This is a genomic window from Lysobacter sp. MMG2, from assembly GCF_016735495.2.
Taxonomy (GTDB): domain Bacteria; phylum Pseudomonadota; class Gammaproteobacteria; order Xanthomonadales; family Xanthomonadaceae; genus Lysobacter_J.
This window is the reverse complement of the sequence record NZ_JAERQY020000002.1, coordinates 509716-564534: the sequence shown is the minus strand read 5'-3', so window position 1 is coordinate 564534 and position 54819 is coordinate 509716. Positions and strand designations below refer to the sequence as shown.

Sequence of the window (54819 nt, the reverse complement as noted above, 5' to 3'; positions counted from 1 at the left end):
GCCTTGGTGATATCGGCCGGATAGAACGGGCCGCCCGGCGGACGCGGGCCTACGCCGTCGATGAAGGGCGTGTCCTCGTTGAGGCGATCCCACGGGCCGAAGTTGATTTCCGCCAGCTCGCGCGTGGCCGCATCGGGTGCGCGCGCCAGCAGCGCGGCGCGGTCGCCTTCCCAGGATTGCTTCCAGTACAGATCGTTGGTGAGCTCGCTGGCTTCCACCAGCTTGGCGATCATGCGCCGGGTGTTCTCGTCGAAGCGCGAGAGATCGGCCTTGAGCGGTACGACGGCGTAATCGCCGGCGTGCGCGGCGGCATACGAGGCCGCAGCGGGGGCGGGCGTGGCAGGCTGCGAGGCCGCTTCGGGCGGCGTGGCGCGCTGGCAGGCGGCGAGGGCGAGGACGGCGAGGCAGGCCAGCCCGAGCGGGCGCGATGGGAACGAAGGCATGGCGGCACGAGGGCAGGGGAAAGTCGCCATCCTACGCCCGCCCGGATGCGGCACGCATCACGCGGCCCGCGATAGAATGCGACCCATGTCCGTAACGCCCACACCTCTGGCCAACCAGCTGCTGATCGCGCTGCCGGCGCTCGCCGATTCCAACTTCGCGCGCAGCGTGGCGTTGATCTGCCAGCACGATTCGGACGGAGCGATGGGCATCGTGGTCAATCGCGCCTCGGAGTACACGCTGGGCGAAGTCCTCGGCCAGATGGGCCTGGAAGGTGGCGACGAGTCCATGCGCGCGCAGCCCGTGCTCGCCGGCGGCCCGGTGCATCCCGAGCGCGGTTTCGTGCTGCACGACGGCGGCATGCAGTGGGATTCCACGATGGCCATCACCGAGCACCTGTTCCTCACCACCTCGCGCGACATCCTGGAAGCGATGGCGCGCGGCGAAGGCCCCGACAACGCGATCGTCGCGCTGGGCTGCGCCGGGTGGGGCTCGGGGCAGCTCGAGCACGAGCTGACCGAGAACGACTGGCTCACCGCACCGGCCGACGCCGAGTTGCTGTTCGAGCTGCCGCTGGATGCGCGCTGGCAGGCTGCCGCCGGCCGCATCGGCGTGGATTTCGCGCACCTGGCCGACTACGCCGGTCACGCCTGATGGCTCCGAGCGACAAGTCCCACATCCGACGCGACGGCACCGTCCTGGGTTTCGACGTCGGCGCGCGTCGCATTGGCGTGGCGGTCGGAAGTGCATTCGGCCACGGCGCGCGCGCGCTGGCGGTGATCGACGTGCACGGCCATGGCCCGGACTGGGCGTCGATCGATCGCCTGCGCAGCGAATGGCGGCCCGACGGCCTGATCGTCGGCGACCCGATGGCGCTGGACGGCGGCGACCAGCCGATCCGCCTGCGTGCGCATGCCTTCGCGCGCGAACTGGCGCAGCGCTACAACCTGCCGGTGGTGCTCGTGGACGAACGCATGAGTTCGATCGAGGCGGCGCAACGTTTCGCCTCCGATCGCGCCGAGGGCCGCAAACGCCGGCGCGATGCGGAAGCGCTCGATGCCGTCGCGGCCGCGGTCATCATCGAACGCTGGCTTGCCGCACCGGACGAAGCCCTCGACCTTTCCGACCTCAACACTCCGTCTTAGAACACCCGCGCACGCCGCCCACCGCATGAACGCACCGCATACGCATCTCCCGCGCCACCTGCTCACGCTCGACGGCCTCCCGTCCGACGCACTCAACGCGCTGCTGATCCGCGCGCAGGCCTTCGCGGAAGGCCATTACGACCGCCGCGCGCTGGACGGCATCGCCGTGTGCACGCTGTTCTTCGAACCGTCCACGCGCACACGCATGAGCTTCACGCTGGCTGCGCAGCGCCTGGGCGCGGACGTGCTGAACTTCGACGCCTCCACCTCGTCCACGCGCAAGGGCGAGACCGCGCTGGACACGCTGAAGAACCTGGAAGCGATGGGCGTGCGCGGCTTCGTCATCCGCCATCACGACGACGGCGCGGTCGCCGCGCTCTCGCAGCATGTCGACGACGGCACCGTGCTGGTGAACGCCGGCGACGGACGCAGTGCGCATCCCACGCAGGGGCTGCTGGACATGCTCACGCTGCGGCAGGCGAAGGGACGCGATTTCGGAAAGCTGAAAGTCGCCATCGTCGGCGACGTGAAGCATTCGCGCGTGGCGCGCTCGGACCTTCAGGCGCTGCGCACGCTGGGCACGGGCGAGATCCGCGTGTGCGGACCGGCGTCGCTGCTGCCGCAGGATGAAACGCTGTCCGGCTGCGTCGTGTCGCACGACCTCGACGATGCGCTGGACGGCGTGGATGCGGTGATGATGCTGCGCCTGCAACGCGAGCGCATGGAAGAAGGGCTGATCGCTTCGCTCGATGACTATCACCGCGACTACGGCCTGACGGCCACGCGCTTGAAGCGCGCGGCGGGCGATGCGGTGGTGATGCATCCGGGGCCGATCAACCGCGGCGTGGAGATCACCGACGACGTGGCCGATGGTCCGCAGTCGCTGATCCTGCGTCAGGTCACCAATGGCGTGGCGGTGCGGATGGCGGTGCTGGAGGCTTTGCTGAAGGGGTGAGGCGGTTGAGGATGGGCGGTGGGCCCGTCCGTCCTTCGACTTCGCTGCGCTACGCTCAGGACGATCGGTGATTTCGTTCTGCGCGAAAGCGCTCGTCGAATTCCAGCCCGCTCCGTGCCGCACGACAGCCACCGCTCACCGTTCGTCCTGAGCGTAGGCGCGAAGCGCCGAAGTCGAAGGATGGACGGTCCCGCATCCCTCGACTTCGCAGCGCCTCACCGCCGCTGCGCGAACGCCCAGCCCCACAGCTCCGGCGTCGCATACGCCGCATCCCACGCGTTGTGCCCCGCCTCGGCGAACTCGGTGTAACGCACGTTGCCGCCGACCTTGCGCAGCGCTTCGACCATGTGGCGCGACTGGTCCGGCGTCACCACATCGTCCTTCGCGCCGTGGAAGGCCCAGACCGGCATGCGCTGCAGCTTCTGCGCGGCAGCGGTAAACGGATCCGGCGCCAGCGCCACGCTCTCGACCTGCAGATGTTCCTTCAGCGCCGGTGGCTGGGTGACGCCGCCGCAGACGGGCACCAGGGCGGCGAACATCCGCGGCTCCATGATCGCCAGTTCGAACACGCCGTAGCCGCCGCGCGACATGCCGGTCAGCACGATGCGGTCGTCGTCGCCGTTGAACTCATCCACCGAGGCCTCGAGCGCGGCCAGCGCGACGCGCGCCTGCGTGCCGGTCCACGACGTGCCCTCCCGCGCCTGCGGGAAGACGGCGATCGCCGGGAAATCCGCCGCATGCGTGCGCACGTGCGGGCCCAGGCCGACCGCGACCTGCTTCTGGTTGTCGGTGCCGCGCTCGCCCGAACCGTGCAGGAACAGCACCACCGGCGGATGACGGCCGCCCGCCTTCCTGGAGGGCACGAACACCTGGTAGCGATGCGCCGCGCCGTCCACGACCACGCTGCGTTCGACGAAGTAGCCCGGCGGTTCCTCGCGCGGCGTCGTCGCGCAGGCGCCGAGCATCAGGGCCAGCGCCACGACGGCAAGGCGGAACAGGGCAGGGAAGGGGCGGCGGAAGGACGAAGGCATGCGGGACTCCTGGCGACGGCCGGCATGATTGGCGTTCGTCCGGCGCGCTGCAATGGCATGCGTCGCAGATCGCGCGAGTCGCCTGCGTTCAGCGCAGCAGGATGATCGTCGCCAATCCGAGGAAGGTGAAGAAACCCATCACGTCGGTCACCGTCGTCAGGAAGATGCCCGACGCCAGCGCGGGGTCGTAGCCGGCTCGCTTGATCGCCACCGGCACCAGCACGCCCGCCACCGCGGCGAAGAACAGGTTGGCGGTAAGCGCGACGCCGATGACCAGCGACAAGCCGAAGCTGTGGAACCAGATGAGCACGATCAGCGCCAGCAGGCTGCCCAGCACCAGCCCGTTGAGCAGGGCGACGCGGACTTCCTTCCAAAGCAAGGTGCGCACGTTGGCCGCGCCCACCTGGCCCAGCGCCAGGCCGCGCACCATCAGCGCCAGCACCTGCGTGCCGGCGTTGCCGCCCATGCCGGCGACGATGGGCATCAGCACGGCCAGCGCCACGAGCTTGTCGATGGTGTCGGCGAACTCGCCCACCACGCTGGCGGCGAGGAACGCGGTGCCCAGGTTGATCGACAGCCAGATCAGGCGGCGGCGCATCGCGCGCCACACCGGGCTGAAGAGGTCTTCGTCCTCGTCCAGGCCGGCGGCGCTCAATGCCTGGTGCTCGGCCTGGCTGCGGATGATGTCGACGACGTCGTCGATGGTGATGCGGCCGAGCAGGATGTTGTTGTCGTCCACGACCGGCGCGCTGAGCCAGTCGTGGTCGGAGAACTTGCGCGCGACTTCGTTCGCCGACTCTTCCACGTCGATGGCCGGTTGCTCGTCGTCGATCAGCTTGTTGATCGGCGTGCCCGGCTCGTGCGTGAGCAGCGCGGCCAGCGCGATGCGCCCCAGGTACTGGTGGCGGCGGCTGACGACGTACAGGTGGTCGGTGTGCTCGGGCAGCTCGCCGCGCAGGCGCAGGTAGCGCAGGACGACGTCGATGGTGGTGTCGGCGCGAACCGTCACCACGTCGGGGTTCATCAGGCGGCCGGCGGTGTCCTCCGGGTACGACAGCACCTGTTCGAGCCGTTCGCGGTTCTCGCGGTCCATCGACTTGAGGACTTCGTCGATGACCGTGTCGGGCAGGTCCTCGACCAGGTCGGCGAGGTCGTCGATGTCCAGGTCTTCGACGGCCGCGACGATTTCGTCGGGGTCCATCTCGGCCAGCAGGCTTTCGCGCACTTCGTCGCCGACGTGCACCAGCACTTCGCCGTCGTCCTCGGCGTCGACCAGGCCCCAGACGATGGTGCGCTTGGCCGGCGGGAGCGATTCGAGGAGGTTGCCGATCTCGGCGGGCGAGAGCGTGTTGACCAGCCGGCGCACGGGCCCCAGACGACCGCTGTCGAGCGCGTCGGAAAGCAGGCGCAGCTGGCGTGCGGTCTTGTCGTGGCGGACGGCTTCGGCCATGCGGGGCTTCCGGTGGCGCGTCGAGCCGGACTGGCACGACAGGGTCAGGCGTTCATGGCGCGCATTATCGCCCTGATCGTTGGGGATGCCCACCCCTTTGGGTTGTGGGATTTCAGATTTGGGAATCGGGAATTGGGAATCGCAAAGGCGCGGAGGGTTGCCTTTAGCTGTCCATCCCCGCGAAGGCGGGGATCCAGGCTTGCGTGCCTCACCGCTGACGTAGGCCGGAATGTCGTCGGATCCATGGATTCCCGCCTACGCGGGAATGACATGCTCTTGCGATTCCCGATTCCCGATCACGCCACCGTCGGCGCGTTCTCCGCGATCCACGCCTCGATCGCGGCGCGGTCACGCGCGCGCAGCAGGGTCGGCGCGCGCGCCTGCAATTGCGCGAGGTCGCAGTGGCGGATCGTGCGCCGCAGCTCCAGCAGCGTGGCGGGGTGCAGGCTGAACTCCGTCAGGCCCAGCGCGAGCAGCATCGGCGCGAAGTGCGGATCGCCGGCCATCTCGCCGCACACGGCCACCGGCTTGCCACGCTTCTGGCCCAGGTGGATCACGCTGCGGATCAGGCGGATCACCGCCGGATGCAGCGGCGTGTAGAGATCGATGAGCGCCTCGTTGTTGCGATCGGCGGCGAGCAGGTACTGGACGAGGTCGTTCGTGCCGATGGAGAGGAAATCCACGCTGCCGATGAAGGTGGGCAGTGCGACCGCCGCGGCGGGCACTTCGATCATCGCGCCCAGCGGAACGCTGTCGGCGATCTCGTGCCCCTGTTCGCGCAGCTGCGCCGTGACGCGCTTGAGCGTGGCACGGACCGAGCGGACTTCCTCGCGCGTGCTGATCATCGGCAGCAGGATGCGCACCGGCCCGTAACCCGATGCCCGCACCAGTGCGCGCAGCTGTGCTTCCAGCAGGCCCTCGCGCGCCAGCGACAGGCGCACGCCGCGCAGCCCCAGCGCCGGGTTGGGCTCGTCGCGCAGCGCAAGGCCGGTGCGGTCGGCCTTGTCGGCCCCCAGGTCCAGCGTGCGGATTGTCACCGTGCGACCGGTCATGCCGAGCACGACGTCGCGGTAGACGCGGAACTGCTCTTCCTCGTCCGGCAGCTCGTTGCGTTGCAGGAACAGGAACTCGGTGCGGTACAGGCCCACGCCGGCCGCGCCGAGCGCGTGGGCTTCGGCCACGTCCTCGCGCGATTCGGCGTTGGCGTAGAGCTTGATGTCGGCGCCGTCGAGCGTGCGCGTGGGCTCGCGGCGAAGGCGGTGCAGCTGTTTGCGCTCGCGCGCCAGTTCGCGCACGCGGGCGCGATGCGCGCGCAGGTCGGCGGCATCGGGTTCCAGGATCACGCGGCCGCTGGTGCCGTCGACCGCGAGCACATCGCCGTCGTTGATCTTCTGCATCGCCTGCGCCGCGCCGACCACCAGCGGCAGGTGCAGGCTGCGCGCGAGGATCGCGCTGTGTGAGAGCACGCTGCCGGAGGCGATGACGATGGCCATCACGCCCTGCGCCTGCAATTGAGCGATCTCGGCCGGAGCGACGTTGTCGGTCACCAGGATTTCGCCGGCCACGCCCGGCATGGCCGCGTCGCGACGATGCAGCGCGGCGTGGATGCGGCCGATGACCTGGTCGATGTCGTCCACACGGCTGCGGAAATAGGCGTCGTCCATGTTCTGGAACACGGAGGCGATGCGGTCGCGTTGCAGGCGCAGCGCGTAGTCGGCCGAATAACGGCCCTTGCGGATCAGTTCATCCAAGCCCTGCAGCAGTTCCGGATCGTCCAGAAGCAGGCTGTGCAGGTCGAGGAATTCGCCGACCTCGTGCGCCAGTGCGCCGTGCAGGCGCTCGCGCAGGGCGAACATCTCCTCGCGCACGGTGGCGATGGCCGTGTGCAGGCGCTTGATCTCGCCTTCCACGCGCTTGGCCGGGATGTGCTCCTCGGCAACCTCCAGGGCATGGGGCAGGCGGACACGGGCGCGCCCGAGTGCGCTTCCGCGCGATGCGCCATGTCCGGTGAACTCCTGCCTCATCCGCGCCTCAGCTGTCTTCGTCGAAACGCCGTTCGAACAGCGACACCACCGCCTGCGCGGCGTGGTCTTCGTCCTCGCCTTCCACGCGCAGCTTCACCTGCGTCCCCTGGCCGGCGGCGAGCAGCATCACGCCCATGATGCTCTTGGCGTTCACTTCGCGGCCCTTGGCGGTGAGCGTGGCGCTGCTGCGATAGGCGGACAGCGTCTGGACGAGTTTGGCCGTGGCCCGCGCGTGCAGGCCCAGACGATTGGTGACCGTCAGGTCGTGCTCGATCATCGCCGCATCCTCCGGGCCGACTGCCGCGTCCGCTTGTCCATTGCTCCACTCATGCTCTGTCCACTTCGGGCCGACCGCAGTCAGGCCTCATCCACGATCACGCCGTTGCGGGCCCCTGCGGCGGCGACCGCCGGCAGTTCGTCCAGGCCCAGGTCGGCGTAGTTCATTACCCGCAACAGCATCGGCAGGCTCACCGCCGATACGCGGCGCACCGGCGTGCCCAGCCGGGCGACCTTGGCCGCCAGGTTGCTGGGCGTGGCGCCGTACAGATCGGTCAGCACCAGTACGCCGTCACCGCGGTCCACCCTGCGCAGCGCCGCGCTGGCCTGCGGCAGCAGTGCGTCGGGATCTCCCTCGAACGGCACCTCGAATGCCTCGGTATGCAGCGGCAGCTGGCTCAACAGCCGACGCGCCACCGCGACCAGCGCGTTGCCGATGCCTTCGTGGGTGATGAGGAGGATGCCGACGGCCATGCCGCCAACTTAACAGGTCCGGGTGACGGCCCGGAAGCAGAAATCGAGCCCCGGGAGGCGAGTCGTGCGCGTGCCTGTGCGGTTGGCCGAGCGCGGTCACAGAATGCGGCTGCGCAAAGGAAACGGCCCGCTCGAGCGGGCCGTTCCGGGGAGTGGGTCAGGGCGCGAGGATCACGTACGCGGCGGGGTGGTTTGATCCTGCGGCGGGGGCTGCTCGCCTTCGGCCGGGGGCGGCGTGGTGGGCGGCGTCGTGGTGTCCGTCGGGGGCATGGTGGTCTCCGGCGGAGGCGGGGTCGGTTCCGGCGGCGGCGCGGTGTCGGCCGGCGGAGGCGGTGCGACCGTTTCGGTCTCCGTCTTCTGGCAGCCGGCCAGGGCCAGCGTCGAGGTGATCAGGACCAGCGCCAGCGCGGCGGTGAGTCGATGGATGCCGTGGTGGTTCATGGGGACTCCTCTGCTAGGGAAGGGTGAGGTGCGCGAACCGTCGTGGTCGCCGCGGATGGATCAGCGTGGCGGACTGGATTCGGAACTCGCGTGGCCCGCGGCGAACTCGGTCGCCGACAACTGGCCGTCGCCGTCGCGATCGACCTGGGCGAAGTGACTGGTGAGGCGTGCGTCCGCGGCGGCTTCGTCCTTGCTCACCTTGCCGTCGGCATTGACGTCGAGGTCGGCGAAGCTGAGCGCGCGCGGTGTGGTGTCGGTGGTGCTGCCGGTGGGCGGCGGGGTCGGTGTCGGTCGTTCGGTCTTCTGCGCGAGGGCAGGTGACGCCGCGAGCACACTGGCCAGCGCGAGCATCAGGGTGGAAGTCGTTCGCATTGCACACTCCTGCGGATGGCGCCATGAGGCAGCGCAACCCGACCGTAGCCGTCCAGGCGCAAGGCGTGCGCAAGCGTGGTGCAAAAATTTCGTGAGTCGGCGCGATATGGCCGACCGAGTCAGGACGCGTTCACCGCGCGCGTCGCGATACCGTGAAGGCGCGGCGCCTCAGTCCAGTTCGCGATGATGCACGGCAACTTCATCCCAACCCTGCGAACGCGCGTGTTCGGCGAAGCGTTCGGCCAGGTACACCGAGCGATGTCGACCGCCCGTGCAACCGAAGGCGATGGTCGCGTAGCTGCGCGTGCTGTCCACGTGCAGGCGCGGCAGCCAGGTATCGAGGAACTGGCGGATCTGCTCGAAGAACAGATTCACGTCGGCCTGCGAACCCAGATAGTCGCGGATCGCCGCGTCGCGTCCGGAGAGCGGGCGCAGCACCGGATCCCAGTGCGGGTTCGGCAACGCGCGTGCGTCGAACACGAAGTCGGCGTCGGCCGGCACGCCGCGGCGGTAGGCGAAGGATTCGAACAGCAGCGACATGCCGGTGTCGCCGCCGATGCCGAACTCGGTCAGCACCTGCCGACGCAGCTGATGCACGTTGAGGCTGCTGGTGTCGACGACGGCGTCGGCGATGGAGCGCAGCGGCTTGAGCACCTGGCGTTCCAGCGAGATCGCATCGGCCAGCGACAGGCCCAGGTGGCTCAACGGGTGACGGCGGCGCGTGTCGGCGTAGCGCTTGAGCAGGGTTTCATCGCCTGCGTCGAAGAACACCAGGCGCGGGTCCAGGCCCAGCGCGCCCACGGCCGACAGCCACTCGGGGATGTTGCTCAGATCGCTGTGGCGGTTGCGCACGTCGATGCTCACGGCCATCTTCGCCGGCACGCCGTCGTCGGCGCGCTGCACGCTGGCGACGAACTGCGGCAGCAGATCGGCCGGCAGGTTGTCGACGCAGAAGTAGCCCAGGTCCTCGAAGGTGCGCAGGGCCACCGACTTGCCGGAGCCGGACATGCCGCTGACGATGACGAGAGTGGAGTTGGACGGTTCGCTCATGGCGCGATGGGCGGGAGGTGGCGTGGGCGGCTTATGCGTCGCCGCGTTCGAGGAAATTGCTGTGACGCGCGATGAACGCCGCGGCCGGGTCGAGCCCCTTCATGCGCAGGCTGTGCAGGCGCGTGGCCGCTTCGGTCAGCACGGCCAGGTTGCGGCCGGGCATGACGGGCAGGGTGATCATCGGCACGTCCAGGTCCAGCACGCGACGCATCCCGCTGTCGCCGGTGAGCCGTTCCATGCCCATGGGTTTGGGCTCGGTCATCGGCTTGGCCAGATGCACGATCAGGCGCAGGTACTTGTTGTTCTTCACCGCCGTGTCACCAAACATCTGGCGGATGTTGAGCACGCCCAGGCCGCGCACTTCCAGCAGGTCCTGCAACATTTCCGGGCAGGTGCCGTCGAGCACGTCCGGCGCGATCTGGGTGAACTCCGGCGCGTCGTCGGCGACCAGGCGGTGGCCGCGCGTCACCAGCTCAAGTGCGAGTTCGCTCTTGCCCGAACCGGATTCGCCGGTGATGAGCACGCCGATGGAGTAGATCTCCATGAAGACGCCGTGCAACGTCACGCGCGGGGCCAGCGTGCGCGCGAGGTGGTATTGCAGGTGGTTGAGCAACTCGTGCCCGCGCCGCGGCGAGACCCATAACGGCGTGTAGCTTTCCTCGGCGGCGATGCGCAGATCCTCCGGGCAGGTCTGGTCCTTGCTGATGACCAGTGCCAGCGGGCGGAACTGCATGATCTTCTCGATCGTCTCCCAGCGCAGACGTGGTTCCAGCGCGTCGAGCCACGCCAGTTCCTCGGTGCCCAGGATCTGCACCTTGTTGGGATAGATCGCGTTGAGGTAACCGGCCAGCGACGGTCGGCGCGCGACCGTGTTCACCGATTCGAGGATGCGGCGGTCGCCCTTCTGTCCGGCCAGCCAGCGCAGGCCCAGACGATCGCGTTGTTGTTCGAACAGTTCCCCTGCGCTGATGCTGGTGCTCATCCAGGTCCTCAGGCGGCGCAGGGAAGGAAATCGGGGCCGGGGCCGGCCAGGGTGCGTCGAAGCTGGCCCGCATCGCGCGCCTCGCGCAGCGCCGCACGGTAGTCGGCATCGGCGAAGCGTTCGGCGATTTCGGCCAGGCGGCGCAGTTGCCCGTCGATGTCGTGCTCGGGCACCAGCAGCGCGAGGATCAGGTCGACCGGTCGGTCATCGGCGGCACCGAAATCGACCGGATGCTCCAACCGCAGGAACGCCGCGCGGCATTCGTCCAGATCGGCGACGCGGGCGTGCGGAATCGCCACGCCGAAGCCGAATGCGGTGCTGGCGCGCGCCTCGCGCTCGCGCAGTGCGAGCGCGATGGCGGCGCTGTCGAAGCCGTCCGCCAACAGCCATGCCGCCGCATCGAGCGCGCGCGCGTGCGGCTTGCCTCCCTCATCGGACGCGCTCGCCTCTATCGCGTGACCATCGAGGATGGCGACACGCGCGCGGTTCAATAGATCGTGCAGCGGCATGGTGTTGTGGCGGGGTGGGGCGTGCGTCAGCCGAAGCTGTCGCTGCGTGCGGCGCTTTCGCCGCGATGGTGATCGACGACCTTGCTGCGATGCTCGCGCAGCAGGCGGTCGAGCTTGTCGGTGAGCAGGTCGATCGCGGCGTACATGTCGATCGCCTGGGCATCGGCCACGAGCGTGCGGCCTGCAAGGTTGACGGTGGCCTTGGCCCGGTGGTTCGGTTTCTCGAGGCTCAGCTGGGCGCGCACGTCGAAGGGTTGTTCACAATGACGTTCCAGTCGCGAGAGCTTGCTTTCCACGTAATCCCGCAGGGCGGGGGTTACCTCGATCTGCTGACCGTAGGTTTCGATACGCATCGGAGACCTCCTTTACGTCGCGACGGGAAGACAGGATGGCACGCCCGGTGCGTTGCGCAAGGGGCGAACGTCCGCAGTTTGGAGGATCCGGACAGAACGCATTGATCCGGCAAGGTTTCGTCCGCAACTTCTTCACGCAGGTGTTTCGTTTTCCTAACCGATTCTTACGCGGTCCTGCGAGGAGGGGATGCTCATCGCCTCGCGGTACTTGGCGACGGTGCGGCGCGCAACCGGCACGCCCGTGGCCTTGAGCGTTTCGGCCAGGCGGGCGTCGGAGAGCGGCTTGCGCGGGTTCTCCGCCTCGATCAGGCGCCGGATCATGGCCTGGATCGCCGTGCTGGAGGCCTCGCCGCCGGCGCCGGTGTCGATGCCCGATGCGAAGAACGCACGCATCGGCACGGTTCCACGCGGCGTTCGCGCGTATTTGCGGGCGATCGCGCGTGAAACGGTGGATTCGTGCAGGCCGACTTCGGCCGCCACCTCGCGCAGCGTCAGCGGGCGCAGCGCGCTGTCGCCGAACTCCAGGAACGCCGCCTGCTGCTTGATCAGGCAGCGCGCCACCTTGATGAGGGTTTCGCCCCGCGCTTCCAGGCTCTTGAGCAGCCAGCGCGCTTCCTGCAGGTGGCCGCGCAGGTAGCTGGCGTCGGTGCCGCTGGCGTGGCGGAGCATGTTCTCGTAGCCGCGGTGGATGGAGATGCGCGGGCGCATGCCGTCGGCGAGCGCGACGCGCCACAGCCCGTGCTGGCGCCAGATCACCAGATCCGGGGCGATGTAGGTGTCGCTGGCGATCGCGCCGATCTGCGCGCCGGGGCGCGGATCGAGCGAACGCAGCAGCTGCACGGCCGTTTCGGCCTCGCCCAGATCGAGTTTGAGTTCCGCCGCAAGGCCCGCCACGCCGATGCGCGGCAGGCGTTCCAACGGGCCATTGGCCAGCTGATGGGCCAATGCCTTGCCCGGGGTCTCGGGCGTGAACTGGGCAAGCTGGAGGCGCAGGCATTCGCCCAGCGAGCGCGCGCCCACGCCGACGGGATCGAACTGCTGCACCTGGTGCAGCACGGTCGTGAGCTCCTCCACGGAGCAGTCGAACGTCTCCGCCAGCGAGGCGGCGATGGACTCCAGCGGCTCGCGCAGGTAGCCGTCGTCATCGATGGATTCGATCAGGGCGACGCCGAGCGAGCGATCGCGCGCGGAGAGCGGGCTCAGGTGCAACTGCCACAGCAGGTGATCGTGCAGGGTGTCCGACTCGGCGACCTGCTCGGCGATGGGCGTCTCTTCCTCGTTGTCGGACGGGCCCAGGCGTTCGTACCAGGGCTCGCCGTCGGTGGTCCATTCGGCCTCCGGCGGCAGGTGCTCGGTTTCAGCGCCGTTGCCGGGCTGTTCGCCGCCGGACTCGCCGTTGGAGACGCTGATCGCGGTCTCGGTCCAGTCCAGCAGTGGATTGCTCTCCACCGCTGCGGCCAGTTCAGCCTCAAGCTCCACAGCAGACAATTGCAGCAGGCGGATCGCCTGACGCAACTGCGGTGTCATCACCAGCTGTTGTCCAAGTGCGGCTTGAAGACGCGGTTTCATTGTCGAAGGCCAACGCGACCAGGGGGAACCGACGGCCGCTGCGCTCTGGACGTGCGGAATTTCCGCACCCTTCGACTACATCCTTACAGCCGGAAGGTCTCGCCCAGGTACACGCGGCGTACATCGGGGTTCGCTAGCAACGCATCCGGAGCACCCTGCGCCAGAACGCCGCCTTCGTTGAGGATATACGCCCGATCGCAAATGCCCAAGGTTTCGCGGACGTTGTGATCGGTAATGAGCACGCCGATTCCCCGATTCTTGAGGTGGCGCACGATCCGCTGGATCTCGCCGACCGAAATCGGGTCCACGCCGGCGAAGGGTTCGTCGAGCAGCATCAGGCGCGGACGCGCGGCCAGGGCGCGTGCGATTTCCACGCGACGGCGCTCGCCGCCGGACAGGCTCGCGCCGATCTGGTCGGCGACATGGCCGACCTGCAGTTCGTCGAGCAGGCTTTCCAGTTCGCGGTCGCGGCCGTGACGGTCCAGGTCCTCGCGCAGCTCCAGCACCAGGCGGATGTTGTCCGCCACGGAGAGCTTGCGGAAGACCGAGGGTTCCTGCGGCAGGTAGCCCACGCCGTACTTCGCGCGTGCGTACATGGGCTCGGAGGTGATGTCCTTGCCGTCCAGGACGATCTGGCCGGCGTCGGCCGGCACCAGGCCCACGATCATGTAGAAGCAGGTGGTCTTGCCGGCACCGTTGGGGCCGAGCAGGCCGACCACCTCGCCGGCGTCCAGGGTCAGTCCGAAGTCCTTGACCACCTCGCGCGCACGGTAAGCCTTGCGCAGGCCCTGGGCGACCAGCATCAGCCGCCCCCCTGGCTGTTCTTGGGAATGATGCGGATCTTCACGCGGCCCGCGTCCTGTCCGCCGCCCTGCACCTGGCCGGTCTTCATGTTGTACACCACGCGTTCGCCGGCGATGGAGCCGGAAGGCTGGCGGATGTTCACGCCGCCGGTGAAGACGACGATCTCGCTCTTGAGGTCGTAATCCACTTTCTTGGCGACCGCGTCCATCTGCTTGCCGTCGTCCAGTTCCTGCTTGAGCGTCACCGGCGCGCCGGTCAGCACCGCACGCACGGGCTCGCCGTCGCGCGAGGTGATCACGGCCTGGTTGGAGCGGATGTCGAGCGTGCCTTGCGTGATGATCACGCCGCCGCTGAGCGTGGTCGGGCGGCTGTCGTCCATCGAGTAGTCGCTGTGGCCGGCATCGATGTCCATCGGCTTGTTCCGGTCGGACGTGCGCGCCAGGGCCAGGGCCGGCGTCAGGGCGAGCACCAGTGCGAGACTGAGAAACATCCGGACGTGTATGGGCGTTTCGCGAACGCGGCGCCGCTGGATCGCGCGCGCATGCGCCAGACACTCGCTATGGAGCAGCACGTTCATATCGGGCCTTGACGTCGTTCTGAAGGATGATGCGCTTGGCATCGAGGTCGGCTTCGAGGCCACGGCCGTTCAGTATAAGGCCCGGCTGCGTGAGCGTTACCTGGGCGGACGACGTGGCCCGCCGGGCGTCGGGGAAAACGTTCAGTTCCTCGGTGACCACGCGGATCGGCTTGCCGTCGGCGTTGGTGCTTTCGGCCTTGACGCCGCCGCGCAGGCGCACTTCGTCGCCCTTCTCGCTGACCCAGCCGGTCTGCGAGCGGATGTCCCACGGCGAGGCCTGGCTGCCTTGCTTCGGCGGAAGGTGGAAGACCGGCGTGGCGATCTGCATCGTCCTCACATCCGGGTCGCGTTCCAGGCGCGGCGCGTTGAGCGTGAAGGCCTCGCGGCCTTCCTTGTCCAGCACGCTGACCTGGAAGTCGTGCAGCACGTAGTCCGGACGCTTGCCGACCGGGCCAGTCGGGCTACCGCGATCGCGCTGCTGCCACATGAGCCAGCCGCTAAGCAGCGCACCCACCATGAGCACGACCGTGAGCACGGCGCGCCAGTTCATCTGACCCCAGTTCATGCGTTGCCTTCCACGCGCACGCCTTCGACACGCAGCAGATCGGCGAGCAGCGGCTCGGCATGCCCCTGCGCGGCCAGCAGCAGATCGCAGAATTCGCGCACGGCGCCGTGGCCGGCGCGCGCGCTGGTGCGCCAGTGCACGCGTTCGGCGACCCAGCGGTGCGCATCGGCCGGCGCGACGGCGAAGCCGGTCTGCAGCATCACGCGCAGGTCGGCCAGGTCGTCGCCCATGAAGGAGACCTGGGAAATGTCCACGCCCATGCGTGTGGCGATCTCCTGCACGCAGGCGAGCTTGTCCTTCACGCCGACATGGACCTCGGTGATGCCCAGGTCCGCGCCACGGCGCTTGGCGATCGGCCCGCCGCGCGCGGTGATGAAGGCCACCGCGATGCCGACCTTGCCCAGCAGCGTGAGGCCTTGCCCGTCGTGGACGTGGAACGCCTTGAGTTCATTGCCCTCGCCATCGAAATACAGGCGACCGTCGGTCAGCGTGCCGTCCACGTCGAAGCAGGCCAGGCGGATGCGCGAGGCGCGTTCGCGGACGTCGGCGGGATAGTCGTTGAGGTGGCTGTAGGGCATGGGATTGGGATTCGAGATTCGGGATTCGGGATTCGCAAGAACGGGTATCTCCTGGGGGATTGGAATCCCCGATCCCCAGTCCGAATCCCGGCCTTTAAACCACCCGCGCGCGCAACAGGTCATGAATGTTGAGGGCACCGACGAGGCGTCCCTCTCCATCCACGACCAGCAGGCCGCTGATCTTGTGCGCTTCCATCAACTGCGCCGCTTCCACCGCCATCGCATCGCAACCGATGGTCTTGGGCGAACGGGTCATCACTTCGGCGATGCGCGTGCCGCGCAGGTCGACGCGGTCGTCGTCGAGCGTGCGGCGCAGATCGCCGTCCGTGTACAGGCCGAGCAAGCGATCGTCCGCATCGACCACGGCGGTCATGCCCAGACGCTTGCGGCTCATTTCCACCAGCGCTTCGCTGACGCTGGCGTCGGCCGTCACGCGGGGAATGTCGTCGCCGGAATGCATGATGTCGGCGATGTGCAACAGCAGCCGGCGGCCCAGCGCGCCGGCCGGGTGCGAGCGGGCGAAGTCGTCGGCGGTGAAGCCGCGCGCGTCCAGCAGCGCGACGGCGAGGGCGTCGCCCATCGCCAGCGAAGCGGTGGTGCTGGACGTCGGCGCCAGCGCGAGCGGGCAGGCTTCGGCGGGCACGCTGACGTCCAGGTGCACGTCGGCTTCGCGCGCCAGCGAGGAGTTCGGCCGGCCCGTCATCGCGATCAGCTTGTTGCCCTGCCGCTTGAGGCCGGGCAGCAGCATGAGCACTTCATCGCTCTCGCCGGAGTAGGACAGGGCGAGCACGATGTCGACGTCGGTGATCATGCCCAGGTCGCCGTGGCCGGCTTCGCCCGGGTGCACGTAGAAGGCGGGCGTGCCGGTGGAGGCCAGCGTCGCGGCGATCTTGCGCGCGATATGGCCCGACTTGCCCATGCCGGTGCAGACCACGCGGCCCTGCGAGGCGAGGATCAGGCGGCAGGCCGCGCTGAAGTCGCCGTCGATGCGCGCGGCGACGGCGGAGAGCGCCTGTGCTTCGATCTCGAAGACGCGGCGGCCGCTCGCGGCCAGGGTGGCCGGGTCGTCGGCGTATGCCTGGGCGTGGACGGGCGAGGCGGGCGAGGTAAAGGGGATGCTTGCCATGGGGCGTGCCATTTCGGACCGGGGGCCTTTCCGTTAGGCTAATCCATCCATTTTAGGCGGTCTGGCCGGCAAAAGCCCGTCAACGACGGATCCCGCCACCGGCGTGCGGGGCGCAGGACGCGCGGCGCACGAATCAAGCCCCCATCTTCCCCCCCGAGTTCCGCGTCCCGAGGCTGTTTCCCCCGTGAACCCCGACATCATCCGCCAGCTGATCGAACAAGGCCTGCCCGGCGCGCGCGCCGACGTGCGCGGCGACGACGGCGTGCATTTCGAAGCCACCGTCGTGGCCGACGCCTTCCGCGGCAAGCTGCCGCTGGCGCGCCACCGCCTGGTCTACGCCACGCTGGGCGAACGCATGGGCGGCGAGATCCACGCGCTGGCGCTGAAGACGTTGACGCCCGAAGAAGCCGGGATTCGGGATTCGTGATTCGGGATTCGCGCAAGCGATGCCCGTAGCCGAAGCCCACGAATTCCTTTCCCGAATCCCGAATCTCGAATCCCCAATCCCGAACATGCAAAAGATCGTTGTAGAAGGCGGCGCCGCGCTCAACGGCGAGGTGCAGATCTCCGGTGCGAAGAACGCCGTCCTGCCGATCCTGTGCGCGACGCTGCTCGCCGATGGCCCGGTGTCGATCACCAACGTGCCGCACCTGCACGACGTGGTCACCACGGCCAAGCTGCTGGGCGAACTCGGCGCGGGCATCACCGTGGACGAAGGCACGCTCGCCAGGGGCCGCGGCATCGTGGTCGATCCGACCACTGTGCACAGCCACGTTGCACCGTATGAACTGGTCAAGACGATGCGCGCCTCCGTGCTCGTGCTCGGACCGCTGCTGGCCAAGTACGGTGCGGCGGAAGTCTCGTTGCCGGGCGGTTGCGCGATCGGTTCGCGTCCGGTCGACCAGCACATCAAGGGCCTGCAGGCGCTGGGTGCGGACATCACCGTCGAGAACGGCTACATCAAGGCCCGTCGCGACGGTCGCCTGAAGGGCGCGCGCTTCGTCTTCGACATGGTCACCGTCACCGGCACGGAGAACGTGCTGATGGCCGCCGCGCTCGCCGAAGGCACCAGCGTGCTGGAAAACGCCGCGATGGAGCCGGAGATCGTCGACCTGGCCGACTGCCTCAACGCGCTCGGCGCGAACATCGAGCACGCCGGCAGCGGCCGCATCGTCGTGCACGGCGTGGAGCGCCTGCATGGCGGCGCGCACGATGTGCTGCCGGACCGCATCGAGACGGGCACCTTCCTCGTCGCCGCAGCCATGACCGGCGGTCGCGTCACCGTGCGCCGCGCGCGTCCGGATACGCTGGACGCGGTGATCGACAAGCTCAAGCAGGCCGGCGCGGACATCACCGTCGAGGGCGATCGCATCACGCTGGATATGCAGGGCCGCCGCCCGCGTGCAGTGGATCTGACAACCGCGCCGCACCCGGCGTTCCCGACCGACATGCAGGCGCAGTTCATGGCGATGAACGCCATCGCCGACGGCGTCGGCGTGATGAACGAGACGATCTTCGAGAACCGCTTCATGCACGTCTCGGAACTGCAGCGATTGGGCGCGGACATCCGCGTGGAAGGCCACACCGCGATCGTGCGCGGCGTGGAACGCCTGAGCGGCGCTCCGGTGATGGCGACCGACCTGCGCGCTTCGGCATCGCTTGTCCTCGCTGGTCTGGTCGCCGAAGGCACCACGACCATCGACCGCATCTACCACCTGGATCGCGGCTACGAAAACATCGAGGAGAAGCTCTCCGGCCTCGGTGCCAAGATCCGCCGCATCTCGGCCTGATCCATGGCTGTGATCAAGCGCGCACCGTTCACGCCGCGTCGTCTTGCGACGCTGGGTTTCTTCGTCACGCTGCTGATCGTGGTGGGCTGGCTGCACTTCACCGGTGCGGCCGGCACGCGCGGCATGGACCGCAAGGACATGGACTGGAACGGCGACGGCAACGTCTCCATGCAGGAGATGCTGCAGTCGTTCTACGCCGTCACCGTGAAGGTCACGAAGGAAGGTGCGCGCGAATGCCGTGCGTATTCGTGGCGCGGAAGCAACGATACGCTGCGCATGGATTGCCGGACCGTGGTGCAGCCCGCGACGAAGTGAGCGTCCGCGGCGCCAGGCCACGAAACGAAAAAGCCCCGCTTCCGCGGGGCTTTTTTCTTGCCTGCGTCGATCGTGCTCAACGCACCGCCTGCACCCGCAGGTCGATCGCGTCCTGGCCCTTGTCGCGCTGCAGGATGCGCGCCGGCACCGGCATGCCGTCCACGATCCACGCGATGGTCTGCTTGTTGCCCTGCGTGCTCACGACCTTGGTCGCCTGCTTCGACTGTCCGCCGATGGTGATCGGTTCCTTGCCGGCGATGGTGTAGGTGAGTTGCTTGACGCGGCCGTCCTCCACCATACGGTAGTTCATCGTCTTGCCGGCCTGCACGTCACGCACGATCGCCAGGTTGATCAGCAGCGCGTCCATGTCGCCGGGTTGCAGCTTGATCGGGCCGGCGCGTTCGGGCTTCACGTCGCCGGTCCAGCTCGCCACGCCCTTGGCCCAGTCGTAGGTGGCGTTCTTGTTCTGCTTCTTGGTCAGCACCTGCGAACTGTCGTTGCCCGAGAGCGGCCGCCACTGGCCGCCGTTGTCCTCGAACACGGTGGATTGGCGAAGGTTCGCCAGCGGGCTGGAGACGGACAGGTCGTACTTCCAGCGGTTGGCGCCGTCGGCCGTCAGCGTCATCTTGCCGGCGCCCTGCATGCCCATGTAGTTGGCCTGGTAATCGGCCGTGAAAGGCTTGATCGCAAGCGCAGGCGCGCTGACCGTCGCCAGGAGCGCGGCGGCGAATGCGCAGCGCAGCACGCGGGTAGAAACAGTGGCCATCACGGGGCTCCCTTGTAGTCGACCAGGCGCAGGTCGAAAGTGTCCTCGCCATTTTCGCGCTGCAGAATGCGCACGGGCGTGGGCACGCCTTCAACCACCCACAGTACCGTCTCGCCGTTGCCCCCGCCCTGAACACGGCTCACGCGCATGGCATTGAAGCCCATGCCGTCGACGCTCACGCCTTCGAGTTCCTGCGACACCGAATATAGGTGGTCGCGCGCGCGGCCGTTGTCGACGAAGCGGTACTGGAGCGTCTTGCCCGGCTGGGCATCGCGGACGATCGCCAGGTTGATCAGCAGCCCGCTCATGTCGCCGTCCTTCAGCGGCACCGGCGCCTGGCGCTTCTTCTTCACGTCGCCCGTCCAGCGCGCCGTGTGCGAGGCCCAGTCGTAGGTGCCGGTGATTTCCTTGCCGACGAACACCGCCTTGCGCACCGTGCTTTGACTCAGCGGGCGGTAGACATCGCTGCCGACCACGTCGAACACCGTGCTCTGCTGCGCATTGGCGCCGGCCAGGCCGATCAGGCCGCGCGTACCGCGCATGTTGAGGTCGATGCGCCAGTGCGACGGCGCGCTGGACGGCACCACCTGCATGGTCGCTTCGCCCAGCGGCTTGCCCTCGTTGAAGATCTGGTAGTTCGCCACGAACGGCTCCAGCGCGGAGGCGGGCGCGGCGAAGGAGACCAGGGCGAGCGTGGTCAGGAGGGGGGCGGTGATCAGGACGCGGAGAGGACGCTTCATCGAAAGGTAGTGCGGAAGGATGCCGTGCATGCCTGCTCCGGGGCGGCGTTCAGCGGGGGGCGCCGGTGCCGGATGCCTGCAGGGCACCGGCGGAATCTAGAAGCAAGGGCGTAAACAGGGCATGACCGTCCAGGGTCGTGGTTGTGCCCTGTTCAGCCAAGCGGCCCGCGACGGCCAACTGCAGCACGGCCACGAGCAGGGGGTGCTCCACCTGCAGGACGCGCTGGGCCAAGGCCTCTGGGTCGTCTCCAGGCAGGACCGGCACGCGCGCCTGGGCAATGACCGTGCCGGCGTCCAGCTCGGGAATCACGAAGTGCACGCTGGCGCCGTGCTCGGCATCGCCCTCGGCGATCGCCCGCGCATGCGTGCGCAGGCCCGGGTACTTGGGCAGCAGCGAGGGATGGATGTTGAGCAGCCGCCCGCGGAACCGCTCCACGAAGGCATCGCACAGAATGCGCATGTAACCGGCGCAGACGATCCAGTCCGGCTGCGTGGCTTCGATGGCGTCGGCCAATGCCGCGTCGAATGACTCGCGCGAAGGGAAGTCCTTCGGGCTCGCGCCCCAGCGAAGTTCCGGTTCGACGCGGTCGAGCGCGGCGGCGGTCGGCTTGTCGGAAAACACGCCGACGATCCGCGCCGGCAGCGAGCCGTCCGCGATCGCGTCGAGGATCGCCTGCAGGTTGCTGCCGCGTCCCGAAGCCAGCACCGCGATGCGCTCGTTCATGGGGCCGCCTCCGCCACGATGCAGGCCGGCATCCGCGCCGAACACACCAGCGGCCAGGTGGCCAGCGCACCCAGCGTGGCCAGAAGCATGTCGGTATGTGCGTCCCAGATGTCGCCCTGCTGGCCGTTGTAGGACTCGGCCTCCTGCGGCGACATCGTCAACGCGATGCCCCATTCGATCCATTCGTACACCAGGCTCGTGCACATGATCGCCATCACCGCGAGCCCGAACGCCTGCGCAGCCGACAGACGCGGCCACCGCTGCGTTGCATGGCCGGCGAGCAGGGGCGTCAGGCAGAGGCCGTACATCAGGTGGATGAAGCGATCGGCATGGTTGCGTGTCCAGCCGAACGCGTCCTGTGGCGACCAGTGCAGCACGGCACGGAACCAGTCGTCGTAGGGCACGTTCGAGTACAGCCAGCGAGCGGCCAGGCAGTGCACGGCGAGGAATCCGCATACCAGCACGAAGTCGCGGGTGCGCGTGTTCCAGCGCCGGTCGTGCCACCACAGCCACACCACGGCGATCACGGTGCCGATGGTGTGCAACGCCTGTTCCCTGGGCCACTGCGGGTTCAACCAGGTGGCCACGAACACGAGAAGCAAGGCCCCCAACGCCCAGCGTTTTTGCAAACACATGGCGAATCCCGGATCGCGTGCGCGGGATCCTTCCCGCGTGGCTTGGTCGGTCATGGGGCTTGGCGTGGCGAAGCGTCGATCAGCCGATGCGGACGCGGCTGTCGACCGGGGCACCGGCAGCGGCCTTCACCACCTGCCCGATCGGGCGATGGCGCAGGCCCAGGCGGTCGAGGTCGGCTTCCACCGCGGCGACCTCGCCCGGTGCAACCACCAGTACGAAGCCCACGCCGCAGTTGAAGGTGCGCCACATGTCGTCGTTCGGCACCGCGCCTTCGCGCTGCAGCCAGTCGAACACCGGCGGCAGCACGATGGCCGACGCCTCGATGTCCAGACCCAGGCCATCGGGGATGACGCGGATGATGTTCTCGGTCAGACCGCCGCCGGTGATGTGCGCCATGGCGTGCAGATCGTGCTTGCCGAGCAGTTCGAGGATCGGCTTCACGTACAGCTGCGTCGGCGCCATCAGCGCGTCGATGAGCTTCACCCCGCCCATGTCGAGGTCGGCTGGGCGGCCGGCGCGGTCGTAGATCTTTCGCACCAGCGAGTAGCCGTTGGAATGCGGGCCGCTGGAGGCGATGCCGATCAGCACGTCGCCTTCGCGCACCTTGGCACCGTCGAGCAGCTTGGACTTCTCCACCGCGGCGACGCAGAAGCCGGCCAGATCGTACTCGCCGGGCGGGTACATGTCGGGCATCTCGGCCGTCTCGCCGCCGATCAGCGCGCAGCCCGACATCTCGCAACCCTTGGCGATGCCGCCGACCACGGCGACCGTGGTGTCGACATCGAGCTTGCCGGTGGCGAAATAGTCTAGGAAGAACAGCGGCTCGGCGCCCTGAACCAGCACATCGTTGACGCACATGGCGACCAGGTCGATGCCGATGGTGTCGTGGCGGTTGAGCTGTTGCGCCAGCTTGAGCTTGGTGCCCACGCCGTCCGTGCCCGAGACCAGCACCGGCTCCTTGTACTTGCCCGACAGGTCGAACAGCGCGCCGAAGCCGCCCAGTCCGCCCATGACTTCCGGCCGGAAGCTGCGCTTGACCAGCGGCTTGATGCGTTCGACCACCTCGTTGCCCGCGTCGATGTCGACGCCGGCATCGCGGTAGGTGATCGGGGTGGGCGTGGTGGGGGAATTCGACACGGGCGGCCTCGGCGGTCGCGGGAGATGAAGCGGCGATTTTAACAGTCGCGCGACCCCGGCTGTGGTCTGGATCACGCCGCGAATGGACGGGGCGGGTCGGCTGCGGCACCATTTCGACTGTTTACGTACCCAGGGATAGCGATGGTTCGGGCAATTCGCGCGGGAACACCGCGCACGACGCTCCTCCGGCAGGTTCATCTGACGATCGTGGCCGCCTTGTTGCTGCTGACGAGCTTGGGTGCCGCCGCGCAGCGCGTGGAGGGCGACCGCGCCCGGGCCGAGGGCATCTACGCGACCGAAGTGCAGGTGAACGGGCAGGGCGAGACGGAGCGCAACGCTGCGCTCGCGCGTGGCCTGGCCCAGGTGCTGGGCAAGCTCTCCGGCGACCGTGGCGCGGCTTCCCGCCCCGGCGTGGGCAACGAGCTCCGCCAGGCCCGCACCTACGTGAAGGCCTACGACTACCGGCAGGACGAGGGACTGGGCCCCACCGGCGCGCCGAGCTTCCGGACCACCCTGGTCATCCAGTACGACGAGGAAGCCGTCAACGACCTCGCCGCGACCCTGGGCATTCCGATCTGGCCGCAGCCGCGCCCCAAGCCGGTCCTGTGGCTGGCCATCGACGACGGCAGCGGCCCGCGTCTGGTCGGCCTGCCGCAGGTGAACGCGGCACGACCGGCGCTGAACCGGGCGGTCGAGCGTGGCTACAAGCTCGGCCTGCCCACCGGCAACGCCGCCGAGCAGGCCGCGGTCGGCGCGATCTGGCGCGGCGACAGCGCCGCCGTCGCGCGCGCCTCGGCCCGCTACAGCCCGCCGATGCAACTGATCGGCAAGCTCTACCGCGACACGACCGCCGGCTGGAAGGCCGACTGGACCTTCGTCGACACCGGCAAGGTGCTCGCCACCTGGTCGCAGACCGGCACCGACCCCCGCCAGTTGATGGCCAGCGGCGCCGACGGCGCGGCCGACGCGCTGATGAAGCGTTACGCCAAGCGCGCGCCTTCGGGCGAACCGGGTGTGTACCGCGTCACCTTCACCGGCATCGACAGCAGCGATGATTTCATCCGCCTGGCGGGCTACCTGCAGAAGCTGTCGGTCGTGCGCCGCAGCGTGCCGGTGCGGGCGACGCCGCAGGGGCTGGAATACGAACTCCAACTCGTCAGCGGCATGCCCGGCCTGAACCGCCTGCTGGCGCGCGACGGCGTGGTCGATGTACTGGAAGGCCTGGAAGGCCAGCCGCCGGTGTATCACCTGCGCTGACGTCATCACCGACAAGGATCCGCATGCAATCGCAAGCACTGGACGACATCGCACTCTTCTTACGCCGCCTGCAATGGGTGGCGCTCGGTGTTGGCGTGTGCTGGCTGATCTGGCTGCTCGCGCCGATCCTCACGCCGTTCGTGTTCGCGCTGATGCTGGCCTGGCTGGGCGACCCGCTGGTCGACCGGCTCGAACGCGCCGGCCGCTCGCGCAATGTCGCGGTGAGCCTGGTGTTCACGGCGATGGCGCTGATCGTGCTCGCCGGCCTGCTGATCCTGGTGCCGCTGATCGAGCGGCAGATCACCACGCTGGTCTCGTCGTGGCCGCACTACCGCGACTGGTTCATGCTCACCGCGGTGCCGTGGGTCGAACAACGCCTGGGCGTTGAAATCACCGAGTGGCTCGACTTCAGCCACATCAGCCAACTCGTGCGCGACAACTGGGACCAGGCCGGCGGCATCGCGAGCACGCTGCTGGGTTACCTGTCGCGTTCGGGTTTCGCGGTGATCGCGCTGGTGGCGAACGTCGCGCTGCTTCCGGTCATCACCTTCTTCTTCCTGCGCGACTGGGACCTGATCGTCGAACGCGTGGCGTCGATGATTCCGCGTGACCACCTCGACACCGCGAGCCGCCTGGCGCGCGAATCCAGCGACGTGCTCGGCGCGTTCCTGCGCGGGCAGTTCCTGGTGATGCTGGTGCTGGGCGTGATGTACGGCCTGGGCCTGTGGGCGGTGGGGCTGGACCTGGGCATCCTGATCGGCCTGATCGCCGGCATCCTGACCTTCGTGCCGTACCTGGGCCCGGCCAGCGGCATCATCCTGGGCGTGATCGCCGCGCTGGTGCAGTACGGCGACTGGCAGCACGTCGCCGGTGTACTGGTGGTGTTCGGCATCGGCCAGGTGATCGAGAGCTACGTGCTCACGCCCAAGCTCGTCGGCGACCGCATCGGCCTGCATCCGGTCGCGGTGATCTTCGCCGTGCTCGCGGGCGGCCAGTTGTTCGGCTTCCTCGGCATGCTGCTGGCGTTGCCGGTGGCGGCGGTGGTCAACGTGCTGCTGCGCTACGCGCAGGAGCGCTATCGCCACAGCCGGCTGTACGTCGGCGCGAGTCCGCTGCCGGAAGGCGAAGCGCCCGATCCACTCGCCGATCCGCATCTGCCGCCGCCGGTCGAACGCAAGCCCGAGTAACCGCCCACAACGTAATGAGTCATTTGCAGTGAGCGTTCCGCAGTTGCCGCTGGCCTTGCGCTATCCGCCCGACCAGCGACTGGACACCTTCGTGCACGCGCCCGACGGCGCGATCGAACAGCTGCGCGCGCTGGCCGAGGGCCGCGACGCGCGGCGCGAGAGCGTGTTTCTTGCAGGGCCTGCGGGCGTCGGCAAGACGCACCTGCTGCTGGCGACCTGCGCGGCGACGGAAGCCGCCGGACGCCGCGCCGCCTACCTCCCGCTGATGGCCGCGGCCGGCCGCCTGCGCGACGCGCTGGAATCGCTGGAAGGCAACGACGTGATCGCCCTCGACGGTCTGGATGTCATCGCCGGGCAGCGCGAGGACGAAGTGGCGCTGTTCGACGCGCACAACCGCGCGCGCGCTGCCGGCGTCGTGCTGGTGTACGCGGCGCGCGACATTCCCGACGCCGTCGGCCTGGGACTGCCGGACCTGCGTTCGCGCCTGGGCCAGTGCACGCGCGTCACGCTCGCACCGCTGGACGAGGAAGGTCGCCGCGACGTGCTGCGTCAACGCGCGCAGCGACGCGGACTGGTGCTGGAAGACGCCGCGCTCGACTGGCTGCTGCGCCGCGTGGAGCGCGACCTGGGTGGATTGACTTCGCTGCTGGACCGCCTTGATCGCGCTTCGCTCGCGGCGCAGCGACGGATCACGGTGCCGTTTCTGCGGCAGACGCTGGGGAGCGCGTAGGCGCTCTAGCGCGGCGCCATCACGCGATATCGGCGAGTTCCCGCTCCAGGCCCGCCAGCCGTTGCGGTGTCCCCACATCCGTCCAGCGACCACGATGGTGCTCGCCGGTAATCAATCCCTGCGTCATGAACGCACGCAGGATCGGCGCGAGGCGGAAACGCGGCGGCGTTTCATCGGCGCCCGTGTCGGTCGTGTGCACGCGCCAGCCATCGAGCAACTGCGGACGATAAACGCCGATGCCCGCATACGTGAGCCGGCTCTCGCCCTCGCTGCGCACCAGGCCATCCGCGTCGAGCGCGAAATCGCCCTGCGTCGCCTGCGGCGGGCGATCGACCATCACCAGGTGCGCCAGGCCGTCGGGCTCGCGCGGCAGACGCGTGAAGTCGTAGTCGGTCCACACGTCGCCGTTGACGAGAAGGAACGGCGCATCGCCCAGCAGCGGCAGCGCATGCAGCATGCCGCCGCCGGTTTCCAGCGGCGCGTCGCCTTCGAACGAATAGCGGATCGACAAGCCCCACTGCGCGCCGTCGCCCAGATGCTGCGGAAACTGCGCCGCGAGCCAGCTCGTGTTGACCACGACTTCGCGCACGCCCATCGCGGCGAGTTTTTCCAGATGCCATTCGATCAACGCCTTGCCGCCCGCGCGCAGTAACGGCTTGGGCGTGTGGTTGGTCAGCGGGCGCATGCGCTCGCCCAGGCCGGCGGCGAAGATCAGGGCTTTCAAGAATGACTCCGGGCTTTCAGGGCGAGGGCAGGGCGACGCGTTGCATCGCCGGGCGGATGCGGACGTCCAGCACTTCGCGCAGCGGTTGCAGTTCGCGATGGCGCGGCAGGACTTCGTCGAGATAGCGGATGAAGCGCGGCGCGTCGGGCAGGTATTTGCTCTTGCCGTCGCGGTAATGCAGGCGCGAGAAGATGCCCAGGATCTTCAGGTGGCGCTGCACGCCCAGCCAGTCCGCGTCGCGCATGAACTCCGGCAGCGACGGCACCGGGATGCGTGCCTTCATCGCGCGCTCGTGATAACGCACCAGCCATTCGTCCACGCGCTGCAGCGGCCAGCTCAGGAACGCGTCCTTGAACAGGCTCACCGGATCGTAGGCCACCGGGCCCCACACGCAGTCCTGGAAATCCAGCACCGCCGGGCCGCCGGCAATCGGCATCAGGTTGCGCGGCATGAAGTCGCGGTGCGTGAGCACGCGCGCCTGCGACAACGCGTTGTCCATCAGGCGGCGCTGCACCAGTTCCAATCGGTCGAGGTCGTCGCGATCCAGCTCCAGTCCCAGATGCCGTCGCAGGAACCAGTCCTCGAACAGCCCCGCATCACGCTGCAACAGCGCCTCGCCGAACTCGCCCGTACCCAGAGGCGGCTGGATCGCCTGCAATCGCAGCAGTTGTTCGATGGCGGCGTCGAAATGCGCGTCGGCGGTGTCGTCGTCGATCACCTGCGCCAGCGTCGGCCCGCCCAGGTCTTCCAGCAGCAGGAAGCCGCTGCCGACGTCCTCCACCAGCACCTGCGGCACGCGCACGCCGCCGCTTTCCAGCAGCGCGCGCATGCGCAGCCAGGGGCGCACGTCCTCCAACTGCGGCGGCGAATCCATGACGATGCGGCTGCCGCCGGACGTCTGCGCGCGCCAGTAGCTGCGGAAACCCGCGTCGACCGAGGCGCGCACCAGCTGCAACTCGCCGTCGTCCGTCGCGGCGCGCGCCCAGGCCAGGCGCGCGGCTTCGCGCTCGGCCGCGTCGGGCGCGGGAGGGGGATTCGAACCGGGTACGACCGTCATGCAGGCTCCGCGCGGCAATGGCCGCCGCGCACAGGGTAGCCCGCAGGGCCTGCACGTTGGAATGCACGGCGATCACGTCCCGGCGCGAAGGCCGGGACGTGCGATCAGGCCGCGACGGCGTCGCGCTCCAGCGAGGCCAGCCACTCGTCGTCGGAGCCTTCCGCCACGCCCTCGAACAGGAACGTGGACAGGTAGCGCTCGCCGGTATCGGGCAGCACCGCCAGCAGCACCGAGCCTTCCGGCGCCTGTTCGGCGACCTTCAACGCGGCGGCCACCGTCGCGCCGGCGGAAATGCCGACGAAGAGACCTTCCTCCGCGGCCAGGCGACGCGCCGTGTCGCGCGCCAGCACTTCGTCCACGGGCAGGACCTCGTCGGCGATCGTGCGACTGAGCACCGCCGGCAGGAAGTCCGGCGTCCAGCCCTGGATCTTGTGCGGCGCCCACTCCTTGCCCGAGAGCAATGCGGCGCCGGCCGGTTCGCTGGCGATGATCTTCAGATCCGGGCGCGCGAGCTTGAGCACTTCGCCCGCGCCGGTGATCGTGCCGCCGGTGCCCCAGCCGCTGACGAAGTAATCCAGCCGCTTGCCGGCGAAATCGCGCAGGATTTCCGGCCCGGTGGTGCTGCGGTGATAGGCGGGGTTGGCTTCGTTCTCGAACTGCCGAGCCAGGAACCAGCCGTGCTTGTCGGCCAGCTCCTTCGCCTTGCGCACCATGCCGCTGCCGCGCTCGGCGGCGGGCGTGAGGATGACCTTCGCGCCGTAGGCGCGCATGAGCTTGCGGCGCTCGACGGAGAACGTCTCCGTCATCACCGCCACGAACGGATACCCGCGCGCCGCCGCGACGAGCGCCAGCGCGATGCCGGTGTTGCCGGACGTCGCCTCCACGATTGTCTGGCCCGGCTTGAGCAGTCCCTTGCGTTCGGCGTCGAGCACGATCGCCAGCGCAAGACGGTCCTTCACCGAGCCGCCGGGATTGAACGATTCGACCTTCGCATACAGCGTGACGTGCTTGGGCGCGATGCGATGCAGTTTGACGATGGGCGTGCTGCCGATGGTGTCGAGAATGCTGTCGTACAGGGCCATGGGGGTTCTCTGCGTACGTGGGACGTGCGTGGGAGGTGAGGAGTCAGGCGGCTTCGGCGACGGCGGGCGCGGGTGCGCCGAGGGGCGCGTCGCCGAACCAGTGCAGCGTGTTCGCGAGCGAGGCGACTTCGCCGACGATCAACAGCGCAGGCGACTGCACCGCGTGCACGCGGGCTAGATCGGCCAGATCGGCCAACGCGCCGGTGACGACGCGCTGGTTCGCGCGCGAGCCGTTCTCGACGATGGCGAACGGCGTGGACGGCGCGCGGCCGTGTTCGATCAGGCGCGCGCTGAAGCCTTCCAGCCCGGCGACGCCCATGTAGACCGCCAGCGTCTGCCGCTCCAGTGCGAGCGCCTGCCAGTCCAGCGTGTCCTGCGATTGCTTGCAATGCGCGGTGACCAGCCGCACCGACTGCGCGTGCTCGCGGTGCGTGAGCGGCACGCCCGCATACGCGGCGCAGGCGAGCGCGGCGGTGATGCCGGGCACGACCTCGAAGTCGATGCCGTGCGCGCGCAGCACTTCCAGTTCCTCGCCGCCGCGACCGAACACGAACGGATCGCCGCCCTTCAGGCGCACCACGCGCTTGCCGGCGCGGGCGTGTTCGAGCATCAGCGCATGGATCTGGTCCTGCGTCGCGTGGTGGTTGCCCGCCTGCTTGCCGACTTCGATGCGCTGCGCATCGCGACGCACGAGTTGCAGCACCTCACTGCTGACGAGGCGATCGTGCAGGATCACGTCGGCTTCGTTGAGCACGCGCAGCGCGCGCAGCGTCAGCAGGCCGGGATCGCCCGGGCCGGCGCCAACCAGCGCGACGGAGCCGCGCGCGCTGGACGCATCGGCGCTGAGCTGCGCACTGAACTCGTGTTCCGCTGCCAGGCGTTGGCGTCGGCGCAACAGGGCGGGGACGCGTCCGCGCAGGAGGCGGTCGAAGAAGCGGCGCCGCGCGTTGATCTGCGGGAAGCGCGTTCGGATGCGATCGCGCTCGCGGCCGAGCAATTCGGCCAGGTCGCCAAGCGAGGCGTCGAGCTGGCTTTCCAGCGTCTCGCGCAGGTGGCGCGCCAGCATCGGCGCGGTGCCGGAACTGGAAATCGCCACCTGCAACGGACCGCGGTCGACGCGCGCGGGGATCTGCACGCTCGACGCCCGCGCGTCGTCGACCACGTTGACCCACAGGCGTCGCGCCTGGCCTTCTTCGGCGACGGCGCGATTCACGTCTTCGTCGTCGGTGGCCGCCACGGCCAGCCACACGTCGTCGAGCCAGTGCGGGGCGAATCGGCCGGGCAGATGCTCGATCTCGCCCGTATCCGCCAGCGCCGCCAGTTCCGCATTGAGCTCCGGCGCGCCGACGCGCACGAGCGCGCCGGCTTCCCGCAGCGCGGTCGCCTTGCGCAGCGCGACCGTGCCGCCGCCGACCACCAGCACGGGGCGCCCGCGCAGGTCGGCAAAAACGGGAAACAAAGGCTGGGCCATGGCGTCGGAGCCGGGAAGAGGGGGCGATACCGTGACGCTACGCATGCACCCGGACGTGCGGAAATGACTCGGCCGCCTGGGGTCATGCCCTTTCGGAATGACCCCGGCCCCGTGCTGGACAGGGCCCGCGGGGCGGGTTAGTTTTCGTCCATCCCTTTATTCGTATCGAGCGATATATGAACGCGGCAGCCCGCCGTGCCCCGATCTGTCGACGGACGCCGGAACCGATCGCTGCCCGCCCGTGCGGGCCTGTCCCGCCGCCGCCACGAACCGCTTCGACATGACCCTCACCCAGCTCCGCTACCTCGTCGCCATCGCCGACTCGGGCCTCAACATCACCCTGGCCGCCGAGCGCGTGCACGCGACCCAGCCCGGCCTGTCCAAGCAGCTCAAGCAGCTGGAGGACGAGCTGGGTTTCCAGTTGTTCACCCGCAAGGGACGCAGCCTGGAATCGATCGCGCCCGCAGGCGAGCGCGTGCTCATGCACGCGCGCCGCATCCTGGAAGAGGCCGGCAACATCCGCGCCTATGCCGCCAACGAACGCGGTCAGCACAGCGGCCGTCTGGTGCTGGCGACCACGCACACGCAGGCGCGCTTCGTGCTGCCGTCTGTCATCGCCGCGGTGAAGCGCGAGTTCCCGCAGGTGAGCATGCACCTGCAGGCGGTCGCGGGCGACGAAGTGCTGGAGCAGCTCGCACGCGGCGAAGCGGACCTGGCCGTCATCAGCACCGCGGGCACGGAGCCCGACGGCGGCGTCGCCGTACCGCTGTACCGCTGGCGTCGCGTGGTGCTGGTGCCGCGCACGCATGCGCTCGCATCGCTGAAGCGCGCGCCGACGCTGGCCGAACTCGCCGCGCATCCGCTGGTGAGCTACGAGTCGTCCAACCGCGCCGAATCCTCGCTGCGCCGCACCTTCGTCGAGGCCGGCCTGGAGCCGCAGCTGGCGATGACCGCGCGCGACGCCGACCTCATCAAGACCTACGTGCGTGCCGGCCTGGGCGTCGGCGTGCTGGCGGAGATGGCCGTGGGCTCGCGCGACGAAGACCTCATCGCGCTGCCCGCGCCGGACGCGCTGCCCGAATGCATCACCTGGGCCGTGATCCCGCGCGCACGCGTGCTGCGCGAGTATGCGCTGGCGCTGCTGCACGGCATCGCGCCGCAGCTGGATCGTCGCGACCTGCGCCGCGTGCTCGAAGGCAACCTGGAGCCGCAGTGGCCGCACGCGCCGTCGTGGCGCGAGTTGAGCCAACCCATCACCACCTGAGGGCCGCACGCCGCGACCCGTCGTCGAACGAGGAACCGCCATGCCGCTCGTGACCCTCACCGTGCGCAAACCCAAGGCGGAGGCGTTCAAGTCCTCCGTGCTCGATGCGGTCCACGCGAGCCTGGTGTCCAGCGGCGTGCCGCAGGCCGACCTGTTCCAGCGTGTGTTCGAACTGGACGCGGCCGACTTCCGTTTCGATCCCTCCTATCCCGATCTGGCCTCGCCGCGCACGGAGGACTTCGTGCTCATCGAGATCCTGTGGTCGGTCGGTCGCAGCGTGAAGGTGAAGAAGAAACTGCTCGCCGAATTGATGGAGCGGCTGTCGGCGGCCGGCCTGGATCCGGAGCACGTGATGGTGGCCTTCAAGGAAACCACCTGGGAAAACTGGTCCTTCGGCGGCGGCCGGCTGATCCATACCTGAGGCGCAACCGCGCGCCGTCATGGCGTATCTCCTCCTGGAGTCGACGAGGAGGACGGTCATGAAGAAGTGGATCCTGGGCTGCCTGGCGCTGTGGCCGGCCCTTGCGATGGCACAGACGGTGTCGACCGCTGCGTTTATCGAAGCCTACGCGGGCGAGCACGATTTCAGCGGCACCGTGCTGGTCGAGCGCGCGGGCCGGGTGGAATACGAACGCAGCTTCGGCCTGGCCAATCGCGCTTTCGCCGTGCCCAACACGCCGGACACGCGTTACTGGATCGGCTCGATCACCAAGCTGTTCACCGCGACGCTGGTGATGCAGCTGGTGGAGGAGGGCCGCCTGAACTTGGATGCGCCGATCCGCACCGTGCTTCCCGATTACGCGGGCGAAGGGCGCGAGGCGACCGTGCGGCAGTTGCTCAACCACACCTCGGGCATCGCCAATTTCGACACCGTCACCGACGCGGCGACGGCATTGCGCGAAGGCATTCCCGCCTACCAGCTGCCGCACGACAGCGGCGAACTGCTGCGTCGCTACGCCAGCGGAAAGCGCGTGCACGCGCCGGGCACGACCTTCGATTACAACAACGGCGACTACGTGATCCTGGGCAAGATCGTCGAGCGTGCGACCGGCATGCCCTTCGAGCAGGCGCTGTCGCGTCGCATCCTGGCGCCGCTGAAACTGGCCGACACCGGCATGCTGCGGCAGGCCGAGATCCTGCCGCGACTGGCGAACACCTACTTCGTGCGCGAGAGCGATGGCGCGCTCATCAACGATCTGCCCGTGTATCCGGAGAACTGGTACGCAGCCGGCGCGATGTACTCGACCGTGCGCGACCTTCGCGTGTTCGCCGACGCGCTGTACGGCGGGCGGCTGATCGGCGAGGACAGCCTGAAGCGCATGCTCGCGCCGGGATTGGACGACTACGGATTCGGCGTGTGGAGTTACGAATCCACGATCGCCGGCAAGCCACACCGCATCGCCAAGCGTCCGGGCCGCATCATGGGCGCGCAGGCGCAGCTGTATCGCTTGCTGGACGACGAGGTCACCGTCGTCATCCTCGCCAACGTCGGCAACACGGACCTGGACGAGTTCGTCGCGCGCATCGGCCGCGTGGTGCTCAGCGGTCGGCCCGAGCGCTGAGCGTCACAGCAGCGCCGCCCACGCCGCCATTCCGGCGAACGTGCCCAACACCGCGCAGACCAGCCCGCGCCGGAACCAGCGCGAGTGTTCGCTGGCCTGCGCGCTCAGCACCGAATCGTCGGGAGCCAGGCCGATCAGCGAGAGCAGGTAGAGCAGGGCGACGACAATCGGCGCGCCGATCGGGCTGCCCAACCACGCGTTGAGTGGCCACTGACCGAAGGCGAGGGTGCCCGCCAACGCTGTCCACCACGCACCGCCGCCCTTCGCGATCAACGGCTGCTGCCAGCGCAGCGCGGCGAAGGCCGCCCATGCCATGACGAGCGTGGTGACGAAATTGCGTAGAACATCGAATGCATCGTGCATGCGCGCGGCGCGCTCGGAATGCGCCCGGGCGGCACGACCTCGAAACGGAACGGCTGGGGCGCGCACTGTCGAACGCGGCCCGTCGGAAAGCCGTCGGAGCCGATGCGCAACGTTCAGCGTGGGCGTCGGGGATCGCGCGAGCGCGCGCTCACGCCGCGTTCGGTTCGCCGTCGAAATGCAGTCCGCACTCACGCTTGAGGCCGAAAAAACGCGTGTCTTCCTCGTTCATGCCCGGCTCGAGCCGACGCGTGGTGTGCACATCCCCGATCGATACATAGCCCTGGTCCCACAGCGGGTGGTAGGGCAGGTTGTGCTCGCGCAGGTACTGGTACACGTCGCGATCGGTCCAGTCGGCGATGGGATGCAGCTTCCAGCGGCCGTCGCGCAGTTGCAGGAAATCGATGTTGGCGCGCGTGCGCGACTGGCTGCGGCGCAGGCCGGCGATCCAGGTGCGCACGCCCAGGTCGTCCAGCGCGCGCTGCATCGGCTCGACCTTGCGCATGCGGTTGTAACGCTCGATGCCGTCCAGGCCGCCTTCCCACAGCTTGCCCAGTCGCGCTTCCATCCAGGCGATGCCGATCTGCGGGCGATACACCTTCAGGTTCAATCCGAGCGTGTCGGTGAGCTGGTCGATGAAGCGGTACGTTTCCGGGAAGAGATAGCCGGTGTCGATGAGGATCACCGGCATGTCCGGCCGCTGGCGCGTGGCCAGGTGCAGCGACACGGCGGCCTGCGCGCCGAAACTCGACGACAGCGCGTGCTCGCCTGCGGTGTGTTCCAGCGCCCAGGCGATGCGCTCGGACGCGTTGAGGCCGCCGAGCCAGGCGTTCAGTTCGGCCAGCGCTCGGGGCGATTCGGCGGCAGTGATGGGATCGGGCGGGCTCATGCGGCGTTCTCGGTGCGAAGTTGCAGTGCGATGGCGGGTCGGGGCGGCACGACGGTGCCGGTTCTCACGAGGAAATCGCCGAAGCCTTCGTCGGTGTCGCGCTCGCCGGCATAGCGAGCGAAGAGCGGATCCAGCGATTCGAGGATCTGCGCCTCGGCGATGTTCTCGCGGTACAGCGTGTTCAGGCGCTGGCCGCGATGGTCCGCGCCCAGCATCAGGTTGTAGCGGCCCGGTGCCTTGCCGACGAGCGCGATCTCGCCCAGGTACGGGCGCGAGCAGCCGTTCGGGCAACCGCTGATGCGCAGGTGGATCGGCGCATCGTGCAGGCCGTGCGTGTCGAGCAATGCCTGCACCTTGTCGGCGAACTCGGGCAGGTAGCGTTCGGCTTCGGCCATCGCCAGGCCGCAGGTGGGCAGCGCGACGCAGGCCAGCGCGTTGCGTTGCAGCGGCGTGGCGCGTGCATGCGTGTCCAGGCCGTACTGCGCGACGAGCGCATCGACGCGATCGCGCAGCGCCGCGGGCACGCCGGCGATGACGAGGTTCTGGTTCGGCGTGAGGCGGAATTCGGCGCCCGCGTCGGCCTCGTCCAGCACGCGTGCGATCTCGCGCAGGCCGCTCAGGTGCGTGAGCCCGTCGCGATCCCAGATGCGTCCGGCGACGATGCGCAGCGTCAGGTGCGCACGGCCGTCGTCGCTTTCGATCCAGCCGAAGCGGTCGCCGTTGTGGACGAAGCCGAACGGACGCGCCGGGGAGAGCGCGAAGCTGGCGCGCCGCTCGACTTCGGCCTTGAACCACTCCAGGCCGTGGTCGTCGATCGTGTACTTCAGCCGCGCGCGCTTGCGCACCGCGCGGTTTCCGAAATCGCGCTGCGCGGTGACGACCGCCACGGCGACGGCGGTGAGCTGCTCCGGCGTGACGAAGCCGATCACGTCCCCAAGGCGCGGGTAGGTTTCCGGATCGCCGTGCGTCGCGCCCATGCCGCCGCCCACGCTGACGTTGTAGCCCAGCAGTTCGCCGTCCTCGACAATGGCGATGAAGCCCAGGTCCTGCGCGAACACGTCCACGTCGTTGTACGGCGCGATCGCGAAGCCGATCTTGAACTTGCGCGGCAGGTAGGTCGCGCCGTACACGGGCTCGTCCTCGCTGCCGCTGCCGGCGACGCGCTCTTCGTCCAGCCAGATCTCGTAGTAGGCGCGCGTGTTCGGCAGCAGGTGTTCGGACAGCGCGGCGGCGTGCGCGTGCACCTGCGCATGCGCCTGCGACTGCAGCGGGTTGGCGGCCACGGCGACGTTGCGGTTCACGTCGCCGCAGGCGGCGAGCGTGTCGATGAGCGCGGCGTTGATCGCCTGCATCGTCGCCTTCAGTTCGGTCTTGATCACACCGTGGAACTGGAACGCCTGGCGCGTGGTGATGCGCAGGCCGCGTTCGGCGTAGGTCGTGGCGATGCTGTCGAGCTTGAGCCACTGCGCTGGCGTGACCACGCCGCCGGGCGTGCGCGTCCGGATCATGAAGCTGTAGGCGGGCTCGAGCTTCGCCAGCCGGCGTTCCTCGCGGATGTCGCGATCGTCCTGCTGGTAACTGCCGTGGTACTTGATCAGCGTCTGGTCGTCGTCGTGCAGCGCGCCGGTGATCGGGTTGGCGAGCGAGGCCAGCAGCGTGCCGCGCAGGCGGTCGCTTTGTTGCTTGATGTCCTCGACGGAATGGCTGCTCATCAGTACACGTCCCGGGCGTAGCGTCCCTGTTGCTGCAGGGTGTTGAGGTAGTCGTTGGCGTCATCGGCGGAGCGGCCGCCGTGTTCGCCGATGATCGAAAGCAGCGCCTCGTGCACGTCTTTCGCCATGCGCGTGGCATCGCCGCAGACGTAGACATGCGCGCCGTTTTCGATCCAGTCGAACAGCTCGCGGCCGCGCTCGCGCAGGCGATCTTGCACATAGATTTTTTGAGGAGTCCGCACAGGGATATGCGGGCTGTTGCGAGGGACTCGCATTGAATCCTGGTCGCGTGAGAAGGCCAGGTCCAAGCGGTGCAGCGTCTCGTCCTTGAGCGCCTGCTGCCACTCGACCTGGTAGAGGAAATCGGTGCGGAAGTGGGGGTTGCCGAAGAACAGCCAGTTGCGCCCGGAGGCGCCTGCTGTCATCGGGCGAGTTGCCGCGCGTTCCTGCACGAAGGCGCGGAACGGCGCCACGCCGGTGCCGGGGCCGATCATGATCACGTCGCGCGATGCGTCGGCGGGCAGGCGGAAGCGATCGTTGTGTTCGATGAACACCGGAAGCCGTGCGCCCTCGTCGCTGCGCGCGAAATGGTTCGACGCGCTGCCCCAGCGCAGGCCGTCGCCCGCGTCGTATTCGACGTGCGCGACGGTCAGGTGCACCTCATCGCCGACGTGCTTCTGGCTGGAAGCGATGGAGTACAGCCGCGGCGTGAGCGGGCGCAGCGCGGCGACCAGCTCCTCCGCGCTCCAGTCGGCGGGATGCTGGCGCAGCAGGTCCAGCACCTGCGCCTCGTTGAGCAGGCGCGACAGGTCAGCCTGGCGGTCGGGCGCGAGCAGGCCGTTGAGCTCGTCGCTGCGCGCCTGCGCGGCGTGGCTGGCGACGAACGGCCGCGCGAGCTTGGTGAGTTCGCGCTTCTCGCCCAGCCATTGCCGCAGCGGCAGGCGCTGGCCGCCGTGCTCGACGACGGCATCGCCGTCGAGTCCACCTGTGCGCAGGATCGCCTCGACCAGCGCCGGCGGATTCACCGGCCACAGGCCCAGCGCGTCGCCGGGCTCGTAGTGCAGGCCCGAGCCCTCCAGCGACAGCTCGATGTGGCGCACGTCCTTCGCGCTCGATCGCGTGGTGATGCGCTGGTTGGCGAGCAGTTCCGCCGCGAAGGGCGCGTCGCGTCCGTGCAGCGGCGCGGCCGGAAGCGGGCGCAGCGGCGTCACGGTGGCGAGCGGCGCGGCGGGCTTCAACGCGTCCTTCGCCTTCGCCAGTGCCTGGGCGAGCCAGGGCTCGGCCACGGTTTCCAGGTCGAGGTCGGCATCGGCGCGCGGCAGCAGACGGGTCGCGCCCAGTTCGGCCAGGCGCGCGTCCAGCTTCTGCCCGATCGCGCAGAACTGCGGGTAGCTCGAATCGCCCAGCCCCAGCACCGCATAACGCAGCTGCTTGAGCGCGGGCGCGCGCTTGCCGGCGATGAACTCGACCAGCGCGCGCGCATCGTCCGGCGGATCGCCGTCGCCCTGCGTGCTGACGACGAGGTACAGCGTGCGCTCGTCCTTCAGTTCGCGCGTGGGGTAGGCGTCGGCGCGCAGCAGGCGCACGGCCAGCCCGGCGACCTCGCTCTGGCGCGCGAGCTGTTCGGCCAGTCGCTTGGCATTGCCGGTCTGGCTTCCGTAGACGATGGTCAGGCGGCTGGCGGGCTGCGCGTCCGCAATGGGGGCTGTAACCGTTTGCACGCTGCCGCCGCTGCGCGTCGCCAGGCCGGCGGCATAGCCGGAGAGCCACCACAGCCCATGCGTGTCCAGCCCCTCGGTGACGCGCGCGAGCGCCGCCAGCCGGTCCTCGGAGAAGGGGGTGGCGAGTGCTGCGGGAACGCTGGGCTGGAAAGCCGACATGGGCGAAGGTGCACGGCGGGGACCATTGCAGGCTAGGTCCGCGGCGTCGCCATATGAAAGGAAGTCGGGTTATGCGCTCATGCCGGGGGCTTATTTCCGCGCCGCGAGGCCCCCGTTCCTACAATGTGCTCCACTAGAGCGGTCGCCGGCGCACACTGTCCGCAACCGGCCTTCAACCCCGGTTCCGCAAGATCAAGACCCGATGACGCTGCCCCTGGACCTGAGCCACCTCGACCGCCTCGAAGCGGAAAGCATCCACATCCTGCGCGAAGTCGCGGCGGAGTTCCGGCATCCGGTGATGCTGTATTCCATCGGTAAGGACAGCTCGGTGCTGCTGCACCTGCTGCTCAAGGCGTTCGCGCCGGCGCCGACGCCGCCCATTCCGCTGCTGCACGTGGACACCGGCTGGAAGTTCCGCGAGATGATCGCCTTCCGCGACCAGCGCGCCGCGCAGACCGGCGTGGAGCTGCGCGTGCACACCAACCCCGACGGCGTGGCGCAGGGCATCGGCCCCATCACCCACGGCGCCACCGTGCACACCGACGTGATGAAGACGCAGGCGCTGAAGCAGGCGTTGGACCAGTACGGTTTCGATGCGGCCATCGGCGGCGCGCGCCGTGACGAAGAGAAGTCGCGCGCGAAGGAGCGCGTGTTCTCGTTCCGCAACGAACAACACCGCTGGGATCCCAAGAGCCAGCGACCGGAGCTGTGGAGCCTGTACAACGCGCGCATTCACAAAGGCGAATCGGTGCGCGTGTTCCCGCTGTCCAACTGGACCGAGCTGGACGTGTGGCTCTACATCTACCGCGAGAAGATCCCGGTGCCGTCGCTGTACTTCGCGGCGGAACGCCCGGTGGTGGAACGCGACGGCGCGCTGATCCTGGTCGACGACCATCGCCTGCCGCTGCGCGAAGGCGAAACGCCGCAGCTGCGGCAGGTGCGCTTCCGCACGCTGGGTTGCTACCCGCTCACCGGCGCGATCGAATCGCAGGCCGACACGCTGGAGAAGATCATCGCCGAGATGCTCGTGGCGACCACGTCCGAACGCCAGGGCCGCGTGATCGACCACGATCCGTCGGCGTCGATGGAGAAGAAGAAGCAGGAGGGGTATTTCTGATGAAGCCGGGATTGGGGATTGGGGATTCGGGATTGGCGAAAGTGCAGGGCGCTTCGGAGGACTCGGCTTTGGCTGTTTCGAATCCCGAATCCCGAATCCCGAATCCCGAGGCCGCCGTAGCGGCCTACCTCGCCCGCCACGAAACCAAAGGCCTGCTGCGCTTCATCACCTGCGGCAGCGTGGACGACGGCAAGAGCACGCTGATCGGCCGCTTGCTGTTCGAAAGCCGCGCGTTGTTCGACGACCAGCTGTCGGCGCTGGAGAAAGACAGCCGTCGTCACGGCACCCAGGGCGCCGACATCGATTACGCGCTGCTGCTCGACGGCCTGTCGGCCGAGCGCGAGCAGGGCATCACCATCGACGTCGCGTACCGATTCTTCAGCACGGAAAAGCGCAAGTTCATCGTCGCCGACTGCCCGGGCCACGAGCAGTACACGCGCAACATGGCCACCGGTGCGTCCACCGCAGACGTGGCGGTGGTGCTGGTCGACGCACGCAAGGGCCTGCTGCCGCAGACGCGGCGCCACAGTTACATCGTCTCGCTGCTGGGCATACGCCATGTGCTGCTGGCGGTGAACAAGATGGACCTGGTCGACTACGACCGCGCGGTGTTCGACGAGATCCTGGCCGGTTACCGCGAGCTTGCAACGCAGCTGGGCATCGAACACGTCCAGGCGGTGCCGCTGTCCGCGCTGCGTGGCGACAACCTGCTGGGTTCCTCCGAACGCACACCGTGGTACACCGGGCCGAACGTGCTCGAGTACCTGGAAACCGTCGACGTCTCGCGCCATGCGCAGGACATCGGCTTCCGCCTGCCGGTGCAGTGGGTGAATCGGCCGAACCAGGATTTCCGCGGCTTCGCAGGTACCGTCGCTGCGGGCGAGGTGCGGCCCGGCGACGAGGTCGTCGCGTTGCCGTCGGGCCGCCGTTCGCACGTCGCGCGCATCGTCACCGCCGACGGCGACCTCGACCTCGCGCGCGAAGGTCAGGCCATCACGCTCACGCTGCGCGATGAAGTGGACATCAGCCGCGGTGACGTCATCGCGCACGCGCACCGCCCGCCGCAGGTCGCCGATCAGTTCGCCGCGCACCTGCTGTGGATGGGCGAACAGCCGTTGCTGCCCGGGCGCCCGTACTGGCTGAAGATCGGCACGCGCACGGTCAGCGCCAGCGTCACCGAGATCAAGCACAAGACCGACGTCAACACGCAGGAACCGCTGGCGGCCAAGCACCTGGAGCTCAACGAGGTCGGCTTCTGCAATCTGTACCTGGATCAGCCGGTGGCGTTCGAGGCGTATGCGGACAACCGCACGCTGGGCGGCTTCATCCTGATCGACCGCCAGACCCATGCGACGGTCGCGGCGGGCACGTTGCAGTTCGCGCTGCGCCGCGCAGGCAACATCCACTGGCAGCACCTGGACGTGGACCGCACCGCGCGTGCGCGCATCAAGGGCCAGCAGCCGCGCGTGCTGTGGTTCACCGGCCTGTCGGGTTCGGGCAAGTCGACCATCGCCAACCTGGTCGACAAGCGCCTGCACGCGATGGGCTACCACACCTTCATCCTCGACGGCGACAACGTGCGCCACGGCCTCAACAAGGACCTGGGCTTCACCGACGAGGATCGCGTGGAGAACATCCGCCGCGTCGCCGAAGTGGCGAAGTTGATGAGCGACGCGGGGCTGATCGTGCTGGTGAGTTTCATCTCGCCGTTCCGCGCCGAGCGGCGCATGGCGCGCGAGCTGTTCGCGCCGGGCGAGTTCGTCGAGGTCTACATCGACACGCCGCTGGCGGTGGCGGAGAAGCGCGACGTGAAGGGCCTGTACGCGAAGGCGCGCGCCGGCCAGCTGCGCAACTTCACCGGCATCGACTCGCCCTACGAAGTGCCGGAGGCGGCGGAGCTCACGCTCGACACGGTGTCCGATTCCGCCGAGCGCCTGGCGCAGCAGGTGATCGACCGCCTGCTGGGCTGAGGCGCGTGCGCGACAGTGCAGGCGCGGGTTCGCACGAGGTGCGGAGTGGGGTCGCGCCGGCACTCGGGTGGGCACTTGCACCGCACACGCCCCCACGGCGTCGTCCCCGCGAAGGCGGGGACCCAACTTTCCGAGCCTCACCGCCCTCCGGAGGACATGACGGCGCAGACGGTTGGATTCCCGCCTTCGCGGGAATGACAACTCACGTTCGCCCGAATGACGACTGCCAGCGCCATCCGCGCCGCACCACCGCCGCGCCCATGCCGTGCTCCCAACGAGCACGCACAAAGAAAAACCCCGGCGCGAAGCCGGGGTTTTTCGTTCTTGCGAACCACCGTCGGATCAGGCGCGCTTCTTGCGCACCAGCTCATACAGGAACAACAGCGCGACCGCGCAGGCGATGGAAATGGCGAAACCGATGATGCCGCCGCGGGCGTAGAGCAGGCTGCCGATGTACGCGCCGACGATGCCGAGCAGGATGGTCAGGATCCAGCCCATCGGATCCGCGCCCGGCTTGAAGAAGCGGGCCAGCACACCAATGACCGCACCGATGATGATCGTGTAGAGCAGACTGCCCATGGCGTCCTCCTGAGGTGGGTGATGCCGAGGCATCGTAGCGCTTCGGCACACATCCGTCGGAATGCCCGACGAACGGCAGGCATGCTACGGCAGCAAACGAAAAACCCCCGCCAAAGCGAGGGTTTTTCTGAGCGTGCCGCCGGTGGAATCAGCAGCAGCCGTGCCCGCCGTGGCGGTCGCCGCTGTCCGGTGCGACCGACGCGCCGGTGGTCTCCCCGCGCAGGCTGGCGTGGTGGTGTTCGGCGATCACGCGCGACACGCAGGCCGTCACACGCTTGCCCATCGGAATGTGCAGGAACTCGTTGGGACCGTGCGCGTTGCTGTGCGGGCCGAGCACGCCGGTGATCATGAACTGCGCGCCGGGGAACTTCTCGCCGAGCATGCCCATGAACGGAATCGAGCCGCCTTCGCCCATGTACATCGCGGGCTTGCCGAAGAACTCGCGGCTGGAGGCGTCGATCGCGTTGGTCAGCCACGGCGACTGCGCCGGTGCGTTCCAGCCGGTGGAGGACTTCTCCAGGTCCAGCGTCACCTTCGCGCCGTTGGGCGGATTGCGCGTGAGCACGTCCTTGAGCAGTTCGCCGGCCTTCTTGCCGTCCAGCGTCGGCGGCAGGCGCAGCGAGAGCTTCACCGACGTGTACGGACGCAGCACGTTACCGGCCGAGGCCAGCGCCGGCATGCCGTCCACGCCGGTCACCGACAGCGCCGGCCGCCAGGTGCGGTTGAGCACCAGCTCGGTGAGGTCGTCGGCCATCGGCGTCATGCCGGGCAGCAGCGGGAACTTGTCGAAGATCGCAGTGTTGAGCACCTTCGCCGCTTCGCGCGCCTGCGCCAGGCGTTCGGCGGGAACCTCGGAATACAGGCCCTCGACGCGGACCTTGCCGGTGGTTTCATCTTCAAGACGCGAGAGCAACTGACGCAGCAGGCGGAAACTCGACGGCACGATGCCGGACGCATCGCCCGAATGCACGCCTTCTTCCAGCACCTTCACCGTGAAGTTGCCGCCGGCCAGGCCGCGCAGCGAGGTCGTGCACCACAGCTGCTCGTAGTTGCCGCAGCCCGAGTCCAGGCACACCACCAGCGACGGCTTGCCGATGCGATCGGAAAGATGATCCACGTAGGCGGGCAGATCGTAGCTGCCGGATTCCTCGCAGGCTTCGATCAGGATCACGCAGCGCGCATGCGGCAGCTGCTGTTCCTGCAACGCCAGCACCGCGGTGAGCGAACCGAAGATCGCGTAGCCGTCGTCCGCGCCGCCACGACCGTACAGGCGGTCGCCCTTGATGACCGGATTCCACGGGCCGAACTCCGGATCCCAGCCGGTCATCTCCGGCTGCTTGTCCAGGTGGCCGTACAGCAGCACGCAATCGTCGTTGCGTCCGCCATTGGCGGCGGGGATGTCGATGAAGATCAGCGGCGTGCGGCCTTCCAGACGCACCACTTCGACCTGCATGCCGGGAATCGGCTGGGCCTTCGCCCAGGTTTCCATCAGCTTGACCGCATCGTCCATGTAACCGTGCTTGACCCAGTCGGCGTCGAACATCGGGGACTTGTTGGGAATTCGGATGTACTCGACGAGTTGGGGAACGATCTCGTCGTCCCATTTGTCGCCGACGTAGCGGTCGACCTTGCTGATGTCCATGGCGGAGAGCGCCTCGATTCGTGCGGGGGACGACAAGTTTACGCCTCCGCGGCACCCGGCCGACCCCCTACCCATGCCACGGAAGGTTCCGAACCCAGTGGGAAACGCCCCGACACACCTTGGGAACGCACCTACGCAAGGTTGCGGCCGCTTCCTTCGTGCGATCGGCGCCTTGGCCGATACGACGCATCCGGGAGGGTATGGAGACTTTCATGGCCGCCGCGCATCTCGCCGGCGGGAGTCCTTCCACATCGACGGGCCCCACGTGGGCCCCCAGGAGTCGCCATGAAATCCATTGCCGTCCCGTCGCTCGCGAACTTCGCCCGCGCGCTGTTGTTGTCGCTGCTGCTCGCGGCCCCGGCCGTCGCGGCCGAGACCGTCAACGTCAACACCGCCGATGCCGCCACGCTGGACCGCGTGCTGGTCAACATCGGCCCGAGCAAGGCCGAGGCGATCGTCGCCTACCGCAAGACCAACGGGCCGTTCCGCAGCGCCGACCAGCTGGCCCAGGTGCCGGGCATCGGCCTGAAGACGGTGGAGAAGAACAAGGACCGCATCGTGTTCGCCGGAGGCGCGGCGGCGTCGGCCGCCGCCAAGCCGGCGCCGACGGCGAATGCTGCGGCGGCCAAGCAACCGGCCGCCCCGGTCAGGCGTTAAGGGGAGCGCTGCCGGTCCGGCGCGATCCGGCGCGCCGGGCCGGCCGTGCGATGACGCCTCGTGCGGAAGATGCCGCCGTTAGACTGTGCGGCAACGACTTCCGGACGTGCCGATGTCCAACGCGCAACGCAGCCGCTCGCGGGTGGTTCCCGCCAACGAATACCGCCGCGAACGCTGGCGCAACCAGCTGGGATGGACGCGCGAGATCCACGCCGGCCGTCTGCGTGACGCCGAACCGGATGCACCGTGGGATTGGCGTCTGTCGATCGCGGAGATCGAGCGGGACGCGGAGTTCTCCGCATTCCCGGGAGTCGATCGCGAGCTGGTGCTGCTCAGCGGCAACGGTGTGCGCCTGCGCTTCGAGGATGGCGAGACACACGAGCTTCATCCGCCTCACGATCGCCTGCGTTTCGCGGGCGAGCGCAAGGTCGTCGGCGAACTCATCGACGGCCCCACGCACGACTTCAATCTGATGTGGCGTCGCGACCGCGTCCGCGCCGCACTCTGGCATCGCCCGCTGGTGGGGCCGATGGTGGTGTTCGCCGAACCGGGCACGACCTGGGTGGCGCACCTGATGGCGGGGCAGGCGGAGTTCGCAGACCAATCGGGATTGCCGGCGATGTCGGCGGGCGATACGGCGTTCTTCGAGGCGGGGGAGCTGCGCCTGCGTCACGTCATCGACGGCGGTGGCGAACTGCTCCTCATACGCATCGAGCCGGCGGCCGAAGGCTGAGTCGCGTGCTGCCCGGTCGTGCAAGCGATCGGGTGTCGTGGGGATGTCGCGTGGTCCCAGGGCCCGCTGCCAGCCACGGGGCTTCGCGCGTGGGCTTCGCTCGTCGACATCAGTAGACGTCGCGGCAGTAGCGGCCCTCGGCGGCCATGGCTTCCAGCGCATCCAGGCCGACCGTCTCGCGCAGCACGGCATCGACCGCCGGCGCCATGCCTTCCAGGCTGCCGCAGACGTAGACCGCCGCGCCGTCGGCGATCCATTCGCGCAGGCGCGCGGACTGTTCGTGCAGACGGTCCTGCACGTAGGTGCGTTGGGCACCATCGCGGGAGAAGGCGAGGTCCAGGTGCTGCAGATGGCCGTCGCGCAGCCAGCCTTCGATCTCGTCACGATGATGGAAGTCGTGCGCGCGCTGACGTTCGCCGAACACCAGCCAGTTGCGATGATGGCCCGCAGCAGCACGCGCCTTCAGGTGCGCACGCAGGCCCGCCAGGCCCGTGCCGTTGCCGATGAGCACCATCGGCCGGTCGTCCTGCGGCGGATGGAAAGCCGCGTTGCGGCGGATGCGCAGGTCGATACGCATTCCGACGTCCGCGTGCGCGGTGAGCCAGCCGCTTCCGCTGCCCAGGCGGCCGTCGGGATGGCGCATCTGGCGGACCAGCAACTGGAGGCTGCCGTCGGCGGGCAGCGAGGCGATCGAATACTCGCGATGCGGCAACGCCTGCAAGCCGTCGGCCACGGTCTGCGCGGACTGACCCCGCACGCTCGCCGGTTCCGGCAGACGCGAGTGCTGCAGCAGCGTCGCAAGCTCCAGCGTGTCGCCGTCGCGCTCGATGTCCGCCGTTCCATCCTGGCCGGACGCAAGCAGCCACGCCATGACATCGGCCGGCGCATGGCACGGCCCGATCTCCGCGATGTCGCCCGCCTGCCACGTCAGATCGCGCGCATCCGCCGGCACCAGGGCGAGGTAATACGCGGGCCCGCCGAGGCTGCCGGGGTTGAGCCACTGGCGTTCCAGCAGGCGCCACGGGCGGTATTCGGGTGCGCTCCAGTCGGCCAGCTCCGCATGGCCGGCGAGCTGCCCCAGGCGATGCTGCCAGTGGCGCAGCGCGCCGGCGTCGCCGGCGTCGACGTCGATGCGATCGAACAACGGCTGCGCGCCGTTGTGGTGCAGCCACTGGTCCAGTCGCCGACCGAAACCGCAGAAGCGGTCGTAGGCGCGATCGCCCAGCGCGAGCACCGCATACTCCAGCCCGGCCAATGCCATCGACTGGCCGAGCACGTGCCGGGTGAATCCAAGCGCATGGTCCGGCGGATCGCCTTCGCCCGTCGTGCTGGCGATGAAGAGCGCGCGCCGATGCGTCTGCAGCACGGTGGCATCGATGCGATGCAGCGGCAGCAGGCGCACGTCCATCCCGGCGCCGCGCAGCGCCTGCGCCGTGTGTTCGGCGAGCTGCTGCCCGAATCCGGTCTGGCTCGCCCACGCGAGGAGCAGCGCATCCTCGCCGCTGCCCGGGTCGACGCGCGCGGCGGCGCGTTCCTCGCGCACGCGCAGCCATGTGGCCGTGCACAGGCCGAGGAAGGCGAGCACCACCAGCGTCGCCAGCACCCAGCTCCCCGCGCGCGGCGAAGCGATCCACCACGGCCCCGACTGCCAGCGCCCGAAGACGAGCACGAAGGCGAGCAGCATCGCCAGCACGAAGCCGTTGCCGAGCCAGGTCTTCAGTGAAGAATCGGTGTTCATGCGTGCAACAGGGTTTCGAAGGCAGGTGTCATGCGTTCGGTCACGGCGTCGCCGCGCGTGTCCACGAAGCGTGCCGCGAGCCCGTTCGCGCATGCAGCGTCGAAGCCATCGTGCATGCCGAGCACCGTGAGCGCCGTCGCCCAGGCGTCGGCCCGCATCGCATCGGCGGCGACGACGGTGACCGCGGCCGGCGCATCCACGACCGGATGCCCGCTGCGCGGGTCGAGTGTGTGGCTGATCGCGCGGCCTTCGTGCTCCCGTCGGTGCCAGCGATCGCCCGACGTCGCGACCGCCAGGCCATCCAGCGCCAGCACGCGCGCTTCGTTCGCATCGTCCTCGTCGCCGGACCAGCCTTCCACGATCACCCGCCATGGCGCGCCGTCGGGCTTGCGGCCGTAGCCGTAGAGTTCGCCGCCGACTTCGACCAGCGCCGCGTCGATGCCCTGCGCGCGCAGATGGGCGGCCACGGCGTCCACGCCGAAACCCTTGGCTATCGCGCACAGGTCCAGCCGTGTGCCGCCCGGTTGCAAGGCGCGGCGCTGCGCCGGATCCAGGATCACGCGCCGCCACTGCACGTGGGCGCGTGCGGCTTCGGGCGAGAACGCGGACGCGCCCGCGCTGGGCGGGCCGAAGCCCCATCCGTCCACCAGCGACCCCACGGTCGGGTCGAACGCGCCGCCGCTGGCGTGTGCGATGTCGAGCGCGCACGACAGCACCGTCCAGAAGTCATCGCGCAGCGCGTGCCACGAGCCCGCGTCCGACGCGTTGTACCGGCTCAGGTCCGAGCCGGCCTCCCAGTTGCTCATCTGCGCGACCACGTCGTCCAGGCGCGACTGGATGCCCGCGTGCAGCGCATGCAGGTCGGCGTTGCGCGGCGCGGCGAGTTTCACCGACCAGGTCGTGCCCATCGTCGCGCCGCCGAGGATGTCGACGGCGCGCGGGGCGGGCTGCGTCGCGGATGCGTGCGTGGCCACTGCGTGTTGCGTCTTCGTTACTGCGGCAGCACTTCCAGCGTGGCGACATAGCCCAGGCGGCGCTGCTTGGCCTGCTTGACCGTGGTCTTGTTGTCTTCGGAATTCGCTTCGAGCCAGTACATGCCGGCTTCCGGCCAGGTCACGACGAACTCGCCCTTGGCATCGGTCTTCACCTTCAGCTCGTCCTGCGCGTTGCGGTAGCGCGTGTTGCCGCGGACGATTTCCACGTCCAGGTTCGCCGCCGGCTTGCCGTCGATCTGGAAGCGGAACTTCGCCTCCTCGCCAGCGAACAGATCGTTGGGATGCGTCACCGGCACCAGCTCCAGGCCCACGCCGCTGGGCTTGAGCGCGGTCTCGTTCGGCGAGCCGCTGGTGACGAAGGTTTCCACACGGCTCACCGACTGGCCGACCTGCAGCTTCTTCGCGTCCTTGGGCACTTCGGTGGCGAAGGTCGCCTCGGTGCCGCGCCAGCGCTTGGTCTGGCCGTTCGCGTCTTCCCAGCTGCCGGTGACGTAGTTGTTGACCACGCCGATGCGGTACGTGCCGGTCTGCTTGAGCTCGACGTCGAACACCGTGCGGTACTTGCCGGTGGCGGCGTTCTGCGCGGCCACGGTGCTGCCGTCGGGCGCGGTGATGGCGAGGTTGTCGGTCTTCAGCGGGACGTGGTTGAAGTAGAACAGGTCGTTGGACACGGCCGCGTCCACCGTCACCCACGGATTGTTGCCGGCCAGCACCGTCTGCGACGGCTGCAGCCACGCCTTGTGTGCCTGCGCGGCGAAGGGAAGGGAAAGGGCCAGCGCGAGCGCGGCGAGCTTCAGGGTCGGCTTCATTGCGATGCTCCTGCGTAAGTGGATGTGTGTTCGCGTTCTGCCGTCATTCCCGCGAAGGCGGGGATCCATCGTTGCGCGAGTTCACGCCTGGCGTCGGGCGTGATGCGTCTTCGAGTTGGATCGCCTTCGCAGGGACGACAGCGGGATCAGGGCTTGCTGGCCAGCGTGACCAGGCCGAGTTCGGACTTGCCCTGCGCCTTGCCGGCGCTGGCGCCGCCCCAGGTGAAGGGGATCTTCAGCAGCTCGCGGCCGCCGACTTCGCGCGCGGCCTCCACGACCAGCGTGTATTCGCCGGGCGGGAGCTTGCCCAGCTCCGGATGCTGGCTGCCGAACTTCAGCGCATGCGTGCCGACGGGGCGCGTCGGACCGGTCACGCCGTCCACCGGCACCTTCAGCGTGCGACCGCTGCGGCGCCACCACTGGCGCAGGTCGGGCAGCCACTTGGTACCGGCGCCTTCGTTGGTGGCCTTCTGCTGGTACCACACGGCGAGGTTGGCCGCGGCCTTCTGGTCGGCGCCCTCGACCCAGATCGCCACGTACGGACGGTGGTATTCGGCGACGTTGAGCTGGGGGATCTGCACGTTGACGTCGATCTCGGCCGAGTAGGCCGGCAACGCGAGCAGTCCGCTCAGCGCGATGGTCAGTTGGACGCGCATGGAAACTCCCTTATTTTGAAAGTAAGCAGGTTCAGTGGATGAAGAGGAGGGCGAGCAACACCGGCAATGCGAGCCCGAGCGCGACATACGGCCAGGTCATGCGCCGCTGCCGCGCGTGCATCTGCAACAGGAACAGGCCCGTCACGCAGAACACCAGGCAGGCCAGCGCGAACACGTCGATGAACCAGCGCCACGCGGCACCGGCGTTGCGGCCTTTGTGCAGGTCGTTGAGGTAGGCGATCCAACCGCGCGTGGTGCGCTCGTACTCCACCGCGCCGCTTTCGCGGTCGATGCTCAGCCATGCATCGCCGCCGGGACGCGGCAGCGACAGGTAGATCTCCTCGCTCGACCATTCAGCCGGCTGCGCGCCGATCGACACCGGCAGCACGTCGTTGAGCCAGTCGCTGACCGTGCCCGGCAGCGGCGCGTTGCCGTCCTCACGCTTGCCCAGCGCACGCAACACCGAAGCCGGCATCTCGACCTTGCGCGTGAGCGTGTCCGGCTTCGCCTCGATCGCGGCCGAATGGTTCAACGTGATGCCGGTGATGGCGAACAGCAGCATGCCGATCAGGCAGATGGCGGAGCTGATCCAGTGCCAGGAATGCAGCGTGCGCAGCCAGAAGCCACGGCGCTGCTGCTGCGCGACCAGATCCTGCGGTGCGGAAGAAGGACCCACGCGCGCCTCAGGGCTCGGCCCAGCGGCGCAGCAGGTTGTGGTAGATGCCGGTGAGCTGCACGAGCGACGGATGCTCCGGCACGTCCTGCGTCAGGCGGCGGATCGAGACGTCGAGCTCGAACATCAGCCGACGTTGCGCGTCCTCGCGCAGCAGGCTCTGGATCCAGAAGAACGACGCCACGCGCTCGCCGCGCGTGACCGGCGTGACCTTGTGCAGGCTCGTGCCCGGGTAGAGCACCATGTCGCCGGCCGCCAGCTTCACGCGCTGCACGCCGTAAGTGTCCTCGATGATGAGCTCGCCGCCGTCGTAATCGTCCGGATCGCTGAGGAACAGCGTGGCCGAAAGATCGGTACGGATGGGATCGGCACCGCCGCGGCTGCGGTCGTAGCGGATCGCGTTGTCGACGTGGAAACCGAACGACTGCCCGCCGCCGTAACGGTTGAACAGCGGCGGATAGATCCGCTGCGGCAGCGCCGCGGAGAAGAACGTGGTGTTGCGCGCCAGCGCCTCGAGGATCAGCCCGCCCAACTCGCGCGCCACCGGATCGTTCTCCGGCAGCTGCGCGTTGTCCTTGGCCATCGCCGACTGGTGGCCGGCGGTGATGCGGCCGTCGGCCCAGCCGGCCTGCCGCAGGCGGTCCCGGCAATGGGCCACCTGTTCGGCGGTGAGGACTTGCGGAACCTGCAGCAGCATCGGGCATTCCTTCATGCGAGCGCCCGGCGGGGCCGGGCGTCGCGTGGCCTGGGTGAAGCGTGATTAGAACCTGTAGGTGGCCATCAGCACCACCGAGCGCGCATCGCCGGGCGTCGCCCAGCCGTTGTTGCGGATGCGCGTGTAGTACTCCTTGTCGAACAGGTTGTTGACATTGAGCTGCAGCGCGAAGCGCTCGTTGATGTCGTAGCCGACCATCGCACGGTGCGTGGTGAAGCCCTTCACCTCGGCGATGTTGGCACCGTTGCCGGTGTAGACGTCGTAGTTGCTCATGTACGTCACGCCGTAGCCGAAGGTCCACTGCTGCAGGTCGTACGTGGTCCACAGGCTGCCCGAGCGCTCCGGCGTGCCGGTGATCGGCAGGCCCTTGAGCGGATCGGGATTGGCGGGCGTGTTGGCGCAGGCGGTCGACGGATGGGCGCGGCAGAAGTCGGACACGCCCTGCAGCACTTCGCTGTCGAGCCAGGTCACGTTGGCGAAGATCGACCAGTCATGGGTGAGGCGCCCGGCCGCGCCGAGCGTGACACCGTCGACGCGCGCCTTGCCGTCCAGCTGCTGCTCGCCGGTCGGATTGTCCGGATTGCCCGGGTCGGCGACCTTGTAGTCCTCGCGCTCGTTGCGGAACACCGCGCCGGTCAGCGCCAGGCGGTTGTTGATGTCCCACTTGCCGCCGAATTCCATGTTGACCGCGGTTTCCGGATCGACATTGCAATTGGCCGTGCCGGTGGCGCCGGTGGTCGAACTGACCGGGGTGCACGTGCCGTTGACCGACGCCTTCGACGGCGTCTTGCTGTCGGAGTACGACAGATACAGGCTGGCGTTCTCGACCGGCTTGAAGACCAGGCCCGCGCGGTAGGAGAACAGATCGTCCTTGTTTTCGCCCACGGTCACGGCCGTGGGGCGGCCCAGCAGCGGGCTGCCGGCGGTCGTGTTGTACGTGTACGAAACGGTGTCGCCTTCGTTGTGCTCGTAGCGGGCGCCGAGGTTCAACATCCACTGGTCGTTGAACTCCAGCGTGTCGAACACGTAGAGGGCCTGGTTGTCGAGCTTGCCTTCACTCGTGCTGCTGCGGATGTAGTTGATCGGCCCGAGGTAGGTCGAATCCGGGTTGGGCAACGACATCAGCGGCAACGGCACGATCGTCCCGTTGGCGGTGCGCAGCACGTTGCCGGTGTCGAGGTCGAAGTTCTCCTGCGAGATCGACACGCCCGTCACCAGCGAGTGCCTCACCGAGCCGGTCTGGAAGCGCGTGGTCAGGTCGGTCTGGCTGATCGCGATGGTGTTGCGCGTGTCGCGCGTGTTGCCGCGCGGACCCGTTGGCTGGTACATGTCCGGCGGAACCCGGACCAGCGCACCGTTGACCGTGACCGAGCAGGCGCCGCCCGCCGGATTGGTTCCATTCGCCAGGCACCACGTGCCCTGTGGCGGATTGACAATGCTCAGCTGCTCGACCTGCTGGTAGCGCGCCAGGCTGCGCAGCGTGGTGTTCTCGCTGAAGTCGTGCTCGAACACGCCGGTCACCATGTCGATGTCGATCTTCTGGCGGTCGACGTTGTGGTAGCCGTAGTAGTTGCTCGGATCCACGCCCGGCAGCGGCCCGCCGAACGCGCTGAAGAACGGCACGCCGTACTGCGGGATGTTGTCGTCGCTCTGGTGGAAGTAGCTGGCGGTGAAGCGCGTGTCCTCGTCCAGGCCGAACGCGACCGACGGCGCGAAGCCCCAGCGCTCGAAGGTCTCGCGGTCGCGGCCCGGGGCGTCGTTCTGGTGCACCATCGCGTTGACGCGCACGGCGGTGCCGTTGTCCAGGTCCGTGTTGCTGTCCACCGTGAGGCGGCCGAAGCTGTCGGTGCCCGCACCCGCCTGCAGCACGGTGAAGTCGCCGCTGCGTGCGACCTTGCTGACCAGGTTGATGTTGCCGCCCACCGAGCCTGCGCCCGAGTACACCGAGTTGGCGCCGTTGATCAGTTCGACGGCGTCCAGGTTGAAGTTGTCGGTGCGCGTGTATTGCGCGCTGTCGCGAACGCCGTCGGTGGTGATGTCGCTGTTGGCGTTGAAGCCGCGCAGCGTGATGCTGTCGCCGTAACCGCCGCCGCCTTCGCCCGCGCCGAAGGTGATGCCCGGCAGGGTGCTGAGCACGTCGCGTAGGCCGATCAGGTTCTGCTGGTCCATCACGTCACGGGTGACCACGGTGATGGTCTGCGGCGTGTCGAGCAGCGGCTGCGTGTACTTCACCGAAGAGGGCTTCTCGACGTACTCGCCGTGGACTTCGATTTTGTCCAGGTTGCGCGCGTCGGCAGCCTCGCCGGCCGGATCGGCCAGAACGGGGGCGGCGATCGCGAGGGCAAGGGCGCCGGTGAGCGGCGAGACGACGAACTTCCTGTTGTGCATGGGAATCCCTGGGGGAGAGGTCAGGCGGCACGGCCGCGGTTCGGCGTTGAATGGTAATGAGAGGAATTCTCATTTGCAACGAAAAGTGAACGCGCCCGGACGAGCGGCACCTTCAAAGTGCCTCACCGGCCGGAACCGACCGGCATGGCACAGCCCATGAAACAAGGAGAAAACGAAGGCGCACGCGCCCGCGGAGGGCCGTGATCGAAAGAAGAAGTCGCTCCGCCTTGGCGCGGGCGCGTCGCGCAATCCGGCCCGGTGCCTGGTTGCGCCATTCCGCCAGGGGTCGCGTGCGCGGCACAGGAAGACAACGGGCCTGGCCCATCGGGCCGGAGCAGATTCAACCCTGCGTGGCAGGGCTATGGATCAGCCGCGATCGTCCCGCGTCCAGATCCCGACGTCGTCGACCTTCACCGGAAACTTCAGCACGGGCTCGTAAGCGGGCGCGCAAAGTGCGCGCCCATCGCGCACGTCGAACTTCGCTCCGTGCAGGACGCATTCGATCGTGGCCTCGTCGCCGTCGTAATTGCCGGCGGACAACTCGAAGTCCTCGTGCGAGCACTTGTCCTCGAGCGCGTAGTAATCGCCGTCGTAGTTGACGACGAGGATCGGTGTATCGCCGTCCCAGGCCACGGTGCGCTCACCAGGGAGCAGTTGCGATGTGGCGCAGACGAAGACCCAGTTGTCGCTCACAGCGACTTCTCCAGCACCTCGAAACGCAGGTCGTCGCGCTTGGGAACGCCGAAGCGCTCGTCGCCGTACGGAAAGGGCTTCTTGATGCCGGTGCGGCGATAGCCACGGCGCTCGTAGAACGCGATGAGCTCGTCACGGATGTCGATGACGGTCATGCGCATCGCCGGCAACGACCAGTCTTCGCGAACCAGGCGCTCGGCCTCGGTGATGACCTGCTTGCCGATGCCGCCGCCCTGCTGCGTGGGCGACACGGAGAACATGCCGAAGTAGCCCGCGCCGTTCTCCTCGGCTACATGCGCGCAGGCGATCAGCTCTGCATCCGCACGCTCGGCGATCAGGATGACGCTGCGCGGACGATCGATGCACGCCTGGATATCGTCCGGGCCGGTACGGCGGCCGCCGAGCATGTCCGCCTCGGTCGTCCAGCCCTGCTTGCTCACGTCGCCCCGGTAGGCCGATTCCACGAGCGCGACCAGCGCATCGATGTCGGCATGTGTGGCGTTGCGGAATTTCAGGCCGGGCCGTGCCGGCGTATCGACAGTGGTGTTCATGCGAGCAGTTTACGCACCTTGCGCAGGGCGGTAACGAAGGCTTCGATTTCTTCGTGTGTGTTGTAGAAGGCGAGGGACGCGCGGCATGTCGCCGGCACGCCGAAATGCTGCATCAGCGGATGCGCGCAATGGTGGCCGGAACGGATCGCCACGCCCTCCAGGTCGAGCAGTGTCGCCAGGTCGTGCGCGTGCGCGCCCTCGATCAGAAAGCTCACCACCGCGGCCTTCTCGCGCGCCTGGCCGAAGATGCGTAGGCCCTCGACGGAAGAAACCGCTTCGTTGAAGTGGGCCAGCAATTCCTGCTCGCGCGTCTCGACGTTGTGCATGCCCAGCGTCGAGAGATAGTCGACCGCGGCGCCGAGTCCGACGAAGCCGGCGATGTTCGGCGTGCCGGCCTCGAACTTATGCGGCGGGTCGTTGAATACCGTGCCCTCGAAGCGCACTTCCTTGATCATCTCGCCGCCGCCGATGAAGGGCGGCATCGCGGCCAGATGCTCGCGGCGTGCCCACAGCGCGCCGGTGCCGGTGGGGCCGGACATCTTGTGCCCGGTGACGGCATAGAAGTCGCAGCCGATGGACGCGATGTCGAGCGCGCGATGCGGCGCGGCCTGTGAGCCGTCGATGGCGGTGACGATGCCGCGCTTGCGGGCCTCGCGGCAGATCTCGCGAACGGGATTCACCGTGCCCAGCACGTTCGACACGTGCGTGAGCGAGAGCAGTTTCACTTCCGGAGTGAGCAGCGAATACAGCTGCGCAAGATCCAGTTCGCCGCGCTCGTCGATCTCCGCGACCTTGATCGTCGCGCCCGTGCGTTGTGCGACCAACTGCCACGGCACGATGTTGGCGTGGTGCTCCATCCGCGTGAGCACGATCGCATCGCCCGGCTGCAGGCGCGGCA

Annotated in this window: 59 protein-coding genes (2 of these 59 cut by a window edge); 16 read left to right on the top strand and 43 right to left on the bottom strand. The window is 68.5% G+C overall.

Going from position 1 to position 54819, the window contains the following annotated elements; all coding sequences use genetic code 11:
* On the bottom strand, positions 1–443 hold the 5' portion of the coding sequence (locus tag JI752_RS10630) for a Zn-dependent hydrolase (RefSeq protein WP_216963506.1). Its footprint begins 1258 nt before the window's first position; only the first 443 of its 1701 coding nucleotides appear in the window; its start codon is at positions 441–443; its stop codon lies beyond the left edge, outside the window.
* Between the two features lie 85 nt (positions 444–528).
* Here JI752_RS10630 and JI752_RS10625 point away from each other — a divergent pair, with 85 nt between their 5' ends.
* From JI752_RS10625 to JI752_RS10615, 3 genes are read left to right on the top strand one after another with little or no spacing between them, the layout of a single operon-like run.
* Entirely contained in the window at positions 529–1095 is a 567-nt protein-coding gene (locus JI752_RS10625) for a YqgE/AlgH family protein (protein ID WP_216963503.1), read from the top strand.
* On the top strand, positions 1095–1586 hold the full coding sequence (gene ruvX / locus JI752_RS10620) for a Holliday junction resolvase RuvX (RefSeq protein ID WP_216963500.1): 492 nt from the start codon (positions 1095–1097) through the stop codon (positions 1584–1586). The genes JI752_RS10625 and ruvX overlap by 1 nt, the downstream gene beginning before the upstream one ends.
* Before the next feature lie 25 nt (positions 1587–1611).
* Positions 1612–2541 (top strand): aspartate carbamoyltransferase catalytic subunit, encoded by a 930-nt coding sequence (locus JI752_RS10615; RefSeq protein WP_216963485.1) that lies wholly within the window; start codon positions 1612–1614, stop codon positions 2539–2541.
* A gap of 215 nt (positions 2542–2756) precedes the next feature.
* Here JI752_RS10615 and JI752_RS10610 read toward each other — a convergent pair whose 3' ends face one another.
* The 17 genes from JI752_RS10610 to JI752_RS10530 all read right to left on the bottom strand — a co-directional run bounded on the left by JI752_RS10610 (position 2757) and on the right by JI752_RS10530 (position 16722).
* Positions 2757–3572, bottom strand: a complete 816-nt coding sequence (locus JI752_RS10610; RefSeq protein WP_216963481.1) for a prolyl oligopeptidase family serine peptidase — start codon at positions 3570–3572, stop codon at positions 2757–2759.
* A gap of 88 nt (positions 3573–3660) precedes the next feature.
* Entirely contained in the window at positions 3661–5022 is a 1362-nt protein-coding gene (mgtE, locus tag JI752_RS10605; RefSeq protein WP_216963478.1) for a magnesium transporter, read from the bottom strand.
* Positions 5023–5318: 296 nt separating this feature from the next.
* Positions 5319–7046 carry a phosphoenolpyruvate--protein phosphotransferase gene (gene ptsP, locus JI752_RS10600; protein ID WP_216963475.1) on the bottom strand — a complete coding sequence of 576 codons (1728 nt, stop codon included), beginning with the start codon at positions 7044–7046 and terminating at the stop codon, positions 5319–5321.
* Positions 7047–7053: 7 nt separating this feature from the next.
* On the bottom strand, positions 7054–7323 hold the full coding sequence (locus JI752_RS10595; protein ID WP_216963472.1) for an HPr family phosphocarrier protein: 270 nt from the start codon (positions 7321–7323) through the stop codon (positions 7054–7056).
* 80 nt (positions 7324–7403) lie between these two features.
* Entirely contained in the window at positions 7404–7796 is a 393-nt protein-coding gene (locus tag JI752_RS10590; protein WP_216963469.1) for a PTS sugar transporter subunit IIA, read from the bottom strand.
* 171 nt (positions 7797–7967) lie between these two features.
* Positions 7968–8237: a hypothetical protein gene (locus tag JI752_RS10585; RefSeq protein WP_216963466.1), complete on the bottom strand. Its 270-nt coding sequence runs from the start codon at positions 8235–8237 to the stop codon at positions 7968–7970.
* Positions 8238–8297: 60 nt separating this feature from the next.
* Complete coding sequence (locus tag JI752_RS10580; protein ID WP_216964289.1) at positions 8298–8609, bottom strand: EF-hand domain-containing protein; 312 nt, start codon at positions 8607–8609, stop codon at positions 8298–8300.
* A gap of 168 nt (positions 8610–8777) precedes the next feature.
* Entirely contained in the window at positions 8778–9659 is an 882-nt protein-coding gene (gene rapZ / locus JI752_RS10575; RefSeq protein WP_216963452.1) for an RNase adapter RapZ, read from the bottom strand.
* A 31-nt stretch (positions 9660–9690) separates the two neighbouring features.
* Positions 9691–10641: an HPr(Ser) kinase/phosphatase gene (gene hprK, locus JI752_RS10570; protein ID WP_216963449.1), complete on the bottom strand. Its 951-nt coding sequence runs from the start codon at positions 10639–10641 to the stop codon at positions 9691–9693.
* 8 nt (positions 10642–10649) lie between these two features.
* Complete coding sequence (locus JI752_RS10565) at positions 10650–11150, bottom strand: PTS sugar transporter subunit IIA (RefSeq protein ID WP_216963446.1); 501 nt, start codon at positions 11148–11150, stop codon at positions 10650–10652.
* A 26-nt stretch (positions 11151–11176) separates the two neighbouring features.
* The gene (raiA, locus tag JI752_RS10560; RefSeq protein WP_216963443.1) at positions 11177–11503 is read right to left on the bottom strand and encodes a ribosome-associated translation inhibitor RaiA; all 327 of its coding nucleotides are present in this window, start codon (positions 11501–11503) and stop codon (positions 11177–11179) included.
* Between the two features lie 153 nt (positions 11504–11656).
* The gene (locus JI752_RS10555) at positions 11657–13072 is read right to left on the bottom strand and encodes an RNA polymerase factor sigma-54 (protein ID WP_216963441.1); all 1416 of its coding nucleotides are present in this window, start codon (positions 13070–13072) and stop codon (positions 11657–11659) included.
* An 83-nt stretch (positions 13073–13155) separates the two neighbouring features.
* On the bottom strand, positions 13156–13875 hold the full coding sequence (lptB, locus tag JI752_RS10550) for an LPS export ABC transporter ATP-binding protein (protein ID WP_216963438.1): 720 nt from the start codon (positions 13873–13875) through the stop codon (positions 13156–13158).
* Complete coding sequence (gene lptA / locus JI752_RS10545; RefSeq protein WP_216963435.1) at positions 13875–14366, bottom strand: lipopolysaccharide transport periplasmic protein LptA; 492 nt, start codon at positions 14364–14366, stop codon at positions 13875–13877. The genes lptB and lptA overlap by 1 nt, the downstream gene beginning before the upstream one ends.
* A gap of 67 nt (positions 14367–14433) precedes the next feature.
* The gene (gene lptC, locus JI752_RS10540; RefSeq protein WP_216963432.1) at positions 14434–15018 is read right to left on the bottom strand and encodes an LPS export ABC transporter periplasmic protein LptC; all 585 of its coding nucleotides are present in this window, start codon (positions 15016–15018) and stop codon (positions 14434–14436) included.
* Positions 15015–15596 carry an HAD hydrolase family protein gene (locus JI752_RS10535; protein WP_216963430.1) on the bottom strand — a complete coding sequence of 194 codons (582 nt, stop codon included), beginning with the start codon at positions 15594–15596 and terminating at the stop codon, positions 15015–15017. Before JI752_RS10535 ends, lptC begins: the two co-directional genes overlap by 4 nt.
* Positions 15597–15690: 94 nt before the next feature.
* Positions 15691–16722: a KpsF/GutQ family sugar-phosphate isomerase gene (locus JI752_RS10530; protein ID WP_216963428.1), complete on the bottom strand. Its 1032-nt coding sequence runs from the start codon at positions 16720–16722 to the stop codon at positions 15691–15693.
* A 184-nt stretch (positions 16723–16906) separates the two neighbouring features.
* On the opposite strand from JI752_RS10530, the gene JI752_RS10525 reads away from it, so the two are divergent.
* The 3 genes from JI752_RS10525 (at position 16907) to JI752_RS10515 (ending at position 18827) form a co-directional block, all read left to right on the top strand.
* Entirely contained in the window at positions 16907–17149 is a 243-nt protein-coding gene (locus JI752_RS10525) for a BolA/IbaG family iron-sulfur metabolism protein (protein ID WP_216963424.1), read from the top strand.
* Positions 17150–17234: 85 nt separating this feature from the next.
* Positions 17235–18512: a UDP-N-acetylglucosamine 1-carboxyvinyltransferase gene (gene murA, locus JI752_RS10520; RefSeq protein WP_216963421.1), complete on the top strand. Its 1278-nt coding sequence runs from the start codon at positions 17235–17237 to the stop codon at positions 18510–18512.
* 3 nt (positions 18513–18515) lie between these two features.
* The gene (locus tag JI752_RS10515) at positions 18516–18827 is read left to right on the top strand and encodes an EF-hand domain-containing protein (protein WP_254200541.1); all 312 of its coding nucleotides are present in this window, start codon (positions 18516–18518) and stop codon (positions 18825–18827) included.
* A gap of 76 nt (positions 18828–18903) precedes the next feature.
* Here the strand turns inward: JI752_RS10515 and JI752_RS10510 are convergent, their stop codons facing one another.
* The 5 genes from JI752_RS10510 to purM all read right to left on the bottom strand — a co-directional run bounded on the left by JI752_RS10510 (position 18904) and on the right by purM (position 22800).
* Complete coding sequence (locus tag JI752_RS10510) at positions 18904–19593, bottom strand: DUF3108 domain-containing protein (protein ID WP_216963418.1); 690 nt, start codon at positions 19591–19593, stop codon at positions 18904–18906.
* The gene (locus JI752_RS10505; protein WP_216963415.1) at positions 19593–20333 is read right to left on the bottom strand and encodes a DUF3108 domain-containing protein; all 741 of its coding nucleotides are present in this window, start codon (positions 20331–20333) and stop codon (positions 19593–19595) included. The genes JI752_RS10510 and JI752_RS10505 overlap by 1 nt, the downstream gene beginning before the upstream one ends.
* A gap of 49 nt (positions 20334–20382) precedes the next feature.
* Entirely contained in the window at positions 20383–21057 is a 675-nt protein-coding gene (gene purN, locus JI752_RS10500) for a phosphoribosylglycinamide formyltransferase (protein ID WP_216963412.1), read from the bottom strand.
* Positions 21054–21692 (bottom strand): DUF2238 domain-containing protein, encoded by a 639-nt coding sequence (locus tag JI752_RS10495; RefSeq protein WP_216963410.1) that lies wholly within the window; start codon positions 21690–21692, stop codon positions 21054–21056. Before JI752_RS10495 ends, purN begins: the two co-directional genes overlap by 4 nt.
* A gap of 79 nt (positions 21693–21771) precedes the next feature.
* Positions 21772–22800, bottom strand: a complete 1029-nt coding sequence (purM, locus tag JI752_RS10490) for a phosphoribosylformylglycinamidine cyclo-ligase (RefSeq protein ID WP_216964285.1) — start codon at positions 22798–22800, stop codon at positions 21772–21774.
* A gap of 237 nt (positions 22801–23037) precedes the next feature.
* Between purM and JI752_RS10485 the strand changes: the two genes are divergently transcribed.
* Genes JI752_RS10485 through hda form a run of 3 tightly spaced genes read left to right on the top strand, consistent with a single transcriptional unit; the run spans position 23038 to position 26004 of the window.
* A complete protein-coding gene (locus tag JI752_RS10485; RefSeq protein ID WP_342315933.1) occupies positions 23038–24087 on the top strand; it encodes a DUF2066 domain-containing protein in 1050 nt (349 codons plus the stop codon).
* Positions 24088–24110: 23 nt separating this feature from the next.
* Positions 24111–25274, top strand: coding sequence for an AI-2E family transporter (locus tag JI752_RS10480; protein ID WP_216963403.1), 1164 nt, complete (start codon positions 24111–24113; stop codon positions 25272–25274).
* A gap of 28 nt (positions 25275–25302) precedes the next feature.
* Positions 25303–26004: a DnaA regulatory inactivator Hda gene (gene hda / locus JI752_RS10475; protein ID WP_216963401.1), complete on the top strand. Its 702-nt coding sequence runs from the start codon at positions 25303–25305 to the stop codon at positions 26002–26004.
* Positions 26005–26023: 19 nt separating this feature from the next.
* On the opposite strand, the gene murU is transcribed toward hda, so the two are convergent.
* The 4 genes from murU to cysG all read right to left on the bottom strand — a co-directional run bounded on the left by murU (position 26024) and on the right by cysG (position 30338).
* Positions 26024–26728: an N-acetylmuramate alpha-1-phosphate uridylyltransferase MurU gene (gene murU / locus JI752_RS10470; RefSeq protein WP_216963398.1), complete on the bottom strand. Its 705-nt coding sequence runs from the start codon at positions 26726–26728 to the stop codon at positions 26024–26026.
* A 16-nt stretch (positions 26729–26744) separates the two neighbouring features.
* Entirely contained in the window at positions 26745–27785 is a 1041-nt protein-coding gene (locus tag JI752_RS10465) for a phosphotransferase (RefSeq protein ID WP_216963395.1), read from the bottom strand.
* Positions 27786–27889: 104 nt separating this feature from the next.
* Positions 27890–28867 (bottom strand): cysteine synthase A, encoded by a 978-nt coding sequence (gene cysK, locus JI752_RS10460; protein WP_216963392.1) that lies wholly within the window; start codon positions 28865–28867, stop codon positions 27890–27892.
* 43 nt (positions 28868–28910) lie between these two features.
* Positions 28911–30338, bottom strand: a complete 1428-nt coding sequence (cysG, locus tag JI752_RS10455; protein ID WP_216963389.1) for a siroheme synthase CysG — start codon at positions 30336–30338, stop codon at positions 28911–28913.
* Between the two features lie 280 nt (positions 30339–30618).
* Between cysG and JI752_RS10450 the strand changes: the two genes are divergently transcribed.
* Genes JI752_RS10450 through JI752_RS10440 form a run of 3 tightly spaced genes read left to right on the top strand, consistent with a single transcriptional unit; the run spans position 30619 to position 33164 of the window.
* On the top strand, positions 30619–31602 hold the full coding sequence (locus JI752_RS10450) for a LysR family transcriptional regulator (RefSeq protein ID WP_216963386.1): 984 nt from the start codon (positions 30619–30621) through the stop codon (positions 31600–31602).
* Between the two features lie 40 nt (positions 31603–31642).
* Positions 31643–32023, top strand: coding sequence for a tautomerase family protein (locus JI752_RS10445; RefSeq protein WP_216963383.1), 381 nt, complete (start codon positions 31643–31645; stop codon positions 32021–32023).
* A gap of 58 nt (positions 32024–32081) precedes the next feature.
* Complete coding sequence (locus JI752_RS10440) at positions 32082–33164, top strand: serine hydrolase domain-containing protein (protein WP_216963380.1); 1083 nt, start codon at positions 32082–32084, stop codon at positions 33162–33164.
* A 3-nt stretch (positions 33165–33167) separates the two neighbouring features.
* On the opposite strand, the gene JI752_RS10435 is transcribed toward JI752_RS10440, so the two are convergent.
* The 4 genes from JI752_RS10435 to JI752_RS10420 all read right to left on the bottom strand — a co-directional run bounded on the left by JI752_RS10435 (position 33168) and on the right by JI752_RS10420 (position 38005).
* Complete coding sequence (locus JI752_RS10435; RefSeq protein WP_216963377.1) at positions 33168–33527, bottom strand: hypothetical protein; 360 nt, start codon at positions 33525–33527, stop codon at positions 33168–33170.
* Between the two features lie 148 nt (positions 33528–33675).
* Positions 33676–34413 (bottom strand): phosphoadenylyl-sulfate reductase, encoded by a 738-nt coding sequence (locus JI752_RS10430; RefSeq protein WP_216963374.1) that lies wholly within the window; start codon positions 34411–34413, stop codon positions 33676–33678.
* Positions 34410–36125, bottom strand: a complete 1716-nt coding sequence (gene cysI / locus JI752_RS10425) for an assimilatory sulfite reductase (NADPH) hemoprotein subunit (RefSeq protein WP_216963372.1) — start codon at positions 36123–36125, stop codon at positions 34410–34412. Before cysI ends, JI752_RS10430 begins: the two co-directional genes overlap by 4 nt.
* The gene (locus JI752_RS10420; RefSeq protein ID WP_216963369.1) at positions 36125–38005 is read right to left on the bottom strand and encodes an assimilatory sulfite reductase (NADPH) flavoprotein subunit; all 1881 of its coding nucleotides are present in this window, start codon (positions 38003–38005) and stop codon (positions 36125–36127) included. The genes cysI and JI752_RS10420 overlap by 1 nt, the downstream gene beginning before the upstream one ends.
* Positions 38006–38207: 202 nt before the next feature.
* Between JI752_RS10420 and cysD the strand changes: the two genes are divergently transcribed.
* On the top strand, positions 38208–39122 hold the full coding sequence (gene cysD / locus JI752_RS10415) for a sulfate adenylyltransferase subunit CysD (protein ID WP_216963366.1): 915 nt from the start codon (positions 38208–38210) through the stop codon (positions 39120–39122).
* Positions 39122–41092 carry a sulfate adenylyltransferase subunit CysN gene (cysN, locus tag JI752_RS10410; protein WP_216963363.1) on the top strand — a complete coding sequence of 657 codons (1971 nt, stop codon included), beginning with the start codon at positions 39122–39124 and terminating at the stop codon, positions 41090–41092. Before cysD ends, cysN begins: the two co-directional genes overlap by 1 nt.
* A 342-nt stretch (positions 41093–41434) precedes the next feature.
* Here cysN and JI752_RS10405 read toward each other — a convergent pair whose 3' ends face one another.
* Entirely contained in the window at positions 41435–41671 is a 237-nt protein-coding gene (locus JI752_RS10405) for a GlsB/YeaQ/YmgE family stress response membrane protein (protein WP_216963359.1), read from the bottom strand.
* Positions 41672–41819: 148 nt separating this feature from the next.
* Positions 41820–43313, bottom strand: a complete 1494-nt coding sequence (locus JI752_RS10400; protein WP_216963356.1) for a M20 family metallopeptidase — start codon at positions 43311–43313, stop codon at positions 41820–41822.
* Positions 43314–43598: 285 nt separating this feature from the next.
* Here JI752_RS10400 and JI752_RS10395 point away from each other — a divergent pair, with 285 nt between their 5' ends.
* Both JI752_RS10395 and JI752_RS10390 read left to right on the top strand, forming a co-directional pair.
* Positions 43599–43970, top strand: a complete 372-nt coding sequence (locus tag JI752_RS10395; RefSeq protein WP_216963341.1) for a ComEA family DNA-binding protein — start codon at positions 43599–43601, stop codon at positions 43968–43970.
* A gap of 112 nt (positions 43971–44082) precedes the next feature.
* On the top strand, positions 44083–44703 hold the full coding sequence (locus JI752_RS10390; RefSeq protein ID WP_216963338.1) for a HutD family protein: 621 nt from the start codon (positions 44083–44085) through the stop codon (positions 44701–44703).
* A 109-nt stretch (positions 44704–44812) separates the two neighbouring features.
* Here the strand turns inward: JI752_RS10390 and JI752_RS10385 are convergent, their stop codons facing one another.
* The 10 genes from JI752_RS10385 to JI752_RS10340 all read right to left on the bottom strand — a co-directional run.
* A complete protein-coding gene (locus JI752_RS10385; protein WP_216963335.1) occupies positions 44813–46441 on the bottom strand; it encodes a flavodoxin domain-containing protein in 1629 nt (542 codons plus the stop codon).
* Entirely contained in the window at positions 46438–47349 is a 912-nt protein-coding gene (locus JI752_RS10380) for an FAD:protein FMN transferase (protein ID WP_216964277.1), read from the bottom strand. The genes JI752_RS10385 and JI752_RS10380 overlap by 4 nt, the downstream gene beginning before the upstream one ends.
* An 83-nt stretch (positions 47350–47432) precedes the next feature.
* The gene (locus JI752_RS10375; protein ID WP_216963332.1) at positions 47433–48245 is read right to left on the bottom strand and encodes a DUF4198 domain-containing protein; all 813 of its coding nucleotides are present in this window, start codon (positions 48243–48245) and stop codon (positions 47433–47435) included.
* Positions 48246–48391: 146 nt separating this feature from the next.
* On the bottom strand, positions 48392–48901 hold the full coding sequence (locus JI752_RS10370) for a DUF2271 domain-containing protein (RefSeq protein ID WP_216963329.1): 510 nt from the start codon (positions 48899–48901) through the stop codon (positions 48392–48394).
* A gap of 31 nt (positions 48902–48932) precedes the next feature.
* A complete protein-coding gene (locus JI752_RS10365) occupies positions 48933–49577 on the bottom strand; it encodes a PepSY-associated TM helix domain-containing protein (RefSeq protein ID WP_216963327.1) in 645 nt (214 codons plus the stop codon).
* A gap of 7 nt (positions 49578–49584) precedes the next feature.
* Positions 49585–50271, bottom strand: a complete 687-nt coding sequence (locus JI752_RS10360; protein WP_216963324.1) for a Fe2+-dependent dioxygenase — start codon at positions 50269–50271, stop codon at positions 49585–49587.
* A gap of 63 nt (positions 50272–50334) precedes the next feature.
* The gene (locus JI752_RS10355) at positions 50335–52677 is read right to left on the bottom strand and encodes a TonB-dependent receptor (protein ID WP_216963321.1); all 2343 of its coding nucleotides are present in this window, start codon (positions 52675–52677) and stop codon (positions 50335–50337) included.
* Between the two features lie 366 nt (positions 52678–53043).
* Entirely contained in the window at positions 53044–53370 is a 327-nt protein-coding gene (locus JI752_RS10350) for a non-heme iron oxygenase ferredoxin subunit (RefSeq protein ID WP_216963318.1), read from the bottom strand.
* A complete protein-coding gene (locus JI752_RS10345) occupies positions 53367–53921 on the bottom strand; it encodes a GNAT family N-acetyltransferase (protein ID WP_216963315.1) in 555 nt (184 codons plus the stop codon). Before JI752_RS10345 ends, JI752_RS10350 begins: the two co-directional genes overlap by 4 nt.
* Positions 53918–54819, bottom strand: partial view of a cysteine desulfurase gene (locus JI752_RS10340; protein ID WP_216963312.1) — the 3' portion only. The gene runs 343 nt beyond the window's last position; 902 of the gene's 1245 nt are visible here — the last part of the coding sequence; the start codon falls outside the window, past its right edge; it ends in the stop codon at positions 53918–53920. The genes JI752_RS10345 and JI752_RS10340 overlap by 4 nt, the downstream gene beginning before the upstream one ends.

What these genes read in the sequence shown, in the direction of transcription:
- JI752_RS10565 (WP_216963446.1), bottom strand. Translation starts at nt 11,150, where the DNA reads ATGCCGCTGCACGATCTATTGAACCGCGCGCGTGTCGCCATCCTCGAT.
- purN (WP_216963412.1), bottom strand. Translation starts at nt 21,057, where the DNA reads ATGAACGAGCGCATCGCGGTGCTGGCTTCGGGACGCGGCAGCAACCTG.
- JI752_RS10505 (WP_216963415.1), bottom strand. Translation starts at nt 20,333, where the DNA reads ATGAAGCGTCCTCTCCGCGTCCTGATCACCGCCCCCCTCCTGACCACG.
- JI752_RS10445 (WP_216963383.1), top strand. Translation starts at nt 31,643, where the DNA reads ATGCCGCTCGTGACCCTCACCGTGCGCAAACCCAAGGCGGAGGCGTTC.
- JI752_RS10450 (WP_216963386.1), top strand. Translation starts at nt 30,619, where the DNA reads ATGACCCTCACCCAGCTCCGCTACCTCGTCGCCATCGCCGACTCGGGC.
- JI752_RS10435 (WP_216963377.1), bottom strand. Translation starts at nt 33,527, where the DNA reads ATGCACGATGCATTCGATGTTCTACGCAATTTCGTCACCACGCTCGTC.
- murA (WP_216963421.1), top strand. Translation starts at nt 17,235, where the DNA reads ATGCAAAAGATCGTTGTAGAAGGCGGCGCCGCGCTCAACGGCGAGGTG.
- lptA (WP_216963435.1), bottom strand. Translation starts at nt 14,366, where the DNA reads ATGTTTCTCAGTCTCGCACTGGTGCTCGCCCTGACGCCGGCCCTGGCC.
- JI752_RS10390 (WP_216963338.1), top strand. Translation starts at nt 44,083, where the DNA reads ATGTCCAACGCGCAACGCAGCCGCTCGCGGGTGGTTCCCGCCAACGAA.
- JI752_RS10615 (WP_216963485.1), top strand. Translation starts at nt 1,612, where the DNA reads ATGAACGCACCGCATACGCATCTCCCGCGCCACCTGCTCACGCTCGAC.
- JI752_RS10385 (WP_216963335.1), bottom strand. Translation starts at nt 46,441, where the DNA reads ATGAACACCGATTCTTCACTGAAGACCTGGCTCGGCAACGGCTTCGTG.
- JI752_RS10590 (WP_216963469.1), bottom strand. Translation starts at nt 7,796, where the DNA reads ATGGCCGTCGGCATCCTCCTCATCACCCACGAAGGCATCGGCAACGCG.
- JI752_RS10530 (WP_216963428.1), bottom strand. Translation starts at nt 16,722, where the DNA reads ATGGCAAGCATCCCCTTTACCTCGCCCGCCTCGCCCGTCCACGCCCAG.
- JI752_RS10380 (WP_216964277.1), bottom strand. Translation starts at nt 47,349, where the DNA reads ATGGGCACGACCTGGTCGGTGAAACTCGCCGCGCCGCGCAACGCCGAC.
- cysG (WP_216963389.1), bottom strand. Translation starts at nt 30,338, where the DNA reads ATGGCCCAGCCTTTGTTTCCCGTTTTTGCCGACCTGCGCGGGCGCCCC.
- cysK (WP_216963392.1), bottom strand. Translation starts at nt 28,867, where the DNA reads ATGGCCCTGTACGACAGCATTCTCGACACCATCGGCAGCACGCCCATC.
- lptB (WP_216963438.1), bottom strand. Translation starts at nt 13,875, where the DNA reads ATGCTGGTCGCCCAGGGCCTGCGCAAGGCTTACCGTGCGCGCGAGGTG.
- JI752_RS10585 (WP_216963466.1), bottom strand. Translation starts at nt 8,237, where the DNA reads ATGAACCACCACGGCATCCATCGACTCACCGCCGCGCTGGCGCTGGTC.
- JI752_RS10395 (WP_216963341.1), top strand. Translation starts at nt 43,599, where the DNA reads ATGAAATCCATTGCCGTCCCGTCGCTCGCGAACTTCGCCCGCGCGCTG.
- JI752_RS10480 (WP_216963403.1), top strand. Translation starts at nt 24,111, where the DNA reads ATGCAATCGCAAGCACTGGACGACATCGCACTCTTCTTACGCCGCCTG.
- mgtE (WP_216963478.1), bottom strand. Translation starts at nt 5,022, where the DNA reads ATGGCCGAAGCCGTCCGCCACGACAAGACCGCACGCCAGCTGCGCCTG.
- JI752_RS10535 (WP_216963430.1), bottom strand. Translation starts at nt 15,596, where the DNA reads ATGCCCTACAGCCACCTCAACGACTATCCCGCCGACGTCCGCGAACGC.
- JI752_RS10555 (WP_216963441.1), bottom strand. Translation starts at nt 13,072, where the DNA reads ATGAAACCGCGTCTTCAAGCCGCACTTGGACAACAGCTGGTGATGACA.
- JI752_RS10345 (WP_216963315.1), bottom strand. Translation starts at nt 53,921, where the DNA reads ATGAACACCACTGTCGATACGCCGGCACGGCCCGGCCTGAAATTCCGC.
- JI752_RS10510 (WP_216963418.1), bottom strand. Translation starts at nt 19,593, where the DNA reads ATGGCCACTGTTTCTACCCGCGTGCTGCGCTGCGCATTCGCCGCCGCG.
- ruvX (WP_216963500.1), top strand. Translation starts at nt 1,095, where the DNA reads ATGGCTCCGAGCGACAAGTCCCACATCCGACGCGACGGCACCGTCCTG.
- JI752_RS10400 (WP_216963356.1), bottom strand. Translation starts at nt 43,313, where the DNA reads ATGGACATCAGCAAGGTCGACCGCTACGTCGGCGACAAATGGGACGAC.
- JI752_RS10370 (WP_216963329.1), bottom strand. Translation starts at nt 48,901, where the DNA reads ATGCGCGTCCAACTGACCATCGCGCTGAGCGGACTGCTCGCGTTGCCG.
- JI752_RS10430 (WP_216963374.1), bottom strand. Translation starts at nt 34,413, where the DNA reads ATGAGCCCGCCCGATCCCATCACTGCCGCCGAATCGCCCCGAGCGCTG.
- hprK (WP_216963449.1), bottom strand. Translation starts at nt 10,641, where the DNA reads ATGAGCACCAGCATCAGCGCAGGGGAACTGTTCGAACAACAACGCGAT.
- JI752_RS10515 (WP_254200541.1), top strand. Translation starts at nt 18,516, where the DNA reads ATGGCTGTGATCAAGCGCGCACCGTTCACGCCGCGTCGTCTTGCGACG.
- JI752_RS10595 (WP_216963472.1), bottom strand. Translation starts at nt 7,323, where the DNA reads ATGATCGAGCACGACCTGACGGTCACCAATCGTCTGGGCCTGCACGCG.
- JI752_RS10355 (WP_216963321.1), bottom strand. Translation starts at nt 52,677, where the DNA reads ATGCACAACAGGAAGTTCGTCGTCTCGCCGCTCACCGGCGCCCTTGCC.
- rapZ (WP_216963452.1), bottom strand. Translation starts at nt 9,659, where the DNA reads ATGAGCGAACCGTCCAACTCCACTCTCGTCATCGTCAGCGGCATGTCC.
- JI752_RS10625 (WP_216963503.1), top strand. Translation starts at nt 529, where the DNA reads ATGTCCGTAACGCCCACACCTCTGGCCAACCAGCTGCTGATCGCGCTG.
- JI752_RS10420 (WP_216963369.1), bottom strand. Translation starts at nt 38,005, where the DNA reads ATGTCGGCTTTCCAGCCCAGCGTTCCCGCAGCACTCGCCACCCCCTTC.
- lptC (WP_216963432.1), bottom strand. Translation starts at nt 15,018, where the DNA reads ATGAACTGGGGTCAGATGAACTGGCGCGCCGTGCTCACGGTCGTGCTC.
- JI752_RS10360 (WP_216963324.1), bottom strand. Translation starts at nt 50,271, where the DNA reads ATGCTGCTGCAGGTTCCGCAAGTCCTCACCGCCGAACAGGTGGCCCAT.
- JI752_RS10405 (WP_216963359.1), bottom strand. Translation starts at nt 41,671, where the DNA reads ATGGGCAGTCTGCTCTACACGATCATCATCGGTGCGGTCATTGGTGTG.
- JI752_RS10440 (WP_216963380.1), top strand. Translation starts at nt 32,082, where the DNA reads ATGAAGAAGTGGATCCTGGGCTGCCTGGCGCTGTGGCCGGCCCTTGCG.
- JI752_RS10495 (WP_216963410.1), bottom strand. Translation starts at nt 21,692, where the DNA reads ATGTGTTTGCAAAAACGCTGGGCGTTGGGGGCCTTGCTTCTCGTGTTC.
- cysI (WP_216963372.1), bottom strand. Translation starts at nt 36,125, where the DNA reads ATGAGCAGCCATTCCGTCGAGGACATCAAGCAACAAAGCGACCGCCTG.
- cysN (WP_216963363.1), top strand. Translation starts at nt 39,122, where the DNA reads ATGAAGCCGGGATTGGGGATTGGGGATTCGGGATTGGCGAAAGTGCAG.
- JI752_RS10465 (WP_216963395.1), bottom strand. Translation starts at nt 27,785, where the DNA reads ATGACGGTCGTACCCGGTTCGAATCCCCCTCCCGCGCCCGACGCGGCC.
- raiA (WP_216963443.1), bottom strand. Translation starts at nt 11,503, where the DNA reads ATGCGTATCGAAACCTACGGTCAGCAGATCGAGGTAACCCCCGCCCTG.
- ptsP (WP_216963475.1), bottom strand. Translation starts at nt 7,046, where the DNA reads ATGAGGCAGGAGTTCACCGGACATGGCGCATCGCGCGGAAGCGCACTC.
- JI752_RS10375 (WP_216963332.1), bottom strand. Translation starts at nt 48,245, where the DNA reads ATGAAGCCGACCCTGAAGCTCGCCGCGCTCGCGCTGGCCCTTTCCCTT.
- JI752_RS10580 (WP_216964289.1), bottom strand. Translation starts at nt 8,609, where the DNA reads ATGCGAACGACTTCCACCCTGATGCTCGCGCTGGCCAGTGTGCTCGCG.
- JI752_RS10610 (WP_216963481.1), bottom strand. Translation starts at nt 3,572, where the DNA reads ATGCCTTCGTCCTTCCGCCGCCCCTTCCCTGCCCTGTTCCGCCTTGCC.
- cysD (WP_216963366.1), top strand. Translation starts at nt 38,208, where the DNA reads ATGACGCTGCCCCTGGACCTGAGCCACCTCGACCGCCTCGAAGCGGAA.